Raw genomic sequence first — 56,719 nt, forward strand, 5'->3', positions numbered from 1 at the left:
CGCGTTCGATTGGGGCGACGAAGCGGGCGGTGAACTCCCGCAGCGATCCTAAATATCCGGAATTGATAAAGTCAAAAATCGACCATAGCTCGGTCAGCCGGTTCTCCATGGGAGTTCCCGTCATTGCGATTCGATGGCGGGCCTTCAGCCTTCGAACGGCAGAGGATTGCTTCGTGTAAGCATTTTTGATGTTCTGGGCTTCATCAAGGCAGATGGCATTCCATTCGACCATCCCCAGCTCGGCCTCATCCAAATGAGCCAACGCATAGGAGCAGATAACGACGTCGGCTTCCTGAGTTGCTTCCAGGAAGTCGTCGCCTTTGGCGCGCCCTGGTCCGTAATGCAAATGAACGGTCAATTCAGGAGCGAACCGCTCCAGCTCCTTCTGCCAATTGCCGATGACTGAGGTCGGACAGATAAGAAGCGCCGGTGATGACGGGTTCTCTCCTTCCTTGACGGAAAGCAAATACGTTATGAACTGAACGGTTTTCCCTAAGCCCATGTCATCGGCCAGGCAGCCCCCGAGACCGAAGCGGCGCAGGAACAGCAGCCATGAGGCGCCTTCGACCTGATAACGTCGCAGCTGCCCGCGGAAGCCCTCCGGCGGAGTAAGCAGCGGCAGGGAGGAGGCTTCACGGAGCTGATCGATAAGCTGAAGCAGATGCCGGTTCAGCTCAACCTCAATTCCCTCCAGACCGCTCCCGGCCGTCTCCTCGCCATCCCCGTCCAGAGGGGAGCCGAGCAGATGCAGCTCCAGCACATCCCGCAGTGACAGTCCGTCCTTGCGCTTGACGCGTCCGAGAATACGGCGCACCTGCTCCAGCTGCGATGCATCCAGCAAGACCCATTGCCCGCCTGCGCGGACAAGCGGATTCCCCCCGGCCAGAATGCGCGCCATGTCCTCCTCTGTCAAATCGGTATCCCCGATGGCCAGGCGCCAATCGAACTGCACGATTTGATCCAGGCCAAACAAGGCCTGCTGGGGCGAACCGACAGAGGATTTGATCTTGGCCTTCAGGCGGGTCCGGGCAGGGGTTAACTGCTCCCACCAGGCAGGCAGCAGGACGGGATAGCCGAACTGCACCAGCCGCAGGCTGGCTTCGGACAAGAAGAGCCATGCTTCACTGTCGGTCAATGCCGTGCGTATATGCCGCCGTGCTTCGCCTTCCTGAAGCCAAGGGACGAGCAGCGTCCATTTTCGAATCGCCTCGGCCGCTTCGTCTAAAGAGGGCAGCCACGCTTCCGGGGCGTCCTCAGCCCGGTACGGTCTGCCGAAGGGGCTGCACAGCACCAGCTGTTCGGGGTTTTCCTTGTCCTGGAGCACAACCTCCAGCAGCCATGGTCCGTCCAGCACAGGCTCGCTCAAGCGCAGTCCCGTACGGAAGGGGCTCTCCTCTTCGAGCCAGCCGATCGAGCGGAGCCAATCGTTCTCATCGCGCCACAGCTCTTCCGGGACAGCTCTGTCATCGAGTATGGCGGAAGCGGCCTTGAGCTGGGCTAATCCGCGGTACATGGCCTCGCCGCGCTGCATTTTCTCTTCCAGCAGCCGTTCCAGCCACTCCTCCAAGTAAGGAAGCGGGCTTTGGACGTCAAATGGCAGCTTCCAGCCGATTTGGCCGCTCTTCCATTTCTCGAAGTCCGGCAGCAGGGAGCCGCTTTCCAGGGCTTTCATCAGATTCGGCGCTATCCGCAGCAGATCCAGGCCCTCTTCGTCCCACTCTACGCTGAAAAAAGGGTTGATGGAGGCCTCGGGAGCCGACAGCAGCTCCAGTGCGAGCAGCGGAGGGAGCAGCAAGCCATCCTTATGGTCCAGCTCCATGCAGTCAACAAATGTTCCGTAGCTTGATCCTTCATGCCAGGCGAACAAATGATGCTTTAACACGGGGGCGGCCATGGTGTATCGGCGGGCTTTGAGTATTCCCCATAAGAAGAAATTGCCTGTTGGCAGCCAGCGCAGGTGAAGTTGTACGACAGCCGAGGAAATCATGTCAGCAGCTTTCCTTTCTTCAGTTCTTCTTGGAATGCCCGCAATCTGCCGTATTGGAGCGAGAACCGGGCGATAAACTCATGGAAGCGCCCGGTTTCTCCGGCTGCGGTATACAGTGTCTGCAATTTTTTCAGCATTTTCACAGCCATCCGGTAAGCTTCCCTGTTGCGCTGTACGACGAGCCGATCAATCGCCTGATGGTATAACGGCAGCAACATCCTCGGGTCAGCCCCTTCAAGCTGCTTCAGCTCCAGTGTGGACAAATCGTATGGGGATGCAGCGTTATATAAATGCAGGCTCATCCACTCCTTGTAACGCCCATGCTGCAGCAGGAAGGCGCTCAGCTTGGCATAGCTGCGGGGCAGCATGGCGACGAGCGCCGACTGCCATTCTTCGGGCGATCCTTCGTGCTTCAGGGCTTCGTTCCAGTAGTCCGCAACGAGCTGGAACACAGCGGGCTCGGCCTTTTTCATCAGCGGCAGAAGCCAGCGCAGCCAGAACAGCAGTCTGCTCCAGGCTTTGGTCTGGTAAAACGAGTTCAAATACGGCAGCATGTCCTCGGCATGGGATTCTCCCAGCAGGCTTAATCTGGCCGCTGCCTCCTCATCCCTGCCTCCCAGCACTGCAAAATGGGCCTCCGCCAGCCGGGTCAAGTCTCTCTGCCGGCCATTCAGGCCCGGCTCTCCGCGCAGCTTGGACAGGCGCGCTTCCTCGTCGCGGCGATCGAGCCGCAGCAGCTTTAACCACAGCAGCCGATACACGTGCAGCCAATCCACGATTCCAGCGGGCTTGCGGAACAGCTGTTCATGTAACGCGAGATTCAAGGCCAAGGCTGCGGATTGCTCCGATGAGGCGCTTGGGTTCTTTACCGGCGTGGCCGCAGAGTGGCCATTTCCCGAAGTATCTCCGTCTGAATGCTCCGAATGGAGGGAGGAGGCGCTGTCGCGATGGTCGTCCTTGCCATTCCCGGTCGCGTCTTTGACCGCTTGGTTCAATTTCTCGTGCAGCAGCTTGGCAGCCTTGGCATACAGGCCGGGAGAGTCGTAAGGGCTGCTTCTCGGCATCCGGGCCATGTCATCGAGCCGCTGCATTAAATAGACAATGCTTGAAGCGATATAAAGCCTGCGCAGCCCGGTGTTCCACCACGAAATTGGCTGGGTCAGCATCTGCAGCGCCGCTGCAAAATAGTCGTCCAGATGGTTGCGCTGCTGGGCATGTGAGTGTGCGAACCTTCCATACATCTCTTCAAAAAAGCCGGACCATCGCTCCGCAGAATCGGTTTCTCTCGGCACAGCGCCCGGCTTGGGCTCAAGACCCGTCAGCATCGTCGTCAGACGGTGCAGGGAGGAGTCGATGCGGACCGAGGCTGTTCTGGATTTCAGGGCATCCGGACCCGGTGCGGCCATGGAACGGACGAACTCATCGGGCCGTCCGCACACCGCTGCATAAGCGTACAAAAAAGCGCCCGCCATATGCTCGCAGTAGCCTTCTTCCTCACAGGTACAGGAGCTGGAGACCAAGAAGGTCAAATCCAGCTCGGCGTCAAATACCCGTGAGCCCTGCACCTTTGCCGAATATTTAGTCTCGTCCTGAATTTGCGCATTGTAGACGAGGCCCTTTTGCTGGTATTCCAGTCCGCGCCGCATCACCTCGGCATCGAAATAGGTGCGAATGTCCGCAGCCAGCGCTTCCATCTGTTCCTTGCTGATTTGTGTTCGTAGCATGAACCAGCTTCCCGCCTTTTTCCTTACAGATATCCTTTCATTATATTACATTTACACCGGAAAAGAGAAAAACCGCCGCAAACTTTTCTTTGGATGCCTCATTTTTTACTACAAGCCGGACCAAATCTCGAACAAGCCGATGAAATAAAATGTCTCCCGTTATCATTTGACAAGGCGGCCGATTTCCTGGTTAGTTCTTGCCTGGAGGCAAAAAAACGAAAAAACGCACCTTTCGATGCGTTTTTTCGTTTGGGGTTGAGAGTGAGAGTGGGTGGGAACTGCTATTGCCTTTGGACGGGCTTTGCCTTTATGTTATTGTGCAGTTGCTGCCGCGGTTTCAGCTGCAGCATTGGCAGCGGCTTCCTTGGCTTTCTCTACACGCTCTGCAAGCTTGATGTTCTCTGCTTTAACTTGCTCAAGCAGCTTCGGAAGCACTGCCTGGATTTGGGCAGCGTCGCCGCTTTCGATAGCAGCGGTGAATTCGTCTTGAAGTGCCTTGCGGGCTTCAGCTTCCGTATTGTCCTTGGCAGCCGCTTGAGTTCCGTCCGCATTGGCTTGTGCATCCGAACGGCCTTTGCCTTGTCCTTCTCCGCCGCGCTCATGGCCCTTTCCTTTGCCGCCGAAGCCAAGCTCCTTCAGCTGTGCCTCGTATTCATCCTGCGTGATAGCCCCGCTGTCCAGTTGAGCCTTCAGCTCATCCATTTTTTGCTTTTGCTCTTCGATTTTTTGCTTCATTTCCGCTTTTTGCTCGTCGGTCAGCTGCTGCTTGGCTTCTTTTCCGGTTTCTTTCCCGGCTTCCTTGCCGGCTTCTTTGTCTGGACGCGCCGGCTGCAGTGCTTTGAGTTGTGCATTCAAGCTGTCGCGCTCGGCGAGTGCGCTGGCCCATTCGGACTCTGAATCCGCCGCGTACTTCTCAGCCAGCAGGCTCAAATATTTAGTTTGATGGACGTTGCTTTGGCCAAAGCCCCATCCGCCGCGGTTCATGCCAGGGCCGCCTTTGCCGCCGCCGGGATGCTGGCCTTGTGCTTGGGTTTGCGCGGTGCTTGCAGTAGTAGTAAGAGTGCTGCTGTCAGCAGCATATGCGGCAGCCGGAATGGCAACAGCGAGTGCGAGAGCGGCAGGGATAAACGATTTTTTCCAGGATTTCATAAGAAATTCCTCCTCAGTGAATAGTGTATTTGGGTGAAGCAGCGTGTGATTTAAGCTTCAGTTGTGTCTTACAGGTATAACTATAACGGCGGAATGTGGCATAAATATCATAAAAATATGGGCAATTGTGGGATAGGCCTATGACGCCACCCGTAAAAAAAGCCCGTCCGCTGCTCACAAGAATAGCGGATGGGCTTCTATAAAAGAAGGTGGAGTGATGAGAAACGGGCTTACTCGGTTACAGTCGCGTCAGCCCCGCTTGCGTCAGAAGCGTTTTTTAAGGCCTCTATTTTTTGAGCCAGCTGGGTGTTCTCTTTCTTGATCTCATCCAAAAGCTGCGGCAGAACGGCTGCGATTTGCGTGGCATCGCCGCTTTCGATGGCTGCATTGAATTGCTCCTGCAGCGCTTTTTGGGCGTCAATATCGGCAGTATCGCCGTTCACGGCTTGGGTCCCGTCGGCCGCTTGGCCCGGCTGGCCCTGGCTGTCGCCGCCGAAGCCGCCGCGGTCATGTCCGGGCTTGCCGCCGACAAGACCAAGCTCCTTCAGCTGCGCGTCATACTCCTCCTGTGTAATGGCGCCGCTCTCCAGCTGCGTTTTCAGGTCATCGGCTTGCTGGCGTTTTTGTTCCATTTGCTGCTTCATTTCTGTTTTCTGCTCGTCGGTCAGTGCTTGTCCGCCTTCACGGTCGTCTTTTCTATTTTCCCGGGACGGCAGCACCGCCTTCAGCTGCTCCTGCAGGCTGCTGCGCTCAGCCAGGGCGCTTTCCCACTCATCCTGCGAAGCCGGTTCGTATTTCTGAGCAAGCAGGCTCAGGTACATCGATTGATGAACGCTGTTTTGGCCGAAGCTCATGCCGCCGCGGTGCTCCATGCCGCTGAAGCCTGGCGAGCCTCCCCGTCCGCCCTGATTGAACGGCTGCTGAAGCTGGGTCTGCGCGGCCGGGTCGGTGGTCGTAGTGGTGGTATCAGCGGCAAAGGCGGCGGCCGGAACAGCGATGGCAAGTGCAAGCGCGGCAGGGATAAGGGATTTTTTCCAGGATTTCATAGCATATTCCTCCTCGGGATATCGGTTATTGGGTACAGACGAAGCGGCGGGCTGACTCGTAATAAGAACACCTATTGCTCTGCGTCTTGTGATGATGCAGGGTTCTTGTTCCTGCCCGCGTGGAAGGGCTCCGTGCGGGTATGGCGCTGGAGGCCGTTCGCTTGGCATTTCGTCTTACAGGTACAACTATACGGGGGGAATATGGCACAAATATCGGAGGAATATGGGACAATATGTTGAATGATGGAGACAATCATATAAAAAGCCGGCCTCCCGCCAAGCAGCGGTTCAAGGCCGGTGATATGAAAAATGAATCAACACGTGTTTCGCCGCGCGCCTGCTCACCGAATTGATTCATGGGAACCAATCAGCCGGTACGGAATCGCGTTCAACGAGGGTGAAGCTTATTCCTCCTCTGTAGAATCGGTTGACGCTGCCAGAGCGGCAAGCTCGTCGATTGTATCCTGAAGAGAGGTGTTGCCGTTTTTATATTCTTCCAGCAAAAGAGGCAGCAGCGTCTCGATCAGCTCGCTATCTTCGTTTTGAATCGCCTCGTACAGCTGCTCTTGGACGGAGAGTGAAGGAAGCTCCGTGTCCGTCTCGGTTGTCTCGTCCGTGGTGACGGACTCAGAGGTGTTCGCCTCGGTGCTGTTTGTGCTTGCCTGAGTCGCGTTAGGGTGCTGTCCGCCGCGCGGCCCCTGCAGTCCGTTTCCGCCTTTGCCTGCAAGTGCGTCCTGCCCCTGTGCTTGTTCGCGGCTGCCTGGGTGTCCTCCTGGACCACGCGGCCCGCCAACAGCTTGTTTTGGCCCGCCGCGGCTGCCGCTGTCCTTTTGCCCCTGGGCGCGATCTTCCCATCCGGTGGTTTCATTGCTTCTTTCGGATCCGCCGAATACGTTACGATCCAGACCGAGCGCCTTCAGCTGGGCGAGGTACTCGTCCTTGGTGATGGCTCCGGCGTCCAGCTGCGCTTTCAGCTCGGCGAGCTGGGCTTTTTGGGCATCGCGCTCGGCCTTTTGCTCGTCGGTCAGCTCGGCAGCCGCGCGGCTGGAATTCGCGCCGTCATGATCTGGCAGCAGCGCCTTCAGCTGGGCGAGGTACTCGTCCTTGGTGATGGTCCCGGCGTCCAGCTGCGCTTTCAGTTCGGCGAGCTGGGCTTTTTGGGCATCGCGCTCGGCCTTTTGCTCGTCGGTCAGCTCGGCAGCCGCGCGGCTGGAATTCGCGCCGTCATGATCTGGCAGCAGCGCCTTCAGCTGGGCGAGGTACTCGTCCTTGGTGATGGTCCCGGCGTCCAGCTGCGCTTTCAGTTCGGCGAGCTGGGCTTTTTGGGCATCCCGCTCGGCCTTTTGCTCGTCGGTCAGCTCGGCCTGCGCCCCGGTACCGGCAAAAGGATTATTGTTATGAAGGCCGCTCGTAACCGTTTTGATTTCGGTTTTCAGGCTTTCGCGCTTTTCCAGCACCGTGGTCCAATCAGCAAGGGAATCCGGAGCATATGTATTGACCAGCTGCTCGATGTAGTCCGTGCTCAGAGCTGAGCTGCCGAAGGCTTTGCCTTTTGGCTGGAACGAGGCAGGGGCTGGCCGCTCTGTGCTTGCTGCCGTGCTTGCGGAATTGGTTGTATCCGCGGCCATCGCCGCTTGCGGAATAACGAGAGCTAGAGCCAGAGTGGCGGGTAGCAGTGTTTTTCGAAGTCGTTTCATCATGGATTCCTCCTAATTAAGATGTCATCGTTTCATTCCCTGTTACATGCGGTTCTCCAAGCGGCAGCCCGCACTTTAGTTATACTGGAACAATGTGGTGAAACTATCGGAGGATTATGGGCAATTATGTAAAAGGGTGGTGGCGGCTTGTACATCTCCCGGCGCGAAGACGGCGCCACAAAAACCACAGGCGAACGGCCGGCAGGCAACTCCTGATTGGCGTGCGGCGGGACTCCGATTATTTCGTGGACCCGGGCGTACAGAGTTTCTTTTTGCGCACGGTTCGGATAAGATGGTAAGTAAACTGCGCGGTGGCGCCGGCTTCGATGGGCGTATAGCTGCGGCTTGGCGGATCTTTAACTGAGGAGTGGATACAATGGGCGTGAAGTTTGGGAGAGAGTATGAGGATATATTGAAGGATTTGACGGCGGTGCTGCTAAAGCTGGAGGATTGCCGCGATTTCCTGGACATGACCGAAGAGGAATGGGCCGGATTGGATGAGGAGGAGCGTGCCGGCTGTGTGGAGACGATGGCGGACGATCTGTTCTACGCCTTGGGCACGGATAAGGAAATCGAGATCGGGCAGGCGACGATTACGCATGACGCTGCGAATCATGTCATTAAAGTCATGGATGGCGGAGTTGTGCATGTAGTCCGTCTGGTGTGACGGGGACTGGTCATGGGGGATACGATGGCGAGAATGCAGGATGCAGTACAAGTATTGCGAAAATATTACGGCTACCCGGCGTTCCGCCAGGGGCAGGAGCAGATTATCGGGGCGGTTCTGGAGGGACGGGATACGCTGGGAATTATGCCGACCGGCGGGGGCAAATCCATTGGCTTTCAGGTGCCGGCGATGCTGCTTCCGGGGACGACTCTGGTCATTTCGCCGCTGATCTCGCTGATGAAGGATCAGGTGGATCATTTAAATGAGCTCGGCATCCCGGCGGCATTCATTAACAGCTCCCTTGGGGCTGCGGAGACCAGAGACCGGCTGCGCGAAGCGGCAAATGGAGGCTACAAGCTGCTCTATATTGCGCCGGAGCGGCTGGAGACGGACAGCTTTGACGCTCTGCTGCAGACGCTTCAGGTGCCGCTCGTGGCGGTAGACGAAGCGCACTGCGTCTCCCAGTGGGGACATGATTTCCGGCCCAGCTATGTGCAGGTGGCCCGCATGCTGCAGCGTATGCCGAGGCGGCCGATTATTGCCGCGTTCACGGCGACGGCGACCGAGGAAGTAAAGCATGACATCGTGCGGCTGCTTACGATGCAGGAGCCCGAAATCGTCGTGACCGGCTTCGGACGCGATAATCTGGCCTTGTCCGTCATCCGCGGGGAATCGAAGAAGCAGTTTCTGCTTGATTATATCGCTGCGCGCCGGGAGCAATCGGGGATTGTCTATGCGGCCACGCGCCGCGAGGTGGAGGATTTGGAGGAGCTGCTCTGCAGCAAGGGGTTCGCGGCGGGCAAATATCACGGCGGGCTGACGGACGAGGTCCGGGCGGAGAGCCAGGAAGCGTTCTTGTACGACGATGTGCGGGTGATGGTGGCGACCAATGCATTCGGAATGGGGATTGATAAGTCCAACGTGAGGTATGTGCTCCACTACAGCATGCCGCGCAATATGGAGGCGTACTACCAGGAGGCGGGCCGTGCCGGGCGGGACGGGGAGCAGAGCGAATGCGCGCTCCTGTACGCGCCGCAGGACGTGATGACCCAGAAGTTTCTTATCGAGCAGTCTGTGTCTTCTCCGGATCGCAAAGCCATGGAATACCGCAAGCTGCAGGATATGATTGATTACTGTCATACGCAGCAGTGTCTGGGCCATGCGATTTTGACCTATTTCGGGGAGGACCCGACCGGACGTCCGACCTGCGGCAAGTGCAGCAGCTGTACGGATGAAAGCGATGAAACAGATATTACAATTGAAGCGCAAAAAATATTTTCCTGCATATACCGCATGCAGGAGCGATTCGGAACCACCCTTGTGGCACAGGTGCTGCGCGGCTCCAAAAACAAGCGCATTCTAGAGCTGCGGCTGGACCGGCTGTCGACCTACGGCGTGATGAGCGAATATGGGGAAAAAGAAATCGCCCTGCTGCTGCAGGGGCTGGTGGCTGACGGTTATTTGGCCTTGTCCGAAGGGCAATACCCGGTCGTGCGGCTCCAGCAGAAGGCGCTGCGGGTGCTCAAGGGCGAGGAGCAGGTGCTTCGCCGCGTGCCGAAACGCAAAGCCGCGCCCAGCAGCGCGCTCGGCGCAGCGGGAGCGGCCGTGTTCGAGCTGCTGCGCGGGCTGCGGAAGGAGCTGGCGGAGCAGGAGCGTGTCCCGCCTTATGTCATTTTTGCAGACAGCACGCTCCGCGAGATGAGCGAGGCGCTCCCCCAGACGGCGGCGGAGCTGCTGACTGTCAAGGGCGTCGGGGAAGCCAAATTCCGCAAATACGGCGCCCGATTCCTGGCGCTGCTGCAGCAGGCCGCGGCGGAGCAGGGCTATCCGCGCCCGGGTATGGAGGAAAGCGGCGGACTCCCTGTGTATGAGGCGCCGCTGCCGGACGGAGAGCATCCCGTGTTAGCCGGAACGCGGAATTCGGCTCTGCTGGCGGAAGCGGCAATTTCGCAGCGGGAGCAGGGGGCTTCCGGCGGCGTCTTCGCTGCGCCTGCAGCAAGCCGGTCCGGCGAGGAATCGAGCCATCTGCAGACATACCGGCTTTATGCGGAAGGCGCGGACCTCGAAGCTGTCGCTGCCGCCAGGGGCTTGACGCTGGTTACGGTGCAGGAGCATGTCCTGCGCGCCGCTTCGGAGGGCAAGCCGCTGGAGTGGTCCCGCATCATTCCGCACGGCCAGGAGGAACTGGTGCTGGAGGCGGTTCGGCAGGCGGGACGGGACAAGCTGAGGCCTATCAAGGAAGCGCTGGCTCCCGGGGCCGATGTGGACTATTTCGTCATCAAGGCGGTTCTAATGAAAAACCCGGTCTAACCCTTTTTCTTCATTAGCGTCAATCTGGATTGCCCAATCAGCTTCGATATCATCATATCCCTTGCACCCGCCGCACGGCCTTGCCAACCAGCATGGAGGCCCGCGGCGGAGTGCGGAGGGATTTTTTTTATATGAAAATACCAACGGAGCTGCTGAATCGTAAAGTGGTCAGGCATGATGGATGCATAACTCCCCTATTGGTGGAAACCATAAACAAAAATGGGGGGGAATCCGATGTCCGGTGTGAATTTGTGGTGGAATATCGTATCCTGTGGACTTGTTTCGGCGCTGCTATGGAGATTTGTCCCGCGTCAGCGGATACGGGAGGCGTGGGTAAGCTTTTTATTCACGCAAGTGATCGCCTGGAGTGCGGGCGGGCTGATTTATAATGCCCATTTGATCAGTGCGCCTGTGCGCCTGTTTCCCGCCGCAACGCACCAAAATGTGATGACGGCCTACTTCATTTTTCCGGCGCTGTCTGCGCTGTATTACATTCACTTCCCGATGGGACGCTTCAAGCGCTTTCTCTGTACCTGTGCGTATTCGGGAGTCGTGGCCCTGCTTACGTTCTGCATGGATGCCTTTACAGATTTGCTTCGATTTGATCACTGGAATGCGGCGCATTATTTTGTGTTTTCCCTCGTGACGCTGCCCGTATGCCGGTGGTTTACGCTGTGGTTTTTTCGCAAGCCCTACCCGGTCCCTGGCGGTGATGTCTGGTGAATGTGAATACCGTCATCGAAGGCTCCGTTTGGGTGCTGTGTGTGGTGCTGCTAGGGCTTGTTGTCCTGCGGAACAAGGCGAGGGAGGCGTTGCTCTCGTTTCTGTTCATGCAGATGCCCTCCTGGCTGCTAGGGCTGGTTGCTGTGCAGCTTGGGCTTCTCCGGTACCCGGCCCGTTTCTTGGCGGAGGCGTTCAGCACGAGCTTCACCTACGAGTTCATGGCTCTGCCGACGGTTAGTGCGCTCTATAACCTTCACTATCCGGCCCGAAAGCCCGTGTGGCTCCGCGTAAGCTACTTAGCAGCTTATACAAGCGCGCTGACGATCGGGGAGCTCCTCATTAAAAGGTATACGCAGCTTATCGTGTATGTTCACTGGTCCTGGGCGGCCACGGCAGTCAGCGTGGCATTTACGCTGCAGCTTTCGTTATGGTTTTTTGACTGGTTCGTCACAGGCAGGGTGAGGAGGCTGGTTTAGTATGGATCAGGCGAAGCAAGCAAACGCGCCGCGCAGATCGCGGTTTCTTATGAGCAGCGACGGCATGACCTATCTTCGCTGGCAAAATCCGTTTATGGTCGCCTGGTGGTCAGCCGCCTTTCCCGGCTTCGGTCATTTCCTGCTGCATCACTACATTCGCGGCTTTTTGTTGTGCTTCTGGGAGGTCGTCATTAATACGATGGCCCATATCAACGAGGCGATGGTGTATTCCTTCTGCGGTCAATTCGAGCTGGCCAAGCAGGTGCTGGACCCCCGGTGGCTGTTCGGTTATGTCATTATATACCTGTTTGCCATATGCGACAGCTACAGGTATGCGGTGGAGTCCAACCAGCAGTACCATTTGGCGGAGATGGAGGCTGCCCGCATGGTGCCGTTTGTCATCCGCCCGTTTAATATCGTGTATTTGAGCAAAAAACGGCCATGGATCGGCAGCTTCTGCTCCCTGATGTTTCCAGGGGTCGGGCAGCTTTATTTGAATCGCCTTTCCCTGGGCTTCTACGGGTTGTTCTGGTGGCTCGTGTATATGAGCTTGTCTCGTTCCCATGAATCCTTTCTTTTACTTATTCAGGGGCGTCTGGGCGAGTCTGCTGCTGTGCTGAATCCGCATTGGCTGCTTTTTATGCCCTCGGTAATCGGAGGCTCCGTGTGCGATGCGTACACCGCCTCACGCGACTATAACCGGATGTTCCGGGAGGAGCAGACGCAATATTTTCAGGAGCGGTATCCGGCATTTCCGCTTCATTTTCCGAAGGAGGACGAAGGGCGATGGTAGTGATAGGCACCTTTGAATACAGTGTCGAGGTGGAGCAGGCGCTAGCGCTTCTGGAGCAGATGGGCATTGAGCGGCGCTCCATCATGACAGTTTCCATGGCCAATCACGAAGAACACTTCGACAAAACGGCGATTCGTCAGCCCAATAAGGAGACGTTGGCCTTTGAGGTTGGCATGGCTCTGGCTACGGCCAGCTCTGTCATTGGGATCAGCTACGGATTTGTTCTGCATTGGGGACCTATAATTTGGGGGATTATTACGGCCTTGGGCGGCTTTATGGTGGGGTATGTCCTGATTCGGGTCATACAATCCCGGTACTTCGGCCAGCTGATTCGAAAAAAAGAACGGCTGCCGGAGCTGCTTGTGATCATTCGCTGTCATGACAGCCGGTTCGATGACATACGCAAAGTGCTGTGGAAGTATCAGGCATTGTCGGTAGGAAAAGCGGATCTGTAGCCGGGCTGCGGAGGATTCCGGGAATAGTGGCTGACGACCGTCATGCGGCCCCGCGCCGCGCGCTTCGCGCGGTAGCGGAAAGGGCGGCGGCCCGTATGGGCAGCAGTCCGGCTTGCCCGCATCGCTGCATCTTGCAGACGTTCGGGCAAGCCGCCGCCAAAGGCTGTTCAAGCAGCGCCGGCCGTTCATGAAAAAGGCATCCTCTGCCGGGAGCAGAGGATGCTGTCAAAGCCTGAATAGACGGGGAGGCTGCGGGGGATACTGGAATACTGCTTATTGTGCAGCCGGAGCTACTACCTTCACATCCTGTGTGCCGTACGTTGCGAACCAGTCTTTGACGGTTGCTTTGTCGCTGGTGAAGGCCAAGGATAGCAGAAGCATGATGCGGGCGTGCTGCGGGTTCAGGCTGTCGCCGGCGATAATGCTTTCGTTGCTGCCGGGATACATGGTGCCTGATCCGGTTCGTGTCGTGGTCACGAAGATAACGCCCTGTTTAATGGCTTCTTCACGTGCTGCGCTCATCTGCGAGGAGATGCCGCCTGCGCCGGTTCCCGCGGTAACAATGCCTTTCGCGCCGTCGGCTACAAATCCGCGGATTGCGCCGCCGCCGGCTGCTTGATAGTTATACGCGATTTCGACCATAGGCAGGTCTTCCTTCGAAATAGTTTTCAAATCAAACGGTGTTGCCCATTCTGCTGTGCCAGCCTTCAGAGCGCGGGCATTGCTGCGGTAAATGCGGATATTGTTCTCGTCAATGTAGCCAAGCGCACCCATCATCGGGGTTTCGAAGGTGTCCATCCGGTGGGAATTGGATTTGGTGACGTCTCTTGCAGCGTGAATTACGTCGTTCAGCATCAGAACGGTACCGAAGTATTCCGTTTTTTTGCTGCCGGCCAGCTTGATGGCGTTGTACAGGTTGGCCGGGGCATCCGTACCGATTACATCCCAAGGACGCATAGCGCCTGTGATGACGACCGGCTTGCTGCTGCGGACCGTCAGGTCAAGGAAATAAGCAATCTCTTCCATTGTATCGGTTCCGGTTGTAACTACGACGCTGTCATACACCTCAAGCGCCTGATCCACGGACAGCGATAAATCGTACAGGTCGGCAATCGTATAACCGCCGGACCCTTTATTGCCGAATTGATACGTGGTGACATCGGCGATTTTTTGCTTATTCGGCAATTGGCGGATCAAATCGTCCATTAAGTAGGTCCCGGCTTTATAATTTTGAAAGCTGGTTTCATCGGCAGCTTTGCCTGCCAATGTTCCGCCTGTGGCGATAACGATGACGTTAGGAAGCGGGGATTCCTTGAATTCCTCGGATAAGGCCGGGATTGGGAAAATCGTTTTTTCTGTGCTGGCGGTTTCGGTGTCGGCGAAGGCCATGGCTGCGTTCATCCAAAGTAATGCGATGGTCAGGAAGGGAATCAGCAAAGCCTTAGAGAGCCTTTCTTGGTTGAGAATTGTCATGAATAGTGACCTCCTGTGATGTGATTATGTAGTTCGTGACAAGAAAATCGTAAATTATGTTAGATAATATTACAAATAAAAATGTCGCTCTAAAAAACGTTTACATAAGAGGATTTCTTCATATATCTCTACATTACTATTGAAATCTAATTTTATTGAAACGCGATTTTAGTGTGAGGAGATGATATAGAACGTTTTTTTGTAACATATCGATGTCATTTGTGTTATATTACTTAACATTTGAAAATGCTGGTTCATAAATCCCTTCGAAATTTGACAAAAATAGACTTTATCTCTTCTTTTTGAACAAAAAATGAGCGGATCTTGACATTTGCTCACAAAATGTACACAACTGTAAAAAAGTTTATTTTCACGTTTTCGTAAAAGGGTGTAAAATAGACCGTACAGGGTTAGGCTCGACCTGCCAACATGACCAGGCAATGAAGAAGCAGCGTCAACTAATGTGAAAAATATTACAACCTGCTTGTTGTTGATAATGGCTTTCAAATGGACAGGATTCGACGAAGTAACCGACTTTTATTTTCAGGTAAAGGAGGACGTTCTCTTATGCTACAAACATCTGAAGTGAATACAGGTGCTGAGTTGGAAGAACGCCAATCATTGGATGTGCTTGATCAACTGATGCAGCCGGAGGTTCAACAATCTTTGACCGTTCTGGTGGAGAATCTGCCGAAGCTGGCCGAGATGGTAACCGTCTTGACGAAGGCTTACGATTTCGCACAAAGCGTGGCGACTGACCATGTTCTGATTGATGATTTCAAGCACGGCATCGAGGAATTCGTCAAACCGGTTTCGGAAAAAGCCAAAGGCATTGCTGCAGCGGCTATCGAAGCGGGCGATCGCGCTCAAGCGGAAACAGCAACTGTCGGTCTGTTCGGCATTCTCAAAATGCTGAAGGATCCGCAAGTCCAAAAAACGCTCCGTTTTGCGCAAGCATTCCTGAGTGTGATGGCCGAGAAGCAACAACGGTAATTCCCATTAAGCGGTATTAGAACGGAGGATGGATATGTCGAAACATATTTTAATATTGGGCGGCGGCTACGGCGGCTTGCTGACAGCGCTGACTGCACGCCAATACCTGTCGGCTGCCGATGCGACCATTACGGTTGTCAACCGCTTCCCGACACACCAAATTATTACCGAGCTGCACCGTCTTGCAGCAGGCAGCATCGCCGAGAAGGCAGTTTCGCTTCCGCTTGAGAAGCTTCTTCGCGGCAAAGATGTCAACCTGGTTATCGACAGCGTTACAGAAATTAAACCGGATGATAAAAAGGTTGTTCTGGCCGGCGGCACGACATTCACATATGATGCGCTGGTTGTAGCGCTTGGCAGTGAAACGGCATATTTCGGCATTCCGGGACTTGAAGAAAACAGCTTCATCCTGAAATCCGTCAATGACGCTAACCGCATTCGTGAGCACGTGGAAGCGCGTCTGGATGCTTACAAGCAATCTGGCAACAAAGCGGACGCAACCATCGTTGTCGGCGGCGGCGGCTTGACCGGAATCGAGCTCGTGGGCGAATTCGCCGACAAGCTTCCTGAGCTGTGCCGCAGCAAAGGCATCGATTATAACGATATCTCCTTGTACTGTGTTGAAGCAGGTCCTTCGATCTTGGCCGGCTTTCCGCAAAACCTGGTTGACCGCGCATACGCAAGCCTGGAGAAACGCGGCGTACAATTTATCGTTGGCGTAGCGATCACCGAAATGAGCAAAACAGCGGTATCCCTGAAGGATGGCCGGACAATCGATACCAACACCCTCGTTTGGACGGGCGGGGTTGGCGGCAATGCGGTTGTAGCGAACTGCGGTATCGAGGTTAACCGTGGCCGCGCAAGCGTAACGGATGTGCTGCAATCCACTTCTCATAAGGATGTTTTCCTTGCCGGCGACAGCGCGGTTGTTATTCCGGGCGAGGGCGCTCGTCCGTACCCGCCGACAGCACAGCTGGCATGGCAAATGGGCGAAACAGTCGGCTACAACCTGTTCGCTTACTTCAACGGCTCCAAAATGAATACCTTCAATCCCGTGTTCTCCGGTACGCTTGGCAGCTTGGGACGCAAAGACGCGATCGGCATGATCGGCGGCAAGCAAACCCAGCTTCAAGGCACGCCGGCAACATTGATGAAAGAGGCAAGCAACATTCGTTACTTGTCCCACATTAAAGGGCTTTTTGCTTTGGCATACTAGATTAATCAAGGAAGAGGGCTATCCGCGGCAGGCTTTGCCGGCGGGTAGCTCTTTTTTTCCAGGCTCGCAGGGGGGTGAGCTACAGGACGTAAGGGGAAAAGCATACAAATTGACAAACCGACGGTCGGTCTTTAGAATAGAGCTATAGTATCCAGGTGACATAGCACGCCGGGAAGAATAGTTCGGTCAACATCCGGGGAGGAACATCATGATGTCTACACGCATGTATGTGGCGGTTACACTGCTTATCAACGGGCTTGTGCCATGGGGGATTTACGAGCTGCTATCGGGCGTGATGAGCAGTATGGCGGCATTGTGTGCGGCCACATTGGTTCCATTGGCAGAAAACTTAATCCACCTCTGCAAGCACAGGAAGCTGGATGCCTTCGGCTCGATCATGCTTTTCACATTTATCTTCGCTCTTGTGCTGGCCGGCATGGGCGGCAGTGAAAGGCTGCTGCTTGTGCGGGAATCGTTCATTACCGGCTCGGTGGGCATTATTTTTCTAGCTTCCTTATTGTTTAAACGGCCGGTCATCTATTATTTGGCTAACCGGTTTTTGCGTAAGGAGGGCTTTGCGGATAATTGGAGCTACCCGTATTTCCGGTTTGTGATGCGTTTGATGACACTTGTATGGGGGCTGGATTTGCTGCTGGAGGCCATCGTCCGGACGATGCTGGTATACCGGCTGTCGACCTCGCAATTTTTGGCTCTGTCCAACGTGGTTCTGTACGGCTTTATCGGTGCCGCTCTGCTGTGGACAGCGCTGTACCGGAAGCGAAGCTCCCGGATATTGGCCGAGCTCAAGATGAAGAACGCCTAGCCGCATCTGTATGGATGTGTTCTCCACTAATGAAGCGGCCTTGGCCCTGGATGAGCGGTCCGGTTACGAGCAGCGAAGCGATTTCCGTTCCTGTCTCGCAGATGCCTTATTACTGTTTGGAGAAGTGGAGCATTGTAGGATGGAAGTGAAGAAGCCTGTCCGGCGTCGAACTTGAAGCGGCCCGGGACGGGCTTTTTTTACGCAAGCCAACCCGATCCGTAATATTTGGCAAGGATGTAACTTCTCACGAGACGAAACGTGGATGGTACGAGGGGGAGGGGAATGAAAGCAAGCAGCCTGGATGCCATTTATGAACGGTACATGAAGGATATATACCGGTACCTGCGTTCCCTGTGCCGTGATCATCATGCGGCGGAGGATTTGATGCAGGAAACCTTTTACCGGGGACCGGATGCAAATGTACCAGGATGTCGTGGGCTCCGCCCTTGCTGTCACGAGGCCGAACATGGAGATGCATTTGAGCGGACAGGGCAAGGCCTTTTTCACAGCGGCTTTATCGGGGCCATTAAAGAAGAAAATCGGGGATCGGCATGAAACGGTCGGCCAATATTCGCTTGGCCTTCTCCTGTCCAGACCAGGCCTGGAGCGAATCTCGTGGACCACGGACATTCAGGTGCCGTACTTCCATCGGCCGGGATCAGCCCGATTGGATAGCAGTCAAGCCTGGGCGCAGCTGGAGAAGCTGCCGGAGGGGACGGTGGCGGAAGCGTACGTATCCTTGAACCGGCTGTTCGGCACCGGGGAACTGCTGAAGCAGCTGGAAAATAAGCCGATGTCGCCGGTCTGGTTCGCGGTGGATACCGGGCTGCAGGACGAAAAAGACGTGGAGATTGTATATCACCCGGTTGGCTTCCCGGCTTATCCAATCTGGCATCATCAAGATATGCAGGTCCGCCGTTTCGCCGAAAGTTGAGGCATATGGCGATGAGGAGCTGCGGAGCCGGAATTTCAAGGACACCCTCGCTATCATGCAACAATATCCAGCCCTGACGCGGGAGGTCGCGCCTTGGCTGAGGCTGGACGAGGTGATCCCTTATGTGGAAGCGAACGGTGTTCGGCTGCTTGGCGTGGTGGTGACCGGCCCGACCAAAGAAATTTTGAAGCTGCGGGAGGAGCCGTGGGTCGCTGGCATCGGGGTGGGTGAGGTCCGGCTGTGGAACTGGCTGAATTGAGACTTATCACGGCGATAAAAACGTTCGAATGGTCATTCCCCCTGCCGGGAGTTACAGTAGAAGAGTAGCAAGAATTATTCTTTTGGATTGGGGGATGTACAGTGAGCCAGGAACAGCAATTTGAAGTGGCCGCCCATTTCATCCAGGAAAGCATTCAGGCGTTTCGGAGCATGAAAAAGCTGGCGGACAAGGCGATGGCACAGCTGGCGGAGGAGCAATTCCGGCTTGCGCTGGACGAAGCGTCCAACTCGCTTGAAGTGCTGATTCAGCATATGCATGGAAATATGCTATCCCGTTGGACCGACTTTTTGACGACGGACGGAGAAAAAGCAGATCGTGACCGCGACGGTGAATTCGAAGCCGGCCATCTGGGCCGGGAGGAGCTGCTGCGCCGCTGGGAGCAAGGATGGAATACGTTATTCTGTACGCTGGAGGGCTTGCAGCCAAGCGACGTTTTGCGTACTGTGACCATTCGCGGGGAAGCCCACACCGTGATTCAGGCCGTTCAGCGGCAGGTGTCCCACTACGGCTACCACGTGGGGCAAATAGTATTCTTGTGCAAGCACTTGTCTGGCGCAAGCTGGCAAACACTCAGCATCGCCCGGGGACAATCCAAGGCATTCAAGCCCCCCGCCCGGTAAAATCCTCGCGGCATCTTCAGCCAATATTCAGAATGGTATGGTATCATTTGCCTATCTGTAGCTTTAAGCTGAGGAGGATTAGCCGCGTCCATGAGCGACCTGTTAGGGAGTGGGCATTTCATAGTGGTTTATATTCCGGCGGCGCTGCTGTTATTCAGCCTGCTGTTTGATTTTACGGGAGCGGTCCGCAGTCAGCGCATGTGGCACCGGGCGGGCTTGCTGTGTCTGATTGCCGGTACGCTGGGTGCGGCGGCGGCCGTGCTGGCCGGACCGGAGCTTGACCGCAGCCCGGATGGGCCGACATATATGCTGTTTAGCCGGGCGACATTAGCCTTATTCCTTGTGTTATGCCTGGCCCGGGTGTATTACCGCTTCCGCAGGTTCAGGGAGGTGGGCAATACCCCGGTCTATTTGATCGCTTCTTTGGTGGGGGTGCTGCTGGTTTCCTATACAGGCCATCTCGGGGGACAAATCGGGCAGCCGAACGCTGCCGGGGATAAGACCCCGCTGTCTAAGAAGGAGTCTCCTCCAAGCGGTCAGACCCCGGACCTGCAGCAGAACGGGCAGAGCCCGGAAGCCGGAGCGCAGATGCGGGAGCCCGGGGAGGGCGGACCGGGCCGGGGCAATCCCGGTCCAAGAAGGGAAACGACCGGGGAGGGCCAGAGCCCGTCCGGAACGGGGCGATCCGCACCGGATACAGAGCAACAAGCTCCTGCCTCCGGGCAGGAGGAGGCTGTACCGGGCAGCTGAGGAAGCCGACGAAAACTTAAACACGCCAATCCGCGGGGAATCTCCGTGCGAATTGGCGTTTTTTTATATCCATTGCATTCTAAAATCTCAAGAGGAACCGCCGTATTCCATGCAGTAGAAGCGGGCCGGGCCGTTCGGGGTGTTCCGTGAATAACAATCGGAGATGCGGAAGCCGGCGCGCTCGTAGCATTTGCGGGCCCGTTCATTCCAGAGCAGCACCTCCAAGTCAATCTGCTTGTCCGGCGCCCGGCGCTGTGCCTCTGCCGTCGTGGCGGTTACAAAGGCGGTGCCCCAGCCAAGCCCGCAGCAATCGGGGCGCAGGCCCAGCCCGAGCCGCGTCCACCCTTCCATCGGGAAAAACTGGACGAACCCGATGAGATCGTTCTCCTCATCGAGCACAGCCGCGTATTGCTCCCGGCGAAGGGCGGGATCGGCGAATTCACGCTGCTGCAGCTTCATCTCTCCCCATGGGGGCCAATTGTAGAGATGGTAGGGCTCTGGGTAGGACCAGCCGCAAATGGCTTCCCCGTGGGCTTCTGTCATGGGGGCGAAGCGGAATATGGGGGCAAGGGTCATGCTGAAATTACCTCCCGTCTGTTCGCCGCAGCCATCCTTAAAGTCTCTGCGTGTCACCGTCATTTTCAGGGTGATACCGACCGGACATATCGGAACCGGCTGTGGAAAGGATGTTGAGTCGACGTTGAAACCCGGCACGGAAATGATTCCTTCGGCCGATAGATATGACTACTACTGTAGCATATTTATCCCCTGCATTTCGACAGGACTTGCTTGGGATCATATAGGGCTGACGGGCTAATGTGTCTGAATTGGAAACTCTTTGGCGGATTGGATCGTATAACAAGCATACAACCGCTAGAGGGGGCCGACGGATGGCGCGATTGGAATATCGCCAGTACGGGGAGTGGGAGACGCAGTTCCCGCTGCTTTATTATTATGACGGGATTGATCAGGATGAGGTGTCGCTGCGTTTTGCCTGCGATTACTTCGTCAAGGACGGCGTCGTGTACGAGAAAACCTCCTGCAGCATCGAACCGCATGCATATGTTATTTATGTGCGGCGTTCTGCCGATGAATATGTAGTTGACAGTACCCGGCAGACGCCTCCGGCGTTCCGCTGGGGGGGCATTCGCATTGAGCTGAGGGAATTTATGGAATACTCGGACCAGCATCCGGTGCGCCATACGTTCCGGTATTCGGACGATGATGACGCCTTATTGTGCCTGCAGTCGGACTATCTCGTATGGGATGGCAGCGAATGGGCGAAGACGTCCGCCGAGATTGATGAGGACCGCCGTGTCTATGTGTATTATGCGACCCGGACGGCGGCGGGGCGCATCTAACTTCATATGGGGAGAAGAACATGGAACAACAAACGGGTTCAACCAGTAAAACAACGAGGCTTTTCAGTCTGTTTATGGCGACTGCGCTCGCCGTTGGGACGGCCGGCTGCTCCTCGTCCGGTTCACGGGATTGTGTAGACAGGAACCAGGACGGTTATTGCGATGACGGCGGCGGCAGCAGCAGTCACAGCACCGGCTACTATCGGAGCGGGGGAGGCGGCACAGGAGGAACTACGGGCGGCACAGTCACCGATTCGAGCGGCAAAAGCAGCAGCTCGTCCAGCGGCATCTCCAGCGGTACATCGGGGTCCAAGGGCGGCATAGGCAGCTCCAGCTCGAGCAGCAGCAGCTAGAAGGAGCTTAGAGATGATGATGGAGCATAAATCATACGCCGGCCCTGCGCAGGAGCGTGCAGATTCAGCTTGGACCGAGCCTGTACCGGCGCGGCGGGCCCCTTGTCGGCTGGATTACCCGGCTGAACGTGAGAGGCTGTACGGGCCGATACGGGAAGAAGGCACCTTCACCTGGGACGTGATGTATGAGGAGGAGTATGCGCTTGCCGGGGTGTATTACATAGATCCGGCTTTACGTCAGGAGCTTGCTCACGCGACAGAGCGGCTGAGCCGCGTGATGAACCGGACTGTGCAGGTCATTTTGCAGGGCGGGGATGATTTGCTGCGGGAGCTGGGAATTCCTGAGGCGGCGCTTGCTGCGGTGCGGGTCAGCTTATCTGATGCGCATCCGACGATCATTGGGCGGTTCGATTTCGCTCAAACCACCGCCGGGTTAAAAATGCTGGAATTCAACAGTGATACCCCTACCGGCATTGTCGAGGCGTATTACGTCAATGGCCGGGTCTGCGAGGCTTATGGATGTCCGGACCCGAACGCCGGAATGGCGGAGCATTTCCGCACGGCGTTTGAGGAGGCGATATCGCTGTACCGGAGCCGGGGACTGGCGGTGGATTCGATCGTGTTCAGCGCGCTGGATTGGCACGAGGAGGATGCGGGTACCACGCGTTACCTGCTGCAGGCCTCCGGTCTCCACGGTATTTTTGCGGGACTCGGCGATTTGCGCGTATACGGGGATCGCTTGTGTCTGCCGGACCGTGATGGAGCGCATCATCCCATTGATGTGCTGTACCGGCTGCATGCGCTGGAGAAGCTGAGCGAGGAGCGGGACGAGATCGACGGCTACCCGACGGGAGCCCACGTGCTGGACCTGATGGCGAGGGGGCGCCTGGCCGCGATCAATCCGCCCTCTGCGCTCGTCTCCCAGACGAAGGCGCTGCAGGCGCTTATATGGAGCCTGCATGAGCAGGGGCAATTTTACACGGAGGAAGAGCATCGGGATATACAGGCGTATATGCTGCCGACCTACATGGATAACCGCTTTCAAGGGCGGATGCCTTATGTCAGCAAGCCGATTTTTGGACGCGAAGGCGGGGCGGTGACGCTGCATGACGCGGACGGGACGGTGGAGGAACAGGACGGGGAACAACTGTATTGGGAGCAGCCGATGATCTTCCAGAAGCGGGTCGATTTGCCGCAGATTGAGGTAGAGACGCTGCAAGGCCCGCTGCAAGGGCATCTGCTGTGGGGCTCGTTCTGCATCGCAGGAAGGGCATCGGCGGTGGTCGCCAGGGTAGGGGGACGCATTACGGGGAATATGGCTTACTATTTGCCGGTTGGACTCGGCGCGATGGTGATGGAGAAGGGAGAATAACGTTTTATGATGCTCGGCCAGTGGGACAATATTATGAATTTCTTGATGTATGCGGGGGTCACGCTTCCGATGCTGGCGCTCGGTATCGTTATATTTATGGTGACGACGCCGTATAACGAATACCGTTTAATCCGCGAAGGGGCGAATACCGACGACCCGGTCAAATTTGCCGCAGCCAAAGCGGCCTCGCACGATCTCGGGGGCAAAATTCTCGGCCTGTCGCTTGTGCTGGCGTCCGCTATTTATCATTCTGTCAGCCTGTGGGACTTGGTAGTGTGGGGGATTCTCGGCATTGTATTTCAAATTATCGTGTTTTATTTGTTTGAGCTGATAACGCCGTTTCGGGTTGTGTCGGAAATTCCGAAGGGCAACGTGGCGGTCGGCATATTTGCTTCGCGGCTTAGTGTAGCCACGGGCCTGCTGATGGCCGCGTTAATCAGTTATTAAGTAAATTCGGCAGCCTCTCTGAAAGAGGCGGAGCCGAAGCCGATCATATGTGCGTGCAGCTTGTCGCGGTAAATGAACTTTACCGTGCATTAATGCCAAAGAACCTTCCTCTCCACGCTTCAGTGGAACGGAAGGTTCTTTGATTTTAACCGGGGCGGCCCTCGAGGATCGTGTGTCCGTTTAGTGTGAGGCTGCAACAGGCTCTTCCGCCGCGGCCGGATCCAGTCTGTCCCGGCCCATCATTAACGCCGCCGCCAAGGCCAGAACGGCAGGCACAAGACTCCAAGCGAAGGTCATGGCGATAGAGGAGGATAAGCTTTCCGTAATGCGGCTTAACGTCGCTTCGTCAATCGATTGACGGAAGACGGGGTTCAGCAGCTTGTCCGGGCTGCCGATATCGACAGTGGGCGGCACATTTGCCGCATGGCTTCCCCAAATTTGCGCCAGCTTGCTGACGAGCGCATGGTTCTGAATGATGCCGAAGACCGTGATGCCCAGCATCATGCCAAGAGATCGGTTGAAATTGAGCGTCGAGCTGGCGGCCCCGCGTTGGGCGGCCGGGAAGGATTGCAGTGCGGAGCTGCTCAGCACGGAGAAGGACGCTCCGATGCCCAAACCGACCAGTACCATATACACCGTAATGAGAGGGCGTGACGAATTTCCGATAAAAAGCGCCAGCAGGGCTAGCCCGGCAACCAGAATCAGGAGCGTCGCCAGCATAATGGTCCGGTACGGCAGCCTTGTCATAAGAAATCCGCCTGCGGTTGCTGTCACAACGGAGCTGAGCATCATCGGGAGCAGCACAAGTCCTGCATTGGATGCCGAGCCGCCAAGCACGCCCTGAATAAAAATCGGGATAAACAGGGAGGCGGTCATGAATGCCGCCCCGCTCAGCATGGCAATCAGATTACTGGATGTATACAGGCGGCTGCGGAACATGCGGAAGGAAATGATCGGCTCCGCCGCTTTGCGCTCCACGTGGACGAGCAGCGCAGTCAGTGCAGCAAAGCCGGCCAAAAGCCCCAGCATTTGCGGTGAGCCCCAGGCAAACGCTTTGCCGCCAAGCTCCAGAGCCAGGATTAGACATGTGATGGCTCCGAGCAGCAGAACGGCGCCAAGCCAATCAATTTTTTGCCGAGTGTGGGCGGCCGATTCTTTGTAGAACAATGTAACGAACAGAAAGGCAATCAGGCCGAGCGGCAGGTTAATATAGAAAATCCAGGCCCAATGAATTTGATCGGTAATGTAGCCGCCGAGCAGGGGGGCGGCCACACTGGACAAGCCGAATACGGCGCCGAATGCCCCGGTCATTTTCCCTCTGTCCTTGGGTGCGATGACATCGAACATGATGGTAAATGCAATTGAAACCATCGCTCCGGCACCGATGCCCTGTACCGCCCGGTACAAGCTCAGCTGGACAATGGATTCCGCTGTGCCGCTTAACGCCGAGCCCAGCATAAAAACGAGGATGCCGAAGACGAAAAACCGTTTGCGCCCGTACATATCCGACAGCTTCCCGAAAATCGGCATCCCGGCCATCTCCGCTGCCATATAGGCCGAGGTGACCCATACGAATTTGTCGAGGCCTCCCATTTCTCCGACAATGGTCCCCATGGCGGTAGCGACAATGGTATTGTCCATCGACGCCATCAGAATCGAGAGCAGCAGTCCTGCCATAATGAAACCGATATTTTGTTTCGTTTTGACCATTTTGTTCCTACCCCTTTTACTCCATATCCGATCCGCAGCGGCGTCCCGCCATCTTGTTTCCGTCGGTGGTAGACCAAGTGTAAACCACCAATACTGACAGCTGTGTGTCAGGGATGGTGTGGCGGTCGGATGAATTTTGAAGAGTCGGTTCAGGCAAATGAAACGCGCCTATCCAGGGCGCTGTTATGAAGGCGGCTGGGATAGAGCGCCGTTCGTTGGAATAGGCAATCGCCGTGCTTTCCCGCCATGCATTGTGTGGTTGTTCACGGTATAATGGAAACAGCTGGACAATTCAGACGAGAGCGGGGAGAAGAAATGAAAGCAATCGTAAGCAAGCAGTGGCTGCTGGCCCGGCTGTATGAGCAGGATCTGGTCATTGCGGACTGCCGCTTTGTGCTGGGCCAGCCCGATGCGGGGCGTACGGCGTACGAGCAGGGGCATATCCCGGGCGCGCGGTATTTCGATTTGGAGCGGGAGCTGTCTGCGCCGGTTACGGCTCATGGGGGGCGGCATCCGCTGCCGGATATGGACGAGCTGGCCGGCCTTCTGGGCCGTCACGGCATTGACCGCCAGACGCGTATCGTTGCGTACGACGATCAGGGCGGGGCGATGGCGTCCCGGTTGTGGTGGCTGCTGCGTTATCTGGGACACGAGCAGGTGTATGTCATGGACGGCGGCTTCAGCCAGTGGCGGCAGGAGGGCTATCCGGTGACGGCTGCGCCGCCTGCGATCGCCGTACCGAAGCAGTACATCCCCGAGCTGCAGCCGGATATGCTGCTCAGCGCGGAGGAGGTCCGGTCGCGCCTCGGGGCAAGCGGCACCGTACTGCTGGACTCCCGCGAGGAGCGCCGATATCTGGGGCTGGAGGAGCCGATTGATAAGGCGGCGGGCCATATTCCGGGCGCGGTCAATCTGTTCTGGAAGGGCGTGCTGGACGAGAATGGCCGCTGGAAGCGGCTGGAGGGACAGCAGCAGCGATTGGCGGGTTTGGACAAGGACAAGGAAATTGTCGTGTACTGCGGCTCCGGCGTCACCGCCTGCCCGAACGTGCTGGCCCTGCAGGAAGCGGGCTTTCCCCATGTGAAGCTGTATGCGGGTAGCTGGAGCGATTGGATCAGCTATCCCGACAATCCGGTTGCGACGGGGGAAAAGTAAGAGCTGAGAGGCCGCGTCGGACGCGGGTTTGGGGGTTGTGACAGGTTATGAGCATGTAACCTGTCGCAGCCCTCTTTGGGCTTTTCTGTCAACAGCTTGCAAACATGAACCCGAGGAAAGCAGTTGCAGGAACTCCGGAACCAGCCGCAGTCAGGCAGTCGGATCAGGTTGTTGTTGAATGCTCGGATGCTTTGCTTGCGGTCATTCACAAACAGGCATGGCGAATCCTTTGTTTGTGAGCAGGGGAAAGACTAATTTCGGGAGCAATTCTCTTGCGTTTTGTTGCTGTTATCGGTGGACCTTAGTTTGTAAAAATTCAATAGCAGGAACATGCAAATTCGGGAGTGTGGAGCAAAATACAAACAATATCATCTCTGATGACCTGTACAAGTACCAAAAATCTATTCAGAAAAAAGCGAGAAAAAGTCGTTCTCAAGAATATTGGAGAGACATCATTTGGTAGGAGGAGTGTTATGACTAATAAAGTGAATATGAAAGAATTGTTTCTTGAAATGCAGCAGGACATGCTTATGAAATTATCTCTCATACGCAAGCATGTTACACATGCCCCGACCAAAGGGAATGCTGTTGAATTCAGTTGGATCGAGTTTCTTGGTACTTATTTGCCGAACAGATACTGTGTAGATACTGCCTTTATTGTGGATCATACTGGGACACGTAGTGACCAAATTGATCTGGTCATTTACGATCAACAGTACTCCCCATTCGTTTTTTGTCATGCTGGTGTCAAATATATTCCGGCTGAGAGTGTCTATGCAATTTTTGAAGTAAAACAAACATTAAACAAACAGCATATTGAATATGCTGCTAAGAAGGCAAAGTCGGTTCGTGCGCTCAAACGGACATCTGTACCTATTGTTCATGCTGGTGGTACTTATCCACCACGGCCAGTTTTCGACATTGTAGCTGGTATAATTACTACTTCTTCAGACTGGAAACCACCATTTGGAAAGTCATTTCAGGAGGTAACCGGAGCGTTGGAACCTTTGCAACGGCTCAACATTGGCTGTACATTGGACAGCGGTTCATTTCTTCTACAACCGGATGGGACATTTGATACAAGTTCAAAAGAGGAGACTTGGATTTTCTTTTTTATTAAATTATTCACTCAACTACAAAACCTTGGGACCGTTCCTGCAATGGATATAGATTTGTACAGTCAGGCGCTTGACTCTATTTAAAGAATTCGACATCATCGATTTGCAAATAACCGCCAACAAGCTGCAAACAGCAGGGTTGTAGCTATCCACCTTTTGGGTTTGGTTCAGACCCGGATCTTCATTCAGAATGATTCAGAATATCTTCGATACAATCCTTCCTCCTGAGGGGGAGCGATCGTGCTGACGTTAAGGCCGGAGCCAGCTCGAAATCAGCACGAGCTCCATTCGTGGGTTCATCCTTGCTTGCTCAAGAGCGGGCAACAATTCGCACTCAGGGCTTGCCCGCTCTGAACGTGATTGTTGTGCCTTGGCACGGAGCACTGCTGATGCTGAGGCCTCTGCCGTAGATTTGGCGAAGGCGGCGGTCTGTGTTGCGAAGCCCTATGCCGGGGCTTTCCCCGGACATATCCTCCAGCACCTGCTTCAAAATATGATCCTCCATGCCGATGCCGTCGTCCGATACCCGGATTTCGATATGGTGGCTGCGTTCTTCAGCTGCAATATGCACGGTTCCTCCCTCAATCCGTCTCAGTACACCGTGATGGACTGCGTTCTCAACCAGGGTCTGGATTGACAGAGGGGGGAGCGGAGCAGACAGCAGCCGATCGGGCACCTCCCACTGCACATGGAGCCGATTGCCGAAGCGTTCCTGCTCGATAAACAGATAGGCTTTGACCAGTGACAGCTCCTGCATCAACGGCACTACCCGCTCGGAATTGCGGAAATCGAAGCTGGCCCGCAAATATTTGCCGAATACATCCAGCAGGGATCTCATGCGTCCGATGTCGATTTGGCTCAGGGCCGCGATGGAGTTAAGCGTGTTGAACAGGAAATGCGGCTGAACCTGGGCTTGCAGCCAAGCCGCTTCCATCCGCAGCCGTTCACCGGCCGACAGCTTCAGCTCCGTGAGTGCCCGTACGCGATGCTGCAGCTCCAGGCTGTCGGCGGGCTTGGTCACATAATCATTGGCCCCGGCCAGAAAACCGGCGGCTATATCCTCGGGCTGGCTGCGGGCTGTCAGGAGCAGCACGGGCAGCTCTGACATCGAGAAGCGCAGCCGTATCGTTTGTGTCAGCTCGTAGCCGGACATGCGGGGCATCATGACATCCGACACAACCAAATCCCATTCCTCCTCGTCTATGAGCTTCATGGCATCATGCCCGGAATACACAGCAGTAACCTCATAGCGCTGCTTGGGCAGCATTCCTTCCAGAATCCGCAGATTCACAGGATCGTCATCCACGACGAGCACTCGGGGTCTAATTGTTCTGGCTTCCAATACTGCATCGGAAGACTCTGAATCGGAGGCTGCTTCTGCAGCGGTTTGCTTCGCCGCGCCCTTCCAGTCGTTTTCTCCCGGCGCAGGCAGGGGCGCAGGCGGTGCTGCTTCCGAAGCCAAGGGCAGGGTAAGCCTGAAAATAGAGCCTTGTCCCGGCCCCGACTGTACCTCCAGCGTGCCGCCGTGCAGCTCGGCCAGCTGCCGGCTGATGCTTAGGCCGAGGCCGATTCCGCCGCCAAGGGCGGTTATGCTGGAATCTGCTTGTTCATAGGGCTCAAAAAGCCGCTGCTGCGCCTCCGGCTCGATCCCGATTCCGGTGTCCTCCACCTCAAGGACCGCCAGCTTCTCCTGAACGGCCGCCCGAATCGTGATATGGCCTTGTGCTGTAAACTTAACCGCATTATGAATCAGGTTGAATAAAATTTGGACCAGTCTGTTCTCATCGGCCAGAACCGGAGGGAACGATTCGGGAATCTCATTGCGCAGCTCAAGGGGCTTGCCCTCCAGCATAAAATCCATCATATCGATAACGCCCGCCGTTGCCGCCTGTGCTTGTATGGCTTTCGGTTGGAGGCGCAGTCCCTTGGCCTGCAGCCGGTCCAAGTCCATAAGGTCATTCAGCAGCAAGGACATGCGCTTCCCGACGCGAACAAGCAGTTCAAGCCTTTCCCGGCCCGCAGGGCGGACAGCTTGTTCCTCTAACACGCTGCGCGCAATATTAATCATCCCATGCAAAGGGTTACGAAGCTCATGGGAGGTGTTGGCGAGGAAATCATTTTTTTGCTTATCCGCTTTCTGCAGCTCTGAAGCCAGCTGCGCCGTTTGCTGCAAATTCCGGAAGTACAATCTGAACCAGTAGGAGGCAAAAGCCAGAAACATAACGATAAAGTCTACCGGGTAAAAATGAATGGACCGTAAGCCGTAGTTGAAATTATACATAAGGCCCCAGCTCAAATTGATAGCCGAGCTGACAAACACGAGCCATAAAAAAATCGCGTCTCCGTCAAACCGCAGTGTAGCGCGCAGGGTCAAGACCGGTACATAGAGGAACCCTGCGAGCATGATAGGAATGGTGTACAGGTCCACAATGGAGGCATAGGTTGACGGCAGCAGTATAACCACAATGGTCACGCCCAGAACGATCGCCCCGTAGTACATGTGCCAGGGCCGCTTCTGCAGCTTGGGATAGAGCTGGTGCACGCAGAGGATCAGCAGGGCCGCTACCCAGATATAGCTGAGGATGTTCAGCTTTAAGCTGACGGAATAAGGCAATTTCAGCCAGGCAAGCAGCAGCTTATCGTCTGTTACGAGGACAGACAGAGCGGCGCTAATCATCATTAGAGCAAGAGAAAGCAGCGCCCGGTACCGCGCCCCCATGATGTACAGAATGAGCGCATACACCACATGAATGAGCAGGAACACGCAAACCAGCAATTGCATGGACATGGAAAACTGCTTGTGGCCCATGACAACGTTCTCGGTTCCGAACTGAATCGAATTGAGCAGTCCGCCCTGGACCAAATTGCCGAAATTGGCGGCATGGATAACAATCTCTATTTCAGATTTATCAGTCCAAAACACGACATTATACGGGCCTTCGAAAGCGTCCGTTTCGTCGGCTGTTGTGCCCGGCACGCCGGCCGCCCCCAGCTTGACGCCATCCACGTACAGCTCGGAGGACGTTGCCGTACTGGGCATCGCAATCGCCAGTCTTTTTTCGCCGGGAGCTTCGAACTGGATGAACAATTGGTAGCTTCCATAGCCGGTCGTCTGCTCCGGATCGGCAAGCTGTCCCTTCCACGAGCCGGGCAGAGTAAGGGAGACCCCTCCTGTCCGAGGGGAATCGGGATTTTCGCGCAGCAGAAACCGCCCGGGATAGAACGTCCATTCGCCCTCCAGCAGAATCGGTCGATTCAGCGAGGTATCTCGAAGATCGAGTACACCGTCCACGGCAAGCGGTCGTTCGGACGGCCAGTCCGAATAAATCCAGGCCAGCCGAAAGCTGGTGATGATCAATATAAAGAGAAAGGTTATGGTGAATATCCGCGTTTTTGTCATACTCATTTTTATTCGACGATCTTCGCCATAATCCTCCAAATGGGGCAGCTATTCAGATTAGGATTGACAGGAAAGGACTTCCATTGCTAAAATTAAAACTATTCCTATATAAATAGTATGAATATAACCGATAAAGGAGAGTATACCATGGCATCCGTTCAGACCTTCAAAGCAACAGCGCATTTGCAGGATGGTGTTAAAGTGAAAACACGTGCGAGACACTTCGAGCTGACAATCGATGAGCCGAAGAGCTTGGGCGGAACAGATACAGGAATGAATCCGGTCGAGGCGTTGTTGGCCTCACTCGGGGCATGCCAATCTATTGTTGCCCGGGTCTATGCGCCCAAGTTCGGGGTGAAGCTTGACGACTTCCAAGTTGATGTTGAGGGCGATCTTGATTTGGACGGTTTTTTTAATCGTTCCGAGGTTCGTCCGGGCTACGCTGAGATCCGTTATTCGTTCCGCATCAAAACCGATTCTCCCAGGGAGAATATCGAGCAATTTATACAATTTTTGGAGAGTAAGTGCCCGGTCGGGGATACGATCGCCAACCCGGTTGCTCTCAAGTTAGAACAGATCATCATCGAAGGCTAACGCTTGGCGGTTCCCGGATAAGGAAAGCGAAGGAAACGGGACAGTCAGAACGGGCCGCGGCGGGAGAAGCAGCACAAGTCCCCTTTATGCAGAAACCTACCGGATTGAACGGGATGTCTCTGATAAAGGGGTTTTTCATGGGCTTAGACGCGTTTCATCGGGCGCCAGGGTCGCCGTCATTCGTCTGCCGTTCTCGCAAGGACGGTTTTCAGACGGCTGATCTTCAGATAGGACCGGAGCCAGCTGGGTGATCGCCCGCCTGCCTTCTCCGGCCGAAACCGAGACGCAGACGCTGAACGTGTCCTGGACGGCGAAGGATAAAAACGATACGTCTCCGCAGGTCTACATAAACGGCAAAGAGTATTCCAGCTGGCAGACGAGCGCGGCGCTTACGCTGGAGCAGGGGGAGAACCATCTGGAGTTCAAAACGGTCAATTCCAGCGGCAAGCAAACCGTTATTGCGAAGACCGTCTACTTCAACCCGCCCGCGTCGAAGCTGACTCCGGGCTACGTGCCGACAACAACATCGGCCTCGACTATAACGCTGACATGGACGGTAAGTGATAAGAACGATACATCGCCTAGCGTGTATATCAACGACGAGCTGCAAAGCTCGTGGCAGTCGTCCAAATCGATCAGCTTGACGAAGGGCGCAAACCAAATCACATTTCTGGCGACGAACAAATACGGGAAACAAACCACAGTCACGGATGTCGTGTGCAAAAACTAAACCGGGGCTTTGCGTAGCCGCACCGCTTCGTGCGCTGCAACGGACCTCGATTCATAGGCAGTTTTGTTGAAAAGCAAGGCAAAGGCCGGACTCCCTTCGGGGGACCGGCCTTTGCCTTGGCATTCGCTTCGTATCATTTGCGCCCGGAAGCAGGGTGCGCGTGGGGTCGGACCGACCGCCACGCCGTGCTGCAACGCGAGGCGTGGGATTCGCGCGCGTTGGAAGCGGCCGCGTGACAAACGACATATCCGGTGCGGCCGAATCATAGCTTGTAGGTAGGCAACGAGGCTAATCCGGTGACGAATCCTCTCGTACCTGGGCAAGCGTGTGCCCTTATGGCTGGACGAAGAGAGTATCCAGGTGGTAGGAGACCGTCTGCATCAGATCATCTGTACGGAACAGATCGGGGTAGGTCGTGCAGTGGACCACAAGGCCATCGATAAGAGCGTGAAGCCGCCGGGTTTCCTGCTCCGGGTCAATACCGGGCTTCAGCAGGCCTTGGAGAATCAGCGAATCGATGGTTTGCCGCAAGCCGTGGTAGATTTGCTCGTGGACCTCCTGGCTTAACGCCCGTATCGTGTCATCGGACACGGCCTTTCCGGCGAACGCCAGCCACACTTCGCATTCCGCGATTCGCTCTTCATCCAGCGGCGCGATTTGGGCGATGGCTTGCTCCAAATCTTGACGGGGGTGCCCGGTGAACGGCAGGCTTCTAATCCGCGCATGGACCCGGCTGGAGATAAGCCGCATGGCAAAGGCCAGCAGCTCCTCCTGTGAATCGAAATAATGCCGCAGCGCCCCGAGGGATATTCCCATCTCTTCTGCAATGCGGCGCACGGATACACCGTCAAGCCCTTCCCGGCGAATGACCTGCCAGGTGGCCTCCGCAATTTGTTCTTTTCGCTTCGCATGATCGACAATTTTTGGCATGTTTTTATTATAACACAGTTGTATTTTAAAAAGAATCCGTTATAATAAAGCTAGCTTTTTTAATACAATTGTTCTAAAAAAGGAGTGGGGAGCATGATTCCCATAATTATCGCCTGCGAAATCGGGTTCTGGGTATTCGTATTGGCGGGACTGGTGTGCCGATATATTTTCCGGCTTCCGAAGACGGGGATGGCGCTGTTCTTCTGCACGCCGGTCATCGATGTGGTTCTGCTGATCGTGACGGTCCTGCATTTGCGCAGCGGGGCGGAGGCAACCTATGCTCATGGCCTGGCCGCCGTTTATATCGGGGTTTCGCTGGTATTCGGGCATGCGATGATTAAAGGCGCCGATGTCCGCTTTGCGCACCGGTTCGCCGGAGGACCGCCGCCGCAAAAAACCGCCGTCTACGGCAAAGAGCACGCCAGCCGGGAACGAAGAAGCTGGTTCCGTCATTTCGCGGCGTGGGCCGTCGGGTGTACCTTGCTGTACGGCATGATTCTGATGGTGAATGCAGCGGATCGCACCGAGGAGGTGAAACAGGTTATTCAGCTGTGGTCGATTATCGTAGCTGTCGATTTTGCAATAAGCTTCAGTTACACGTTATGGCCCCGTAAGTATAAGCGCCCACAGGATGCACTGTAAGCCGGAAGCTTGAGGGCGTCCCGTTATTGCGATAAGGCCTCTTCCGTAATTTGCTTGATGTTAATCGGGGACATCGATTCCTCATTGACCATGTCCGGCAGGATGTGCGTCAGGAAATAATCTACGCAGTGCAGCCGAATCTGCTTGATTTTGATTAAGGCGTTGCGGTACATCACGACAAATTCCTTCTCCGTGTTCCCGCGCTGCAGCTCGGCAAACGCTTCGTATACCTGGTCCATTTTATCGGCGACCTCCAGAATGAGCCCTTCGACGGAGTTGTCCTTGCCTTCGCGGAGCTGCCTGCGGAAGATGCTTTTGAACTCCTCCGGGATGTGCTCGTTGATGAAATGATCCACCATGCCTTCTTCCACCTGCTGGATCAGAAGCCTTAGCTCCGGAGAAGAGTGCTTCACTGGTGTTTTGATGTCCCCGATGAAGATTTCCCCGTAATCGTGGCTGCTTGTAATCTCATAGAGCTTCTTCCAATTAACCGGTACCCCGTGCATTTCTTCGATATCGGCCAAGGTTTTGGCATACTGCACCACTTTCCAGGAATGGGCCGACACGCTGTGCTCTTCAAATTTGAATTTGCCAGGGCAGCGTATGATGCGTTCCAGCTCGTTCAGCGACCGAAAATACGTATGAATTCCCATAAGCGTCATCCTTTGGTTAAGGTAGTGTGGCGAACAAGCCAAGTATATCATGCCACTGTTAAGGGGGGATTAACGCTGCATCAAGGGAATATCAGCGCCGCGTGCCGCAAATTGCAGACCGCGGAGGTTAGGCTCAAGCGAATAAGAAGGCTGGGCGGGTGGAGCTTACTCTACTCGTTCTGCGTGAAGGTCTTCATAGCGCCATGCGGCAAAATCACGCCGATTTGCTTCCGACATCGGCTTGCGGCGGCAAGTGGATGTCGTAGCGGTAGGCCTGCTCCAGTCCTCCTGCCCTCCATTTCAATTTACGGTGCTGCAGTACGCAATTGGCAGAATCTCGCAGCAGGGCACGGGTTATCCCCGGTAGTTATCCTGCCAGCGCAGCAGCCTGCGCTCCAGCAGGCGCACCACTGAATCGGCCAGCTTGCCGACCGCCGCGAAGACGAAGATGCCGACAAATACGGCTCCGGTCCGAACATAGGAGCGCGCGTCTTGAATCAGGAAGCCGACGCCGCTGTCCGCTCCCATCAGCTCCGCCACTACCAGGCACAGCCAGGAGATGCTGAGCGACAGCCGGAGGCCCAGCAGCACATTCGGCAGGGCTGCAGGGAGCATCAGCTTGGTCGCCTGCTTGAACCAGCTGAACTCCAGCACGCGCGCCACATCGTACAGCTTTTTGTCCACATTGCGTACCCCGAGAAACGTATTGACGTATAACGGGAAGAAGGCCCCCATCGCAATCAGCAGCACCTTGGACAGCTCGCCGAAGCCGAACCACAGGATGAACAAGGGCGTAATAGAAAGCAAGGGCACGGTCCGCAGCATTTGCACAGACGGATCAACCAGTTCCTCGGCATGTACAGACATGCCGACCAGCAGGCCGACCAGCAGCCCCAGTGTGCCGCCAAGCAGAAAACCGAGGGCGGCGCGTACGATGCTGATGCGGATGTGAAAGTACAATTCCCCCGATACGATCATGCCGTACAAGTCCCCGAAGATCGAGCTGGGCGCCGGAAACAGCTTAGGATCGGCAGCTCCCGAGAGGGAGGCCCACTGCCAGACGAGCAGCACGAGGATGGGGATGATGGATCCTTTCCACCATTTTCGCGATATTTTCATAAGATCTCCTTTATCATGCACGTCATCGGTGTCATGCTTTAAATCGTCCAGCCTTCATCCGTATCTCCAGGCTGCTCCAGCACCCGCTGCACCTGCGCCCGCAGCTGCTGGAAGCCTGCTCCATACCGTGTGCGCGGGTAGGGCAGATCATTGGAGAGGACCTGCTTCACCCGTCCCGGACGGGCGTCCATGACGACGATTTTCTCTGCTAAGAAGACGGCCTCGTCCAAATCGTGGGTAACCAGCAGCATGGTGGTCCGGTTTGTGCGCCAAATATCGAGCAGCGCTTCCTGCATATGCGCCCGCGTGAACGCGTCGAGCGCGCCGAATGGCTCGTCCAGCAGAAGCACCTGCGGGCTCTGCATCAGCGCCCGGGCGATGGCGACCCGCTGGGACATGCCTCCGGACAGCTCCTTGGGATACGCCCGTTCAAACCCGTTCAAGCGAACCAGCCCGATCATTTCGTCCACCCTCTGGCGGATCTCCGCGCTGCGCAGCGATTGGTCCGCTGCGATGTTCTCCTCGACCGTCAGCCACGGGAACAGCCGATGCTCTTGAAAAATAAACCCTTTCTTACGGCTCGGCCCGCCGGCATCCGTCCCGTCCAGCAGCACTGTGCCTTCATAATCCGAGTCCAGCCCGGCAATGATTTTGAGCAGGGTGCTTTTGCCGCAGCCGCTAGGGCCGATGATGGTCACAAGCTGGCCGGGGCTGATGCCCAGGTGAATATCGGCCAGCACATGGTTGATGTCGGCAGCGCGGAAGCTTTTGCTCACCCCGATAAGCTCCAGCCGGCCTGTGGCTGTAACGGCGCTCATGCTTCACCTTCGCCTGCCGCCTGAGCATAACGGCTGGCCGGCCGGGGGAGGCCCAGATTTTCCCGCAATGTGCGGCCCTCATATTCGGTGCGGAACAACCCGCGCTGCCGCAGCAGCGGAATGACCTTGTCCACGAATTCGTCCAATCCGCCCGGCATAAAGGGCGGCATAATGTTGAAGCCGTCCGCGGCTTCCTCGTTCAGCCACTGCTCCATGCGATCCGCAATCTGCTCCGGCGTGCCGATGACGGTCAGATGCCCGCGTGCTGAGGCGAAGCGCAGGTACACCTCGCGGACGGTCAGACCTTCTCGTCTGGCCGTGTCCATAACGAGCTGGAAGCGGCTGCGGGTGCCGTGAGCATCCTGCAGCTCCGGGAACGGCTCGTCATCCGCATAGCCGGACAGGTCGATGTTGTCGAACACGCCGCCGAGCAGTGCGGTTCCGATTCCGCGGTCCACCAGTCCTTGAAGCTGCTGGAAGCGGGCTTCCGCCTCCTCGGGTGTGTGCCCAATGATTGGGAACAGGCCGGGCAAAATTTTGATATCGTCGGCCGAACGGCCGTGTGTCTGGGCCAGTTGCTTTACTTGCTTGTAGAATTGCTTGGCCTGCGCAAGATCGTTCTGCACCGTGAACACAATCTCGGCATGCTTGGCGGCAAATTGCTGCCCTGTGCCGGAGGAGCCGGCCTGAATGATCACCGGACGCCCTTGAATCGGCCGGGCGACATTCAGCGGACCTCGAACCGAGAAGAACGTTCCTTGGTGGTTCAAGACGTGCACCTTCTCCGCATCGAAGTAGCGCCCGCTTTCCTTGTCCGCCAGAACCGCATCCTCCTCCCAGCTGTCCCACAAGCCCGCAGCTACCTGTACGAATTCGTCGGCGCGGTCATAGCGCAGATCATGCTCCGGAATTTCCTGCTGCCCAAAGTTACGGGCTTCGTCATGCAGGGCCGAGGTGACGACGTTCCAAGCCGCCCGCCCGCCGCTAATGTGATCCAGGGAGGCGAACTTGCGCGCTGCATGATACGGCTCGTTAAAGGTAGTGGACAAGGTAGCGGCCAGGCCGATATGCTCGGTGACGGCGGCGAGGTTCGCCAGCAGCGTCAGCGGCTCCAGCTTGCCGTAACGATCCGTCAGCGCGGACTTGAAGGGCAGAGGGACAGCCAGATCATCCGCCAGGAAAATCAGATCGAACGTTCCCCGTTCGGCCGTCCGGGCCAGCTGCTGGTAATAACGGACGTTGTGGCTTTGTCCTGTTGCTGCTTCGGGGTGTCTCCATGCGGCCGCATGGTGGCCTGCGCTTTGAATGAACAGCCCCAGCTTCAATTGTTTCCCTGCCGTGCTCATTGTGCGGCCTCCTCTTGTGCTGCGCCAGATTCGGCACCCGAGCCTGCGTGCGCCGCAAATTGGCTGACGGGCCGAGCCAGACCCAGGTGATCCCGCAGCGTATTCCCCGTATATTCGGTACGGAACAGGCCTCTGCGCTGCAGCTCGGGAACGACGTAATCCACGAACTCGCCCATGCCGCCCGGAAGCAGCGGGGGCATGATGTTGAAGCCGTCGCACGCCGCGCTGCGGAACCAGTCCTCCATCAGGTCGGCGATTTGCGCCGGGGTGCCGGTGACCTTCATATGGCCGCGGGCGACGGCAAAATGAAGGCCCAGCTCCCGGATGGTCTGCTTCGTCCGGCGCGCCGTGTCCACAATGATTCTGGCCCGGCTGGTGTTGCCCTCCAGATTAATGTCCGGCAGCTCTTCGTCAAGCGAATAGCCGGTCAGGTCCGCATTCAGCATCCGCGACAAATAGGTGACGCCGGCTGACGGCAGGATCAGGTCATAAAATTCCGCTTCCTTGGCCTTGGCCTCTGCCTCGGTTGCGCCGACGAAGAACATCAGGCCGGGCATAATTTTCACTTCGTCCGGGGTTCGCCCGAATTCGGGAAGCAGGCCCTTCACGTGAGAATAGAAGCGGATCGCCTCATCCTTATCCTCGCAGGCTGTAAAGATAATATCTGCACCGCGCGCCGCAAACCTGGAGCCTGCTGGGGAGGTCCCGGCCTGAATAATGACCGGGCGTCCTTGCGGGGAGCGGGGAATGTTGAGCGGCCCCAGCACAGAGAAGGAAGCGCCCTGATGCTCCAGCAGATGCACCTTCGTCTTGTCAGCGAACACGCCGCCCCGCTTGTCCCACAACAGAGCCTCGTCCTCCCAGCTGTCCCAGAGCGCGTTGGCGACGTCGAGGAACTCCTGCGCCCGCTCATAGCGGGAGCCGTGCTCCGGCAGCTTATCCATGCTGTAGTTGAGCGCGTCGCCCTCCTTCGTCGAGGTGACGACATTCCAGGCTGCGCGGCCCCGGCTGAGATGATCCAGTGTCGAGAACCGTCTGGCGACATTATAGGGGTCGTTGAAGGTTGTAGAAACCGTCGCGGCCAGACCGATTTTGTCGGTCATGGCTGCCAATGCGCCGAGAACGGCCGTCGCCTCCGGGTACACGAAGCGGGCGCTGGACTCCGCATCGCTCACCGGAATGGAGCCGGAGTCGGCCAGGAACAGCATATCCAGCTTGCCGCGTTCGGCACTCGCCGCAATTTCCCGATAGTAGTCGATGCTTATAATTTCACTTATATCTGTCCGGGGATGGCGCCATGCGGCAAAATGATGCCCGAAGGTAAACAAGAAGGCGCCCAAATTCATTTGCTGGTTTAGCTGGTTCATGAACAAGACACTTCCATCCGTTTATTTTTTAGACACGTCGGCCTTGAATTCTTTCAACGCCTTCTCGATGAAGGAATTGTCGATGACTTGGGAGACATCCACCTTTTTCTTGATTTCGCCCAGGTCAAACATGAAATCCGCTGTCTGCTGCTGGAATTTCGTCGCTTCCGCCGAAACCGGAGCGTTCGTCGGCGCCGAGCTGGGGTTGGCCAGGGAGACGCGAATCGTGTCCTTGCTCGCATTTTTCACCTTGGCATTCAACTCAATGGCCTCCTCCAGATTGGCTTTTTGCCAGTCAATGGAGCGCTGGTACGCCTTGAGGAACGCTACAGTAAGCTCCGGGTACTTATCTGCAAATTCAGTGCGGGCCATCACGTAACCCGGGGTAAAAATGCCCAGCGTGCTTGATTCGGCGACAATGCGTGAGCCGCTGGTCGTTTCCTGGCTGCGATATGGCTCAAAAATCACCCAGGCGTCCACTTGACCGCCCTTATAGGCGGCTTGCGCGTCGTTTGGCTGCAAATTCACAAGCTGCACGTCGTTCGGGGAAATGCCTTCCTTCTTCAGCGCGTGCTGCAGAAGCCCCCACGAGCTGCTTCCTTTGGCGACAGCGACCTTCTTGCCCTTCAAGTCCTTCACCGATTGAATCGGGCTGGAGGCCGGAACGAGAATCGCGTCCGGCGCGCCGCTGCTGCCCTCGGCAAGCACCTTGAACCCGATGCCGGCCGCTTGGGCGGTAATGGTGCCGATATAGCCGGTGCGGACAATGTCCAGCCGTCCCGCTGCGAGCGCTTCGTTGTATTGCGACGCGCTGGCGAGCGTCTGGAATTCGACCGTTGCCCCGTATTTGCCCAGCTCCTCGGCAAACCAGCCCTTCTCTTTGCCGATGATCATCGGGCCAACCTGACTGCCCTCCAGACGGACGACGACACCTTTGTATTTGTCTGCATCCGGCTTCGGAGCCGTAGAGGCGGGGGAAGCCGGTGCGCCTGCTGCGCTGCCTGTGCTGCCTGTGCCGGGTGAAGTGCCGCCGCCGCAAGCTGCCAGCAGCAGGCCAAAGACCGCCAAAAGCAACACATAAACTGCTGTGGATCGATACTGTTTCATCATGTCATCCTCCTGTGAATGGGAAATGTAAGCGGTATGCCGCCTGTTGAATGGATAGGGTGCTGCTCCGGCTCTTCGGCCGATGAAGCCGGATGCTGTTCCGCTCTTCACGCGGGGCCGTCCGGAGCCTGGTGTTATGCCCCCCGACTGCGGTCCGTATCGGCCAGATATGCCTCATACGCCTCGGCCAGCCGGCTGACCCCCAGCTCCAGAGCCTCCTCCTCGCAGTAGCTGAAGGACAGCCGGGCGTAGCGCGCCCCATCGTTCGGCGACAAATAAAATTGTCTGCCATCGATGAAGCTGACGCCGTGCTCAGCCGCATAGCGGACGAGCTCGCCGGTGTCGACTGCTTCCTTGAATCGCAGCCAGACGAAGAAGCCGCCCTGAGGAACTGTGTATTCAATCGCCTCGCCAAAGTGCTTGTCCAGGGCGTGGAGCAGGCTGTCCCGCTGCCGACGGTAACGGTTGATAAGCCCGCCGATGTGCTCCTCCAGGGAATAGCTCTGCAATAAATTACCGACAATTTGCTGGGTGAATACGCTGGCACGGCTGCCGTGGAAGAAGGTTCCCAGCTTGCCGATAGCCTCCTGCGAAGCAATGGCCCAGCCGACTCTGATGCCAGGCGCGATCGTCTTGGAGAAGGTGCCCAGATAGATCGTTCGCCGCGGGGCTGATGCGTATATAGCGGGCAAATAGCTGTCTTCGAAATTGAGCTCCGAGTAGGCGTCATCCTCCAGAATGAAGAAATTGTAGGCTTCGGCCAGCGCCGCAAGCCGCTTGCGGCGTTCGGCCGACAAGCTGACGCCACCCGGGTTATGGTAATTCGGGATGCAGTATAGCAGCTTCGGCAGCGGTTGCCCCGTGCGGACCGCCTGTTCCAGCGCTGCTTCCACCAGATCGACCCGCAAGCCGTCTTCGTCGATAGGAAAGGATGTCAATTTCGCTTCGCTGGCTCGGAATGTATTTAATGCCCCGAAGAACGTCGGCGACTCCACCCATACGTGGTCCCCCGGCTCCAGAATTGCGCGGCAGGCGAAATCAATCGCTTGGCCGGAGCCATAGGTGACGAGTACATTCTCAGGCGCGGCCTGGATGCCCCGCAGCGCAGAGCGGGCTGCAATCCATGTGCGCACCAGCTCCGGCCCATTAGCTCCGGAATACTGTAGTGCGGCAGGGCCTTGAACCAGAATCGCCTGCGCCGCCGACTGCTGGAGCGCTTCATAGGGAAAGGCGTCGGACACAGGAGAGCCGTAGGAGAGCGGAACGACATCGGTCCGATTAGCGGCTTGCGCGGCTCCCATCGGAGCGGTTTGCGGAACACGTCTAGCAAATAAAAATGGAGCCATTGGTTCGCTCATCGTGATGATCACAACCCTTCAATAATGAATAAAATAAATGAAACAGGCTAAAGCGGCCGCCGGCAGCCTGCCGGAAATTTTTTAAAATATTAATTTCCGATAGAAATACAATGAATTAGTAATTGAATTGTTACATATTCCGAATTACAATGTAAAATATAAAAACACAATGGTTCCATAACCAGGACTTATGACCGGAGAGGGGTTTGAACGTGCGCATAGAACAGCTTAGATACTTGGTCGAGGTCGCGCATAACGGTTCCATCACATTGGCCGCGGAGAAGCTTCATCTGTCGCAGCCGAACATCAGCAATTCCATTTCAGCCCTGGAGGATGAAATTGGATTAGCCATCTTCACCCGAACTCGCTCAGGGACCCGTCCAACGGCCGTAGGCCACAATCTGATCCAGTTGGCGGAGGAGATTTTGGTCAAATGGGATCAATTCGGGGAAGCGGCCAGACTGAACAGCTCGCTTATCAATGAGCGGCTCGTTATCGGAGCCACCTTCGGGGCGTGCACCAGCTTTTTGCCTAAACTGCTGACAAGCTATTCGGAGAAATACCCTTTTGTAGAGCTGCAAATTATCGAAAGTCACCCGGCGGAGATTGAAGAGCGGCTTGTATCCGGGGACTGGGATTTGGGTTTCATTGGAACACCGGAGGAAATGGCTTTCAAAGACCTGGTAACCGAGAAATTTATGAAATGCCGTATTATGGCCTGCGTCGGAGGGAAATCCCCTTTGGCCGCCAAGGAGAGCCTATCTATGGAGGAAATTATCGGTCATGCCATTATCGGCACTTCCGAGCATATCAGGGAGGAGCTCCAGCGATTTGGACCCATCCGGGAAATGTTCCACTCCAAGCATTCGGAGGTATCCAAGCGTGTCATTAGCGAAGGGCTTGGAATCGGCTTTTATCTGGACATCTCCTTGAAAAATGATCCTTACGTCATGACCGGAAATATCGTGCCCATTCCGCTGCAGACCGAGCATCCGGTGGAGTTTTACTGGCTTCATGCCAAAAAGAGGCTGTCACTTGCTTGCGAGACGTTTCTTAAAGAGCTCCATACGCTTGTCCCTCAGTTGTTGCGGATCAACGCTTGAGGACCGGCACGCATACGTTTGCTTGGTGAAACACGCCCAGCTTCCTGCCGGGGCCGCGAGATTCGGGGGACATCCGGATTTGCCTGATGCTATCGACTGGCCTGCCGGGAAAGAGGGGCCGCTTTGCTTTTTTGCTCAATTCCGGCTCACTGATTTGGCTCCATTGGCCGCAGGGCGGGATCTGCCTTCAAACGGCCTGCTGTACTTTTTCTACGATAACGACTCGTATGCTAGTGTGGTGCTTTCCGATGATACGTCCGGGTGGCAGGTGCTGTACATTGACGAAACGGCGGGGCCTCTCCGGCGGAGAGAATGGCCGGAGGGTCTATCTTCCGACTGCAGGCTTCCCGCAAGCCGTGCGGTGTTCAGCGAGGCCGACACATTGCCGGAGTGGGATTCCCAAGCCATTGGCGGGTTAGGCATGGCTGCTTGTATTTTATGATGAGGAATCAAGATTTGCAGGAACGCCGCTTTGACCGGGTGCTCGCTATAGTGGAGTGTTAGCCTGCGGTAAGCCGGGGCGGGATACTTTCGGAGGCGCAGCAGGGCTTCCGCACCGCGCGCTGGAAACATGGCTTATCCCGCAGAACATGATTTGCCGGGAGGCTCGACTCGAAGGATGAACGGCTTGCCAAACGATAATGCCGAAATGAAGAAGAGCCCTGCCAGGAATGTGGCAGGGCTCTTCTTTGATTGAATCCGGATTTGCAGCACATGGCTGATGGCATCCGAATTCGTATTCAGCTCCTATAGGCTGTTCACCTGTGGAATAGAATCGCTGGGCTTACACGACGCCTTGAGCGATCATCGCATCGGCGACTTTAATAAAGCCGGAGATGTTTGCGCCAACAACCAGATTTCCTGGATGACCGTATTCCTCGGCAGCGCTGACGCTGCTTTGGTAAATGTTTTTCATGATGCTGTGCAGCTTCGCGTCAACCTCTTCGAAGGTCCAGGACAGACGCATGCTGTTTTGTGCCATTTCCAGTGCGGATACAGCAACGCCGCCTGCGTTAGCTGCTTTTGCAGGTCCGAACAAGACTTGGTTGTTCAGGAACACTTCAATTGCTTCCAGGGTGGAAGGCATGTTCGCGCCTTCGCCGATGGCAACGACGCCGTTTTCAACCAGCAGCTTTGCAGCTTGCTCGTCAATTTCGTTTTGCGTTGCGCAAGGAAGAGCGATATCGCAAGGGATCGACCAGATGCCTTTGCAGCCTTCGGTGTAAACGGCATGCGGATGCTCCTTCACATACTCGCTGATCCGTTTGCGCTCTACTTCCTTCAAGCGTTTAACGGTTTGCAGGTTAATGCCCTGCGGGTCGTGGATATAGCCGTTCGAATCGCTGCATGCGATGACTTTCGCGCCAAGCTGCTGCGCTTTTTCGATAGCGTAAATCGATACGTTCCCGGAGCCGGAAATCACGACGGTTTTATCTTGGAAGCTTTGTCCTTTGCTAGCGAGCATTTCGCTCACGAAATAGACACAGCCATAACCGGTTGCTTCGGTACGTGTCAGGCTGCCCCCGTAAAGAAGCCCTTTGCCTGTCAGAACGCCGGCTTCGTTGCCGCCGCGAATACGTTTGTATTGGCCGAACATGAATCCGATTTCCTTCGCGCCTACGCCGATGTCGCCTGCCGGCACGTCGATGTCCGGGCCCAGATACTTGTACAGCTCGGTCATGAAGCTTTGGGTGAAGCGCATAATTTCAAGGTCCGATTTGCCTTTCGGATCGAAGTCCGAGCCGCCTTTGCCGCCGCCAATCGGTTGGCCGGTCAAGCTGTTTTTGAAAATTTGCTCAAAGCCAAGGAACTTGATGATGCTGGCATTAACCGAAGGATGGAAGCGAAGACCGCCCTTGTAAGGTCCGATAGCGCTGTTGAACTGCACGCGGAAGCCGCGGTTCACTTGCACTTTCCCGTTGTCATCAACCCATGGCACGCGGAAGCTGACTACGCGCTCAGGCTCAACGATACGCTCCAAAATGCCGTGCTGCATGTACTTGGGATGTTTAGCGAATACAGGTGTGAGGGAGTCGAGGATTTCCTTAACCGCCTGATGAAACTCACTTTCATGAGGGTTACGCTGGATGACTAATTCATAGACCGATTGGACATATTGCTGAGCTTCGGTCTGACGCTCTTCCGTAATCACCGTTGTCACGTTCAAAAGCACTCCTTATCGCCATTCGTATTTGCACTTTTTGTACAAAATATTGCACTTTGAAGTTTTTCCTTTGCATTATTCGTAGCAATATTTGCACTTTGTAACATAAAGTTTAAAACAAAACAGAAGCGATTAGCCAATCAAAAAAATTTTGATACCCGATTAATACACTCTATATCAAAATATGGATAATATAGGTAGTTATTAGAAATATGACAGAAAAAATGAGGTAAGTTGTCCTTCTGTGTTGGATTAGGTTATTCGGAGGGATGTAATATTACTTAATATGATAAGTTAATAAAAATTAGTGTAATAAACTAGAAAAATAAAAGCCCCGTTACTAGAAAAAGTAACAGGGCTGTGTTAGAAATGGTGTATTTCCATAAATTTGCCTAAATCAGCGGTTTCATAACCATATATTTCAAAAAGTTACAGTAATTCCTCTCGGAGTTCCTCTGCCGATTTAGGGGAGAGATAGCCGAGAGGGATGTCAAACACTGTCTTGGCGCCGTTTTGGCCCTCGCTGCTCAAGCGGTATGCGGCTCTGGTGTAAGCTACCAGCACGCTGGCAGTGAATTCCGGATTACTTTCCAGTTTCAGACCGAATTCGATGATTTGTTTGGTGCCTTCTCCGGTTTTTCCGCTGCGAATAACGAAGCCGCCGTGCGGCATGCCTTGATGATTTGCCTTCAGTTCTTCTTCGGTGATGAAGTTAACTGTCGTATCATAGTCGGAGAAATAGTTCGGCATGTTAACAATGGTTTCCCGAATGGCCTCTTGATCGGCGCCTTCCTCTGCGACCACAAAGCATTCGCGCAGGTGCTTCTCGCGGGTCGTCAAATCCGGCGTTTCGCCGGAACGGATGCGGGTCAGCACCTCTTCAACCGGAACCGTGTACTGAACGCCGGCTTTCACGCCAGGAACGCGGCGAATCGCATCGGAGTGGCCTTGGCTTACGCCTTTGCCCCAGAAGGTGTAGTCCGTGCCTTCCGGCAAAATAGCCTGGGCAAGCAGGCGGTTCAATGAGAACAAGCCTGGGTCCCAGCCTGTCGAGATGACGCTCAGGGTACCGCCTTGTTTGGCTGCGGCATTGACTTCATTGAAAAACTCAGGGATTTTGGCATGCGTATCGAAGCTGTCTACGGTATTAAACATTTTGGCGATGAACGGAGTCTGCTCCGGAAGATCGGTAGCCGATCCGCCGCACAGAATCATGACATCGATAATGCCTTTGTACTGTTCAATCGTTGAAATATGTTCGAAACGGATGCCATCAGTGTTAGCTTTTAGCTGATCCGGCTGTCTCCGGGTAAACACTGCCACCAGTTCCATGTCAGGATTTTGGCGAATTGCTTTTTGTACGCCTTTTCCTAAGTTGCCATAACCTACAATGCCGACTTTAATGAGCTTTTGCAGAAAAAGTCCTCCTCGTTGTAAATTTAAAAAGGTTTGTCCCCTCTACATAGTATAAAGATGTTACGTGAAATGTAAACTCTGAGCCTGAAATCTATCTGCAATTCCGAAACCATTTTAGAAATTATTGTGAAAAATCATCCGCCGAACCGATAGTGAAATGCGCAGTTACGGAGGCCGGACTGCTCGTTCGGCAGCACCGAAGGCCGTTTTGAGGTGTTAGGCTGCAGGGATAGGACTTGCACTAATTATACAAAATTTAGATTTTTTCTTTGAAGACCTGCTGCGGATGTGTTTCAAAAATCGCGCGCCGGAGCTTTACCGATTCTTGCGAAGAACACTCGGCTAAGGTTCGCTGCTCCGCTAGTGGCGCTGCTTGCGGAATTGCTCCGGGGTCAGCAGGACGGAGCTCCAGTGCTTGACGAGCAGGCCAAGCTCCTCCGGGACGAGCTGCAGCTCGGTGCCGAAGTCGATCTCCTCCTCCGCGTACAGCTCCTGAAGTGCAGGCTGGCGGACCTGGATTATCGTCACGCCGGAGCCCTGTTGCAGCTGGAAGTGGTGTGATTCGCCGGGATATTGGATTCGGGACTGTCCGGGCCCGAGCAGCATCGGTGTATGCTGGGCCGTGAAGTGGCAGCTTCCCCGCATCGGGCCGGGCAAGGTGGGAACCATAGCAGGCCTGTTTTTCGGCTTGTCGTTCGGTTTGGCCGGCATCGGGTCGGTCCTGCTTGGCTGGCTTATTGACTTGACCAGCGTCGCTGCGGTGGTGCGTGTGTGCGCCTTCTTGCCGCTGCTCGGCGCGGTGGCGTTTCTGCTGCCGAAGCATGTCCGGAAGCAATAAGCCGGGAGTACGGGGGGGGGGAGCCACGGATTTGAGCTTGTTAGGGGCAGGGTCCTGTTAGGTGTACAACGGGTCGGTCCTGCTTGGCTGCGCGGGCAAGCGGTTGATGCTGGTCTCAGACTGCCTGAGCTGTGGCCGGATGACCGCCGTCCTGCAGCCAAACGCCGCGCGCTTGGAACTGCGCGCGGCTCGGGAACTGGCACATCACGTAACAGTCCCGCGGGCGTGGTTGCGCCCGTAATCCCTGCAGCCGTCCCGGACCAAATCGCAGACAACACAACAAAGAGGAAGGCCGCGGCTGAATGCGCGGCGCTTCCTCTTTGTTTATATTCTGGTGTAAGCCGGAGCAGACAAGAGCGTCCCGGCAATTCGGGCTTAGCGGAGCCGGCCCAGACGGAAATCCAGCCGGGCGGCAACGCCCGCAGGATTGGAAGGCGAACGGGCGCCGCCGAAGTTGAAGGCAATAATGACAATGTCATTGCGTCCTCTGCGAACGAAGCCGCGAATGTTAAAGGAGCGTCCGGGATTGAAGAAGGAGGGCGTGTTTTGCGGACCGTCAAATAACAGCGGCACGCCGTTAATAATGACAACGGCATAGTTGTCAACGGATAAAAATAACGATGCGCTCAGAATCGATCTTCCCGGGGACAAGGTAAACCGCCGGGAAATAATGGCGTTCTCGCTGCTCAAGTTGCCGGAGTACCATACGTAGCTGGCGCCAGGCACATCCACCCATGCGGGATCGCGCGCGATAACCTGCGCATTGAACCAGGAGTTGTTCGTGCCGATGGATACGTTACGCTGGTTAATCAGCACTGGAGTGAGATTTCGCTTCACCTGGGCTCTGTAGATAGCCATCGCTTTGGCGGTGGATATGCCTGCACTTCGGGGCAAACGAATCACTTTGGCGGGAATGGCTTTGCTTCGGCGTTTGACGCTGCTCATTCAATCATCTCCCTATGTTTATGAAATCTTGCATATTATCATATTCATAGCTTAGAGATTGGATAGGAATAGTCGTCCAAGGGGCTGCCGTTATAGTTAAAAAAGGCACCCGGCTTCCGGCCGGACACCCGCCAGAGGTACCTCATCCATTCAAAATGATAACGCCGAATCGCTTCATGCCGATTCAACGTCCTTTAATCCTGAGTGGAGGGCTGATACAATGCCGCAGAGAGATTACCGCAGGTGTTTATATACCTCGATCGCCCGGGCGCGCGAGGCCTTCAAGTCGACGATGGCCTGAGGGCGCGGCAGATGAATTTCTTTGTCGCTTAACATGCGGAGCTGCGGCAGCCAGCGCCGGATATAGGCTCCTGTCGGGTCGTGCGTCTGGGACTGGGTGACCGGATTCATAATGCGAAAGTATGGCGCGGCGTCAAAGCCCAGAGAAGCGGACCACAGCCAGCCGCCCCGGTTCAGCACACGGTCGTAGTCAGCCAGCTTCAGGCGGAAATATTGCTCGCCCAACGTGAAGGGACACAGCAAATTTTTGGTCAGAAACATTGCGGTTATCATGCGCAGGCGATTCGGCATCCGCCCGGTCGTATGGAGCTCCGTCATGGCGGCGTCAATGATCGGGATGCCGGTTTCGCCGCATTGCCAAGCCTCAAGGAACCGGTCGCTAAGCAGCGACAAATCCAACTGCTCCTCGTAGCGAAAGAAGCTTTCGTCATGCCGGGCCTGATACAGGTAAAAATCACGCCAGGCCAGCTGCCGCCGCCAGACTTCCCCGACAGGAGAGGCGGTAACCGAAGCATAGGCTTGACGGATGGAGAGCGCGCCGCAGTTCAGGTGGCGGCTAATGCCGCTCGTGCCTTCCAGCGCATAACGGTCACGGGTATCGGCATAAGCAGCCAGACCGCCGTTAAGGAAATGCTGCAGCGCCTCGGCAGGATGCTCCTCTTCACCGGCAGCACGCCAGTCGAACGGAGGGGCCAGGCGCTGCAGCAGCTCATCGTCTAGCTCATCGGACTTGACGATGCTCAGCTGTGAGACGCTGGCCGGATAAGGAGCGGGGGCGTACAAGGCCAGGAAGCTGCTCCATTTTTGATAATACGGTGTGAATACCTTATAAGGGGTTGTCTTGCCGCCCCGGGCGGCGTAGGCCTGGAATTCGTCCACGTCGGCCAGAGGACCCTCGTCGAATGTGACGACCGGCAGGCCAAGCTGATCGGCGGCAAGCCTGATCCGTTCATCGCGCTGGAGAGCATACGGCGTTACGTCACGGTGCAGGACAAGCTCCTCTATGGCAAGCCGGCGGCATAATTGCTCGGTCACCTCGGCGGGATCGCCATACAATACCGCCAAGTATCCGCCGAGCCGGCGGTACTCGGCTTCCAGCCGTGCGGCATGCCGAAGGAAGCTTCGGCCGCTGTGCTCCTCGGCCCGGCCTCCCGCCAGCAGCTGCGGATCCAGAATAAGCACGTGCAGGCTGGGCCGTCCGCGCCGGAGTATATATTCATAAGCGGGAAGATCCTCCGTCCGCAAGTCCTTGCGATGCAGAAACAGAATCATCAGGGGAGTCTCCTTTCTTATAAGAAAAGCCCGTTTCAGCGGCATTAATGCCACCGAAACAGGCTTGCTGTGGAAACGGTCGCTTCCACTTGTTGGGCGTTGCCAAGCCATAACAAAGAAGGCTTATTTGGCAGCGGCCGTCGTCTGCGGTTCCGTCGTTAGCTGTGTATACAGGTCATCCCAAAGGATGCGGCGCGCGCCAACATAGCGCTTGGCATAATACGCGTCACTCAAATTTGTCTTAATGATGCCCTTGTTGGTTGCGGAATGAGCGAATTCATTGTTGCCAACGTAAACGCCGACATGAGAAATGCTCTTTCCTGTGTTGGTGCTGGTGTCAAAGAAAACAAGATCTCCTTCACGGAGCTCATCCTTTTTGATCCAGTAGCCCTTGGTGTACTGGGAAGCAGATTGATGGGGCAGGTCGATGCCGAATTTAGCGAAAATAAACATCGTAAATCCGGAGCAGTCAAATCCGTCCTCATTCGTACCAGCCCATTTGTACGGGGTGCCCATCATTTCATTGACGGCTTCGTTCAATGGGGTTTCTGCATACGCGCTTCCAGCTTGTACAAGCATCAAAAAAACAAACCCGAGCAACAGAAGTGAAGCCTTCTTCAAAACTGTTACCCCTTCCTGTGCCTACGAGGTTAGCTAAGGGTTCGGTCGAAGGTTCCCTATGATCCCTCTGAGATTCGGAGATCAATTCACCCAAAACGGTTCCCCCGTTTTCCTTTCGGAAATTCGGCAATTTATTCTTTTTTTCAACTTGCCAGAGACTAGTATTCGACGTTCAATTTACAATTCCTTCTCATGTCACAATTTCGTAAAAAAAAACACCCTTCCACAGGATGATTCCTGCAGAAAAGTGCTTTGGTATAGTATTAAATACCTATTTTTTCCATCCAAACCCGATATTGGGAGGATGATTCCCAGAGAAATCCGAAGGCGTGTACGAGATGGAGAAGCTGGGCCAGAACGAATGCAGTCATGCCGGCCCACATTAGGGAAGCTCCTGTCAGTGTAATGAAAAGAAGAAGATATGCTGTCAGCACGATGAGGGAAGAAAGCACGAGAACATGACACGATTTAAGCAAAGTCTGCAGCATGCCCGGTATTCCCCCGCCGGTCAAGCGGTTCAGCCGCATCGCCTGGAACAAGGTACGCACCGCGTAGCCGTAAGCCCAATAGCCGATGACCCAGGGCAGCGGAGTGGTCCACTCCCAGCGGTAGATGGAGCCCGTATGCAGGGCCTCCTGGACGGAGGGCACAATCCAGATGAGCGGCAGCAGCGCCAACATGGTTTGCAGCGCGTAGTAGCCGTAATAGGCTTTGCCGAGCTGCCTCGCTCCCTGTACAAAACGATAGCCTGCATTGAGATCGGAATGATGCAGGGAGTAGAATGTGCCAGCCTCCAGCAGCGGAGTCAGTATCATCCGCAGTACGAGGATGCCGAGCAGCAGCCATAAATACGGGTGGGCGATGTCGGTCTTCAGCAGGGCGAACTGTCCTTCCGCCCAGAACAGGTCGCTGCTCTGCCGGGGCAAATCGGACCCGGGGTACCTGTGCAGCAGGGGGAGGATGACCGATTTCGCCATTTGCAGCAGGGAGAATCCCCACAGCCAGTGGTAAATGAACAGCACCAGAAGCAGGAAGGGCTGCCGCCAGGCAACCCGCCAGCCCTCCGTTACATAACGAAGCATATGCTTGCCTCCTACAGCGCAATCAGGCGCATCATAATTTCCAGTATCGAAGCGGTGCCCAGCTTCAGCCGTGAAGCCGATTCAGGCTGAATAGCTGCACGCATGAAATTGTTGATGTGTTTATTCTCCAGCACCTGCGTATACTGCGGATCGATGGCGGCCCATACCAGCGGGGCGGGATGCGTCAGGGAGATTTTGACCTCCATATCCTTGCCGTCCCATTCTTCCCGCCGTTCCGTTCCATCGGCAAAATGAAGCACGAAGGGAACGGGGCCATGATAGCCGCCCAGCCGCTTCAGCCATACGGCGTGCTCGTATACGTCTGTCCCGTCTTGATTGACGCTGCGGCTCTGGATGCGGTCGACCGCATAATCCACCATCTCATTGCCGTAAACAAATTGGCGGAAAAATTCGTCCCACGGCTGCTTCGTGACATCCTCCAGCGTTTTTTTGAAATCCTCGCTTCCGGGATGGCGGAACTTCCAGCGTTGGAAATAGGTCTTTAATACCTTTTGCATCTGAGGACGGCCGATTTGCCGTTCGATGGCCGTCAGGATGAGCTTGGCCCGCGTGTAGACGTTCTCCGCATAAATGTCATGGGACCGGAAATGCCAGGACGGCTGGTTCAGCGGAGCAGGCGAAGTCATATAGCCCGCCTCGAGCGGCAGATTGGGCCTCAGCCCGTATTCGCTTTCCATCACACGGTCCTCGACATAGGAGGTGAAGCCTTCATCGAGCCAGGCCTCTTCAAATTCATTGGAAGCGACGATGCCGTACCAGTATTGATGTCCGATTTCGTGGACGACAACGCGTTCCAGCTCGAAATCCGGTGCCTCATCTCCGGCTCCCCAGGCGGTGACCAGGGTCGGATACTCCATGCCGCCGGCTCCGTTTCCTTCGGGAGGCGGGACTACGATAGACAGCGTCGAGTACGGATACGTGCCGTACCACTGGCTATAGCTGGAGATAGCTTTTTTGGCTGCAAGCATGTAGCGATCCTTCAGATGGGCGTGCCGAGGGTCCAGATACAGCTTGATGCGAATGCCCGGAAGACTTGGCGTGGAGAAGGGCTCTTCCGCATAAACGAAGTGCGGCGAGGCGGACCATGCGAAATCGTGCACGTCATCGGCGTAGAAATGCCAGGTTTTCATGCCGTTCTCCTCAACCGGCGTTTTGACCGGGAGGCCGGTGGCGGCAACGGTGTAGTCGGCCGGCACTTTTATTTTTACATTATAAATTCCGAAGTCCGCGTAAAATTCCGAATTGCCGTGATACTGATGCACATTCCAGCCTTCATCGGTCCGCCCCCGCGTTCCTTTGGGCTCGTAAACCGCCAGCTTCGGAAACCACTGTCCCGCCATGATGAAATCCCCGGCATAGCCCATCCGGGCGTATACCTCCGGAAGCTTGACCGTAAATTGCAGCTTCAGCGAGGTTTTGCCGCCAGGCTCGACCTGACGGGGCAAACGTATTTTCATGACGGTTCGGTCGGCGGAGTTGCCGTCATCCGGCTGGACATACTGAATGGTGTGGGTCAAATCGACGCCGTCCTCGCTTTTGATGGACAGCACCTCCATGCCGCCGTAGCTGTTCTCCTTCATTTCGTCCTGGCGCAGCTTGCCGCCGGATTCCTTCAGGAAGGTGGATTTCTTGGTGAATGCATTCGGGTACAGGTGCAGATACAGCTCGCTTACCGGCTGCTGTCCCGGATTTTTCCAGGTAATGGACTCGGCTCCGGTCAGACGCTTCTCCCCGGCATCCAGCTCGACGGACATGTGGTACTCCACGATGCGGTTGCTGAGGGGCTTGACGGACTCCTTCACCGCAGGCGCGGGAGGCTCCAGCGGCGCGGCGGAATGAGGCTCGTTTGAGCCGGCCGGCACAAGCCGAGACGGCGTTTCATGGTTCCAGTACCACAAGGCCCAGCAAACTCCGATACACAGCAGAAGGGACCGCAGTAAAGCGGAGCGGGCCAATTTTCCTCGTATCATACTTCCTCATCACCCCGTTGACAAGCATCTAAAGCATGTATATGTTTGCAATACAAGCTTTAGTCGCGATAAAATATTTATAGTGAAAAGCGGGATGGATTTACTAAAGAAGGATGGTGTACTTGATGTCGGAGAACGAATTCAAGCCAAAGAAATCCCTGGGCGCGCTGAATGTGGTCAGCAAGCAGGAGCATAAAGGCTTCGGTTCAGGGATGCTGGATTTAAGCAACCTGTCGAGCATGATTGTAGATGGGGATGAAGCTTATATTGATCTTGGGGCCATACATGCCAAGAGTAAGGTGGAGCGGGGCTGCAAATTCACGACCAACAAGGCGGAGGTGCCGGATGGACGCCGCTGCTGGATTGTGTGGGTGGAGATTGGGCGCGATGACGAAGGCCAGGCGTATTATGCAGGCTTGACCACCTGCGAGATGCTTGTGGATTCAGAAAAACGGCTTATTTGGAAAATACTGCCTGAACACGTTCAGAAAATGGAATGGGCGCTGAAGCACCGTTATGTTGTGGAGGATTTGAACGAGAAGGAGAAAGAGGCTCTGCGGACCCGTCTGGCGGAGTACAAGCCGGAATGGTGGGAGCGCACACCGGAGGAGCTGAAGGCGAAGCTGGCGTAAAACACGCAGTTTCGGTGAAATGTGTCAAATTTGTGTCAGCCATTGTGAGAAAGCCGCCTCTCGATTAAACTAAGTGAAGTGTATACGAACACATATGCACTAGGACAGCAAAAGGGCAAACCTGAAGGGGTTTGCCCTTTTGTGTTTTTTTGTTTTTTGAGAGTCCGGAAGGCGGCTGCGAATTCTGGTCGTAAACATGGCTCCGGCCGGCTCCGCACGAGCGCGATCGGTTACTTCCAGACCGGGCCGGGCACAGCTAATCGTTCCACCACCGCTTCAAATCCTCCCACCACGAGCGGTTTTGCTTCTTCTCTTTGGACTCGGGCGAGGCTGGCGCGCTGCCGTGCTCCGAACAGTATTCCGTCGGCTCCGTGCCGGCGGCGAAGGCCTCCAGACGGGCGCCCGGGCATGCGTCGGTAGCCAGCTTTCCGGTTGCGGGATCGATGTAGACGCTGACGACGCCCTCTGGCATCGGGAACAGCTTCGGCGGCACCGCCTCGAGCGCCCGTTCTGTGAACGAGGCGAAAATGGGGGCGGCTTTGCGCGATTCCGCCGCCGAGATGGCCAGGTCCCGGTCGTGCCCGACCCAGACGGCCGTCGCCAGCTCCGGCGTGAAGCCGACCATCCAGGCATCGGTGTTCGTCGTGCCGGTTTTGCCTGCAACCGGACGCTTTACCTCCTGCGCAACCCGGCTGGCGGTGCCCCCGGTTTCGAACACACTTTCCATCAGGCTGGTCAGGATGTACGTATACTGTGCGGGGATGACATTCGTTGCGGCTGGCCGCGACTCGAACAATATTTTTCCCTGAGCGTCTTCAATACGCAGGATCGACGTCGGCTCCACACGAACGCCCTGATTGGCGATAACCCCGAACGCGGAGGCCATCTCGAACGGGCTGACCGGGAATGTGCCGAGCGCCAGTGACGGCAGCGGCTGCAGCGGGCTGCTGATTCCCATACGCCCCGCCAGGTCGATGACCTTCTCGGCCCCCACCTCCTGAATGGTGTGAACCGCATAAATATTGTCCGAACGGGCAATGGCCTCCCGCAAATCGATCATGCCGAAATAATTGCCTGCAAAATTGCTCGGCGCATACGTTTGCCGTCCGTTATCGTAGGTGAACAGGGTCGGCTCGCTGCTGACCTTGGTTACCGGGGTGACGGTGCCGGTCTGCAGCGCCGCCAAATAGACGAACGGTTTAAAGGCCGAACCGGGCTGACGGCTGGCCGCGAATACCCGGTTGTACTGGTTGTCGGCATAGCTGCGTCCGCCGATCATCGCCTTCACATAGCCGTTGCGCGGATCAATGGCAATGAGCGCAACCTGCAGCGGATCAGGCTTATCGGCAGCGCCCGTTTTTCCCGCTGAACCGGTGCCGGCGGCTGTATTCCCGGTTTCCCCCTCCATCTGCTCGGCAACGGCTGCCTCTGCGGCATGCTGCATATTCAAATCCAGCGTCGTATATACCTTGATGCCGCCTTCCTCCAGCAGCTCCTCGTCCATGCCGATCCGCTCGGTCACCTGCTGCCGGATGTAATCCCGGAAGTACGGGGCCTCCGACGGTTTGGCCTGCTCCGGCTTGCGGAAGGATAGCGTGGCATTGTACGCTGTCTCAGCCTCCTGCTCGGTAATCATCTGCTGCTGAGCCATTGCCTGCAGGATGACCTTTTGGCGATCCTTGGCATTTTGCATATTGAACAGCGGGGAATAATAGCGGGGTCCCTTTGGCACCCCGGCGACAAGGCTGCTCTCGGCCAGCGTCAGGTCATGGGCGTCTTTTCCAAAAAACAGCTGTGCCGCCCCCTGTATTCCATACGTGGAATGGCCATAATAAATGGTATTCAGGTACTGCTCCAAAATTTTGTCCTTGCTCCAGTGCATCTCGATTTGCGCAGTATACACCATTTCCTTCAGCTTGCGGGACCAGGTCCGTTCCTGGGACAAATACAAATTGCGGGCAAGCTGCTGGGAGATCGTGCTGGCGCCCTGCACCTTGTCCATGCTCTGCACATTCACGATGACGGCCCGGGTAATTCCCCGCAAATCAAAGCCGTGGTGATCATAGAAGCGCTTGTCCTCAATAGCCAGTGTCGCCTGCTTAATATAAGGAGACATTTGGTCCAGCGCCACATACGGGCGGCTCGGTCCGGACTGCAGCTGATCGATGACCTCCCCGTGGATATCGTAAATTTGTGAGCTGATGGGCATGATTGCCGCCGGAAGCGCTTGAGAACGCAAATACAGCAGGCTCAGTACAGCTAACGCCGCGGTGATGCCGACAAAAGAAATAAAGGTAGCAGTCCATGATCTGACCGAACTTCGCTTTTGGGCGGGAGAGGATGGCTTGCTCATGAAGACGACCTCCTTTCTGAGTGGAGTGAAGAATGAATGCCTATATGCTAGTATTTACTAAAATTTTAGCTTCAAAACGTTGCATTTTTGGCGCGATTTACTATAATACAACTAGTGCGTTTGCGCGGACGGAGAAAGGCAGCATCCGCAGTGCGCCGGGTAAACCATGGAATTTGCTTATAGCCGGATTTTCTCTTGTTTTGGCACAAACAGCAAGCTTTGGTTATCCGGAAAGCAAGTACGATTTCGAACGTTAATGAAAGAAGGGATCCTATCATGGAATTATGGTATACAGAGAAACAAACG

55 protein-coding genes, 1 pseudogene and 1 riboswitch (2 of these 57 only partly in view) are annotated in these 56,719 nt (G+C 55.7%); of the genes and pseudogenes, 30 read left to right on the forward strand and 26 right to left on the reverse strand.

All coding sequences use genetic code 11. The annotated features are described in order from the left end of the window. The 5 genes from WBG83_RS11730 to WBG83_RS11750 form a co-directional block, all read right to left on the reverse strand. Positions 1-1,987 carry the 5' portion of a DEAD/DEAH box helicase gene (locus WBG83_RS11730; protein WP_336745214.1) on the reverse strand. The gene continues 866 nt to the left of window position 1, outside the view, so only the first 1,987 of its 2,853 coding nucleotides appear in the window; it begins with the start codon at positions 1,985-1,987; the stop codon falls past the left edge of the window. Beyond that, complete coding sequence (locus tag WBG83_RS11735) at positions 1,984-3,711, reverse strand: SWIM zinc finger family protein (protein ID WP_336745215.1); 1,728 nt, start codon at positions 3,709-3,711, stop codon at positions 1,984-1,986. The genes WBG83_RS11730 and WBG83_RS11735 overlap by 4 nt, the downstream gene beginning before the upstream one ends. A 312-nt stretch (positions 3,712-4,023) precedes the next feature. After that, on the reverse strand, positions 4,024-4,860 hold the full coding sequence (locus tag WBG83_RS11740; protein WP_336745216.1) for an SHOCT domain-containing protein: 837 nt from the start codon (positions 4,858-4,860) through the stop codon (positions 4,024-4,026). Positions 4,861-5,090: 230 nt separating this feature from the next. Then, entirely contained in the window at positions 5,091-5,906 is an 816-nt protein-coding gene (locus WBG83_RS11745; RefSeq protein ID WP_336745217.1) for a hypothetical protein, read from the reverse strand. 404 nt (positions 5,907-6,310) lie between these two features. Further along, a complete protein-coding gene (locus tag WBG83_RS11750) occupies positions 6,311-7,606 on the reverse strand; it encodes an SHOCT domain-containing protein (RefSeq protein WP_336745218.1) in 1,296 nt (431 codons plus the stop codon). A 373-nt stretch (positions 7,607-7,979) separates the two neighbouring features. Here WBG83_RS11750 and WBG83_RS11755 point away from each other — a divergent pair, with 373 nt between their 5' ends. The 7 genes from WBG83_RS11755 (at position 7,980) to WBG83_RS11785 (ending at position 13,218) form a co-directional block, all read left to right on the forward strand. After that, positions 7,980-8,270 (forward strand): hypothetical protein, encoded by a 291-nt coding sequence (locus WBG83_RS11755; protein ID WP_336745219.1) that lies wholly within the window; start codon positions 7,980-7,982, stop codon positions 8,268-8,270. A 24-nt stretch (positions 8,271-8,294) separates the two neighbouring features. Next, positions 8,295-10,580: a DNA helicase RecQ gene (recQ, locus tag WBG83_RS11760; protein WP_336745220.1), complete on the forward strand. Its 2,286-nt coding sequence runs from the start codon at positions 8,295-8,297 to the stop codon at positions 10,578-10,580. A gap of 234 nt (positions 10,581-10,814) precedes the next feature. Then, positions 10,815-11,303, forward strand: a complete 489-nt coding sequence (locus tag WBG83_RS11765; RefSeq protein ID WP_336745221.1) for a CBO0543 family protein — start codon at positions 10,815-10,817, stop codon at positions 11,301-11,303. Then, positions 11,300-11,779 carry a CBO0543 family protein gene (locus tag WBG83_RS11770; protein ID WP_336745222.1) on the forward strand — a complete coding sequence of 160 codons (480 nt, stop codon included), beginning with the start codon at positions 11,300-11,302 and terminating at the stop codon, positions 11,777-11,779. The genes WBG83_RS11765 and WBG83_RS11770 overlap by 4 nt, the downstream gene beginning before the upstream one ends. 1 nt (position 11,780) lies before the next feature. Beyond that, the gene (locus WBG83_RS11775) at positions 11,781-12,572 is read left to right on the forward strand and encodes a hypothetical protein (RefSeq protein ID WP_336745224.1); all 792 of its coding nucleotides are present in this window, start codon (positions 11,781-11,783) and stop codon (positions 12,570-12,572) included. After that, positions 12,566-13,027 carry a hypothetical protein gene (locus WBG83_RS11780; RefSeq protein ID WP_336745225.1) on the forward strand — a complete coding sequence of 154 codons (462 nt, stop codon included), beginning with the start codon at positions 12,566-12,568 and terminating at the stop codon, positions 13,025-13,027. The genes WBG83_RS11775 and WBG83_RS11780 overlap by 7 nt, the downstream gene beginning before the upstream one ends. Positions 13,028-13,053: 26 nt before the next feature. Beyond that, positions 13,054-13,218, forward strand: coding sequence for a hypothetical protein (locus WBG83_RS11785; RefSeq protein WP_336745226.1), 165 nt, complete (start codon positions 13,054-13,056; stop codon positions 13,216-13,218). A gap of 82 nt (positions 13,219-13,300) precedes the next feature. Here the strand turns inward: WBG83_RS11785 and WBG83_RS11790 are convergent, their stop codons facing one another. Then, positions 13,301-14,500, reverse strand: a complete 1,200-nt coding sequence (locus WBG83_RS11790; RefSeq protein ID WP_336745227.1) for an asparaginase — start codon at positions 14,498-14,500, stop codon at positions 13,301-13,303. A gap of 567 nt (positions 14,501-15,067) precedes the next feature. On the opposite strand from WBG83_RS11790, the gene WBG83_RS11795 reads away from it, so the two are divergent. From WBG83_RS11795 to WBG83_RS11830, 8 genes and pseudogenes are all read left to right on the forward strand, one after another. After that, positions 15,068-15,493 (forward strand): DUF1641 domain-containing protein, encoded by a 426-nt coding sequence (locus WBG83_RS11795; RefSeq protein ID WP_336745228.1) that lies wholly within the window; start codon positions 15,068-15,070, stop codon positions 15,491-15,493. A 34-nt stretch (positions 15,494-15,527) separates the two neighbouring features. Beyond that, entirely contained in the window at positions 15,528-16,709 is a 1,182-nt protein-coding gene (locus WBG83_RS11800; RefSeq protein ID WP_336745229.1) for an NAD(P)/FAD-dependent oxidoreductase, read from the forward strand. A gap of 208 nt (positions 16,710-16,917) precedes the next feature. After that, complete coding sequence (locus WBG83_RS11805) at positions 16,918-17,532, forward strand: VC0807 family protein (protein WP_336745231.1); 615 nt, start codon at positions 16,918-16,920, stop codon at positions 17,530-17,532. A gap of 282 nt (positions 17,533-17,814) precedes the next feature. Beyond that, positions 17,815-17,937, forward strand: a pseudogene (locus WBG83_RS11810) (sigma factor); the annotation flags it as partial. A 61-nt stretch (positions 17,938-17,998) separates the two neighbouring features. Then, a complete protein-coding gene (locus WBG83_RS11815; RefSeq protein WP_336745232.1) occupies positions 17,999-18,466 on the forward strand; it encodes an anti sigma factor C-terminal domain-containing protein in 468 nt (155 codons plus the stop codon). Then, positions 18,399-18,725 (forward strand): anti sigma factor C-terminal domain-containing protein, encoded by a 327-nt coding sequence (locus WBG83_RS11820; RefSeq protein WP_336745233.1) that lies wholly within the window; start codon positions 18,399-18,401, stop codon positions 18,723-18,725. Before WBG83_RS11815 ends, WBG83_RS11820 begins: the two co-directional genes overlap by 68 nt. A 101-nt stretch (positions 18,726-18,826) precedes the next feature. Continuing rightward, positions 18,827-19,366 carry a DUF1572 family protein gene (locus tag WBG83_RS11825; RefSeq protein ID WP_336745234.1) on the forward strand — a complete coding sequence of 180 codons (540 nt, stop codon included), beginning with the start codon at positions 18,827-18,829 and terminating at the stop codon, positions 19,364-19,366. A gap of 90 nt (positions 19,367-19,456) precedes the next feature. Next, positions 19,457-20,116 carry a DUF2231 domain-containing protein gene (locus WBG83_RS11830; RefSeq protein ID WP_336745236.1) on the forward strand — a complete coding sequence of 220 codons (660 nt, stop codon included), beginning with the start codon at positions 19,457-19,459 and terminating at the stop codon, positions 20,114-20,116. Between the two features lie 87 nt (positions 20,117-20,203). On the opposite strand, the gene WBG83_RS11835 is transcribed toward WBG83_RS11830, so the two are convergent. Next, the gene (locus WBG83_RS11835) at positions 20,204-20,692 is read right to left on the reverse strand and encodes a GNAT family N-acetyltransferase (protein ID WP_336745237.1); all 489 of its coding nucleotides are present in this window, start codon (positions 20,690-20,692) and stop codon (positions 20,204-20,206) included. A gap of 314 nt (positions 20,693-21,006) precedes the next feature. Here WBG83_RS11835 and WBG83_RS11840 point away from each other — a divergent pair, with 314 nt between their 5' ends. From WBG83_RS11840 to WBG83_RS11855, 4 genes are read left to right on the forward strand one after another with little or no spacing between them, the layout of a single operon-like run. Then, positions 21,007-21,477, forward strand: coding sequence for a hypothetical protein (locus WBG83_RS11840; RefSeq protein WP_336745238.1), 471 nt, complete (start codon positions 21,007-21,009; stop codon positions 21,475-21,477). A 20-nt stretch (positions 21,478-21,497) separates the two neighbouring features. Further along, complete coding sequence (locus tag WBG83_RS11845) at positions 21,498-21,830, forward strand: hypothetical protein (RefSeq protein ID WP_336745239.1); 333 nt, start codon at positions 21,498-21,500, stop codon at positions 21,828-21,830. A 13-nt stretch (positions 21,831-21,843) separates the two neighbouring features. Then, on the forward strand, positions 21,844-23,202 hold the full coding sequence (locus tag WBG83_RS11850) for a glutathionylspermidine synthase family protein (RefSeq protein ID WP_336745240.1): 1,359 nt from the start codon (positions 21,844-21,846) through the stop codon (positions 23,200-23,202). Between the two features lie 9 nt (positions 23,203-23,211). After that, the gene (locus WBG83_RS11855; protein WP_336745312.1) at positions 23,212-23,649 is read left to right on the forward strand and encodes a DUF350 domain-containing protein; all 438 of its coding nucleotides are present in this window, start codon (positions 23,212-23,214) and stop codon (positions 23,647-23,649) included. A 180-nt stretch (positions 23,650-23,829) separates the two neighbouring features. Here WBG83_RS11855 and WBG83_RS11860 read toward each other — a convergent pair whose 3' ends face one another. Next, positions 23,830-25,359: an MDR family MFS transporter gene (locus tag WBG83_RS11860; protein WP_336745241.1), complete on the reverse strand. Its 1,530-nt coding sequence runs from the start codon at positions 25,357-25,359 to the stop codon at positions 23,830-23,832. 315 nt (positions 25,360-25,674) lie between these two features. On the opposite strand from WBG83_RS11860, the gene WBG83_RS11865 reads away from it, so the two are divergent. Beyond that, positions 25,675-26,514 (forward strand): sulfurtransferase, encoded by an 840-nt coding sequence (locus tag WBG83_RS11865; RefSeq protein WP_336745242.1) that lies wholly within the window; start codon positions 25,675-25,677, stop codon positions 26,512-26,514. A gap of 473 nt (positions 26,515-26,987) precedes the next feature. Next, a complete protein-coding gene (locus WBG83_RS11870) occupies positions 26,988-27,716 on the forward strand; it encodes a DUF6602 domain-containing protein (protein WP_336745244.1) in 729 nt (242 codons plus the stop codon). Between the two features lie 250 nt (positions 27,717-27,966). On the opposite strand, the gene WBG83_RS11875 is transcribed toward WBG83_RS11870, so the two are convergent. Continuing rightward, the gene (locus WBG83_RS11875; protein ID WP_336745245.1) at positions 27,967-31,038 is read right to left on the reverse strand and encodes a hybrid sensor histidine kinase/response regulator; all 3,072 of its coding nucleotides are present in this window, start codon (positions 31,036-31,038) and stop codon (positions 27,967-27,969) included. Between the two features lie 141 nt (positions 31,039-31,179). Here WBG83_RS11875 and WBG83_RS11880 point away from each other — a divergent pair, with 141 nt between their 5' ends. Both WBG83_RS11880 and WBG83_RS11885 read left to right on the forward strand, forming a co-directional pair. After that, entirely contained in the window at positions 31,180-31,626 is a 447-nt protein-coding gene (locus WBG83_RS11880; RefSeq protein WP_336745246.1) for an OsmC family protein, read from the forward strand. A gap of 247 nt (positions 31,627-31,873) precedes the next feature. After that, on the forward strand, positions 31,874-32,356 hold the full coding sequence (locus WBG83_RS11885) for a hypothetical protein (RefSeq protein WP_336745247.1): 483 nt from the start codon (positions 31,874-31,876) through the stop codon (positions 32,354-32,356). Between the two features lie 333 nt (positions 32,357-32,689). On the opposite strand, the gene WBG83_RS11890 is transcribed toward WBG83_RS11885, so the two are convergent. Further along, positions 32,690-33,286 carry a TetR/AcrR family transcriptional regulator gene (locus WBG83_RS11890; RefSeq protein ID WP_336745248.1) on the reverse strand — a complete coding sequence of 199 codons (597 nt, stop codon included), beginning with the start codon at positions 33,284-33,286 and terminating at the stop codon, positions 32,690-32,692. Positions 33,287-33,379: 93 nt separating this feature from the next. Here WBG83_RS11890 and WBG83_RS11895 point away from each other — a divergent pair, with 93 nt between their 5' ends. Then, entirely contained in the window at positions 33,380-33,928 is a 549-nt protein-coding gene (locus WBG83_RS11895; RefSeq protein ID WP_336745249.1) for a hypothetical protein, read from the forward strand. Between the two features lie 23 nt (positions 33,929-33,951). On the opposite strand, the gene WBG83_RS11900 is transcribed toward WBG83_RS11895, so the two are convergent. The 7 genes from WBG83_RS11900 to WBG83_RS11930 all read right to left on the reverse strand — a co-directional run bounded on the left by WBG83_RS11900 (position 33,952) and on the right by WBG83_RS11930 (position 41,696). After that, complete coding sequence (locus WBG83_RS11900) at positions 33,952-34,581, reverse strand: YfbR-like 5'-deoxynucleotidase (RefSeq protein ID WP_336745250.1); 630 nt, start codon at positions 34,579-34,581, stop codon at positions 33,952-33,954. A gap of 354 nt (positions 34,582-34,935) precedes the next feature. After that, complete coding sequence (locus WBG83_RS11905; protein ID WP_336745251.1) at positions 34,936-35,700, reverse strand: ABC transporter permease; 765 nt, start codon at positions 35,698-35,700, stop codon at positions 34,936-34,938. A gap of 38 nt (positions 35,701-35,738) precedes the next feature. Further along, on the reverse strand, positions 35,739-36,518 hold the full coding sequence (locus WBG83_RS11910; RefSeq protein ID WP_336745252.1) for an ABC transporter ATP-binding protein: 780 nt from the start codon (positions 36,516-36,518) through the stop codon (positions 35,739-35,741). Continuing rightward, the gene (locus WBG83_RS11915; protein WP_336745254.1) at positions 36,515-37,864 is read right to left on the reverse strand and encodes an LLM class flavin-dependent oxidoreductase; all 1,350 of its coding nucleotides are present in this window, start codon (positions 37,862-37,864) and stop codon (positions 36,515-36,517) included. The genes WBG83_RS11910 and WBG83_RS11915 overlap by 4 nt, the downstream gene beginning before the upstream one ends. Beyond that, positions 37,861-39,231: an LLM class flavin-dependent oxidoreductase gene (locus WBG83_RS11920; protein WP_336745255.1), complete on the reverse strand. Its 1,371-nt coding sequence runs from the start codon at positions 39,229-39,231 to the stop codon at positions 37,861-37,863. Before WBG83_RS11920 ends, WBG83_RS11915 begins: the two co-directional genes overlap by 4 nt. A gap of 21 nt (positions 39,232-39,252) precedes the next feature. Further along, on the reverse strand, positions 39,253-40,341 hold the full coding sequence (locus tag WBG83_RS11925; RefSeq protein ID WP_336745256.1) for an aliphatic sulfonate ABC transporter substrate-binding protein: 1,089 nt from the start codon (positions 40,339-40,341) through the stop codon (positions 39,253-39,255). A gap of 131 nt (positions 40,342-40,472) precedes the next feature. Beyond that, positions 40,473-41,696, reverse strand: coding sequence for an aminotransferase-like domain-containing protein (locus tag WBG83_RS11930; RefSeq protein WP_336745258.1), 1,224 nt, complete (start codon positions 41,694-41,696; stop codon positions 40,473-40,475). Between the two features lie 212 nt (positions 41,697-41,908). On the opposite strand from WBG83_RS11930, the gene WBG83_RS11935 reads away from it, so the two are divergent. Next, positions 41,909-42,799: a LysR family transcriptional regulator gene (locus tag WBG83_RS11935; RefSeq protein WP_336745260.1), complete on the forward strand. Its 891-nt coding sequence runs from the start codon at positions 41,909-41,911 to the stop codon at positions 42,797-42,799. Next, positions 42,711-43,241, forward strand: a complete 531-nt coding sequence (locus tag WBG83_RS11940; protein WP_336745261.1) for a DUF1963 domain-containing protein — start codon at positions 42,711-42,713, stop codon at positions 43,239-43,241. Before WBG83_RS11935 ends, WBG83_RS11940 begins: the two co-directional genes overlap by 89 nt. A gap of 342 nt (positions 43,242-43,583) precedes the next feature. On the opposite strand, the gene gdhA is transcribed toward WBG83_RS11940, so the two are convergent. From gdhA to WBG83_RS11955, 3 genes are all read right to left on the reverse strand, one after another. Further along, complete coding sequence (gene gdhA, locus WBG83_RS11945) at positions 43,584-44,960, reverse strand: NADP-specific glutamate dehydrogenase (protein WP_336745262.1); 1,377 nt, start codon at positions 44,958-44,960, stop codon at positions 43,584-43,586. A gap of 432 nt (positions 44,961-45,392) precedes the next feature. Then, the gene (locus tag WBG83_RS11950) at positions 45,393-46,379 is read right to left on the reverse strand and encodes a diaminopimelate dehydrogenase (protein ID WP_336745314.1); all 987 of its coding nucleotides are present in this window, start codon (positions 46,377-46,379) and stop codon (positions 45,393-45,395) included. A 360-nt stretch (positions 46,380-46,739) separates the two neighbouring features. Continuing rightward, positions 46,740-46,907 carry a hypothetical protein gene (locus WBG83_RS11955; protein WP_336745264.1) on the reverse strand — a complete coding sequence of 56 codons (168 nt, stop codon included), beginning with the start codon at positions 46,905-46,907 and terminating at the stop codon, positions 46,740-46,742. Between the two features lie 94 nt (positions 46,908-47,001). Between WBG83_RS11955 and WBG83_RS11960 the strand changes: the two genes are divergently transcribed. Beyond that, the gene (locus WBG83_RS11960; RefSeq protein WP_336745265.1) at positions 47,002-47,217 is read left to right on the forward strand and encodes a hypothetical protein; all 216 of its coding nucleotides are present in this window, start codon (positions 47,002-47,004) and stop codon (positions 47,215-47,217) included. A gap of 375 nt (positions 47,218-47,592) precedes the next feature. Here the strand turns inward: WBG83_RS11960 and WBG83_RS11965 are convergent, their stop codons facing one another. The 5 genes from WBG83_RS11965 to WBG83_RS11985 all read right to left on the reverse strand — a co-directional run bounded on the left by WBG83_RS11965 (position 47,593) and on the right by WBG83_RS11985 (position 53,428). Next, the gene (locus WBG83_RS11965; RefSeq protein ID WP_336745266.1) at positions 47,593-48,162 is read right to left on the reverse strand and encodes a hypothetical protein; all 570 of its coding nucleotides are present in this window, start codon (positions 48,160-48,162) and stop codon (positions 47,593-47,595) included. A gap of 234 nt (positions 48,163-48,396) precedes the next feature. Next, positions 48,397-49,734 (reverse strand): cryptochrome/photolyase family protein, encoded by a 1,338-nt coding sequence (locus WBG83_RS11970; RefSeq protein ID WP_336745268.1) that lies wholly within the window; start codon positions 49,732-49,734, stop codon positions 48,397-48,399. Between the two features lie 123 nt (positions 49,735-49,857). After that, on the reverse strand, positions 49,858-50,355 hold the full coding sequence (locus WBG83_RS11975; RefSeq protein WP_336745269.1) for a C40 family peptidase: 498 nt from the start codon (positions 50,353-50,355) through the stop codon (positions 49,858-49,860). 3 nt (positions 50,356-50,358) lie between these two features. Continuing rightward, positions 50,359-50,494, reverse strand: a riboswitch (cyclic di-AMP (ydaO/yuaA leader). A gap of 124 nt (positions 50,495-50,618) precedes the next feature. Continuing rightward, positions 50,619-51,437 (reverse strand): hypothetical protein, encoded by an 819-nt coding sequence (locus WBG83_RS11980; RefSeq protein ID WP_336745271.1) that lies wholly within the window; start codon positions 51,435-51,437, stop codon positions 50,619-50,621. An 11-nt stretch (positions 51,438-51,448) separates the two neighbouring features. Further along, complete coding sequence (locus tag WBG83_RS11985; protein WP_336745272.1) at positions 51,449-53,428, reverse strand: M1 family metallopeptidase; 1,980 nt, start codon at positions 53,426-53,428, stop codon at positions 51,449-51,451. Positions 53,429-53,553: 125 nt separating this feature from the next. Here WBG83_RS11985 and WBG83_RS11990 point away from each other — a divergent pair, with 125 nt between their 5' ends. Continuing rightward, a complete protein-coding gene (locus WBG83_RS11990; RefSeq protein ID WP_336745273.1) occupies positions 53,554-54,060 on the forward strand; it encodes a YwhD family protein in 507 nt (168 codons plus the stop codon). Positions 54,061-54,316: 256 nt separating this feature from the next. Here WBG83_RS11990 and WBG83_RS11995 read toward each other — a convergent pair whose 3' ends face one another. Continuing rightward, positions 54,317-56,413, reverse strand: coding sequence for a transglycosylase domain-containing protein (locus WBG83_RS11995; RefSeq protein WP_336745275.1), 2,097 nt, complete (start codon positions 56,411-56,413; stop codon positions 54,317-54,319). Between the two features lie 32 nt (positions 56,414-56,445). Between WBG83_RS11995 and WBG83_RS12000 the strand changes: the two genes are divergently transcribed. Further along, positions 56,446-56,670, forward strand: coding sequence for a hypothetical protein (locus WBG83_RS12000; protein ID WP_336745276.1), 225 nt, complete (start codon positions 56,446-56,448; stop codon positions 56,668-56,670). A 19-nt stretch (positions 56,671-56,689) separates the two neighbouring features. Next, positions 56,690-56,719 carry the start of a polyamine aminopropyltransferase gene (speE, locus tag WBG83_RS12005; RefSeq protein WP_336745277.1) on the forward strand. It continues 798 nt past the right edge of the window, so only the first 30 of its 828 coding nucleotides appear in the window; its start codon is at positions 56,690-56,692; its stop codon lies beyond the right edge, outside the window.

It is taken from the genome of Paenibacillus sp. y28 (genome assembly GCF_037137075.1).
GTDB lineage: Bacteria > Bacillota > Bacilli > Paenibacillales > NBRC-103111 > JBBBNV01.

Coding starts and splice junctions, on each gene's coding strand:
- WBG83_RS11735 (WP_336745215.1), bottom strand. CDS start 3,711: ATGCTACGAACACAAATCAGCAAGGAACAGATGGAAGCGCTGGCTGCG.
- WBG83_RS11740 (WP_336745216.1), bottom strand. CDS start 4,860: ATGAAATCCTGGAAAAAATCGTTTATCCCTGCCGCTCTCGCACTCGCT.
- WBG83_RS11745 (WP_336745217.1), bottom strand. CDS start 5,906: ATGAAATCCTGGAAAAAATCCCTTATCCCTGCCGCGCTTGCACTTGCC.
- WBG83_RS11750 (WP_336745218.1), bottom strand. CDS start 7,606: ATGATGAAACGACTTCGAAAAACACTGCTACCCGCCACTCTGGCTCTA.
- WBG83_RS11755 (WP_336745219.1), top strand. CDS start 7,980: ATGGGCGTGAAGTTTGGGAGAGAGTATGAGGATATATTGAAGGATTTG.
- recQ (WP_336745220.1), top strand. CDS start 8,295: ATGGCGAGAATGCAGGATGCAGTACAAGTATTGCGAAAATATTACGGC.
- WBG83_RS11765 (WP_336745221.1), top strand. CDS start 10,815: ATGTCCGGTGTGAATTTGTGGTGGAATATCGTATCCTGTGGACTTGTT.
- WBG83_RS11775 (WP_336745224.1), top strand. CDS start 11,781: ATGGATCAGGCGAAGCAAGCAAACGCGCCGCGCAGATCGCGGTTTCTT.
- WBG83_RS11780 (WP_336745225.1), top strand. CDS start 12,566: ATGGTAGTGATAGGCACCTTTGAATACAGTGTCGAGGTGGAGCAGGCG.
- WBG83_RS11790 (WP_336745227.1), bottom strand. CDS start 14,500: ATGACAATTCTCAACCAAGAAAGGCTCTCTAAGGCTTTGCTGATTCCC.
- WBG83_RS11795 (WP_336745228.1), top strand. CDS start 15,068: ATGCTACAAACATCTGAAGTGAATACAGGTGCTGAGTTGGAAGAACGC.
- WBG83_RS11800 (WP_336745229.1), top strand. CDS start 15,528: ATGTCGAAACATATTTTAATATTGGGCGGCGGCTACGGCGGCTTGCTG.
- WBG83_RS11805 (WP_336745231.1), top strand. CDS start 16,918: ATGATGTCTACACGCATGTATGTGGCGGTTACACTGCTTATCAACGGG.
- WBG83_RS11815 (WP_336745232.1), top strand. CDS start 17,999: ATGGAGATGCATTTGAGCGGACAGGGCAAGGCCTTTTTCACAGCGGCT.
- WBG83_RS11830 (WP_336745236.1), top strand. CDS start 19,457: ATGAGCGACCTGTTAGGGAGTGGGCATTTCATAGTGGTTTATATTCCG.
- WBG83_RS11835 (WP_336745237.1), bottom strand. CDS start 20,692: ATGACCCTTGCCCCCATATTCCGCTTCGCCCCCATGACAGAAGCCCAC.
- WBG83_RS11840 (WP_336745238.1), top strand. CDS start 21,007: ATGGCGCGATTGGAATATCGCCAGTACGGGGAGTGGGAGACGCAGTTC.
- WBG83_RS11845 (WP_336745239.1), top strand. CDS start 21,498: ATGGAACAACAAACGGGTTCAACCAGTAAAACAACGAGGCTTTTCAGT.
- WBG83_RS11850 (WP_336745240.1), top strand. CDS start 21,844: ATGATGATGGAGCATAAATCATACGCCGGCCCTGCGCAGGAGCGTGCA.
- WBG83_RS11855 (WP_336745312.1), top strand. CDS start 23,212: ATGCTCGGCCAGTGGGACAATATTATGAATTTCTTGATGTATGCGGGG.
- WBG83_RS11860 (WP_336745241.1), bottom strand. CDS start 25,359: ATGGTCAAAACGAAACAAAATATCGGTTTCATTATGGCAGGACTGCTG.
- WBG83_RS11865 (WP_336745242.1), top strand. CDS start 25,675: ATGAAAGCAATCGTAAGCAAGCAGTGGCTGCTGGCCCGGCTGTATGAG.
- WBG83_RS11870 (WP_336745244.1), top strand. CDS start 26,988: ATGACTAATAAAGTGAATATGAAAGAATTGTTTCTTGAAATGCAGCAG.
- WBG83_RS11875 (WP_336745245.1), bottom strand. CDS start 31,038: ATGAGTATGACAAAAACGCGGATATTCACCATAACCTTTCTCTTTATA.
- WBG83_RS11880 (WP_336745246.1), top strand. CDS start 31,180: ATGGCATCCGTTCAGACCTTCAAAGCAACAGCGCATTTGCAGGATGGT.
- WBG83_RS11890 (WP_336745248.1), bottom strand. CDS start 33,286: ATGCCAAAAATTGTCGATCATGCGAAGCGAAAAGAACAAATTGCGGAG.
- WBG83_RS11895 (WP_336745249.1), top strand. CDS start 33,380: ATGATTCCCATAATTATCGCCTGCGAAATCGGGTTCTGGGTATTCGTA.
- WBG83_RS11900 (WP_336745250.1), bottom strand. CDS start 34,581: ATGGGAATTCATACGTATTTTCGGTCGCTGAACGAGCTGGAACGCATC.
- WBG83_RS11905 (WP_336745251.1), bottom strand. CDS start 35,700: ATGAAAATATCGCGAAAATGGTGGAAAGGATCCATCATCCCCATCCTC.
- WBG83_RS11910 (WP_336745252.1), bottom strand. CDS start 36,518: ATGAGCGCCGTTACAGCCACAGGCCGGCTGGAGCTTATCGGGGTGAGC.
- WBG83_RS11915 (WP_336745254.1), bottom strand. CDS start 37,864: ATGAGCACGGCAGGGAAACAATTGAAGCTGGGGCTGTTCATTCAAAGC.
- WBG83_RS11920 (WP_336745255.1), bottom strand. CDS start 39,231: ATGAACCAGCTAAACCAGCAAATGAATTTGGGCGCCTTCTTGTTTACC.
- WBG83_RS11925 (WP_336745256.1), bottom strand. CDS start 40,341: ATGATGAAACAGTATCGATCCACAGCAGTTTATGTGTTGCTTTTGGCG.
- WBG83_RS11930 (WP_336745258.1), bottom strand. CDS start 41,696: ATGAGCGAACCAATGGCTCCATTTTTATTTGCTAGACGTGTTCCGCAA.
- WBG83_RS11940 (WP_336745261.1), top strand. CDS start 42,711: ATGCCAAAAAGAGGCTGTCACTTGCTTGCGAGACGTTTCTTAAAGAGC.
- WBG83_RS11965 (WP_336745266.1), bottom strand. CDS start 48,162: ATGAGCAGCGTCAAACGCCGAAGCAAAGCCATTCCCGCCAAAGTGATT.
- WBG83_RS11970 (WP_336745268.1), bottom strand. CDS start 49,734: ATGATTCTGTTTCTGCATCGCAAGGACTTGCGGACGGAGGATCTTCCC.
- WBG83_RS11980 (WP_336745271.1), bottom strand. CDS start 51,437: ATGCTTCGTTATGTAACGGAGGGCTGGCGGGTTGCCTGGCGGCAGCCC.
- WBG83_RS11985 (WP_336745272.1), bottom strand. CDS start 53,428: ATGATACGAGGAAAATTGGCCCGCTCCGCTTTACTGCGGTCCCTTCTG.
- WBG83_RS11990 (WP_336745273.1), top strand. CDS start 53,554: ATGTCGGAGAACGAATTCAAGCCAAAGAAATCCCTGGGCGCGCTGAAT.
- WBG83_RS11995 (WP_336745275.1), bottom strand. CDS start 56,413: ATGAGCAAGCCATCCTCTCCCGCCCAAAAGCGAAGTTCGGTCAGATCA.
- WBG83_RS12000 (WP_336745276.1), top strand. CDS start 56,446: ATGAATGCCTATATGCTAGTATTTACTAAAATTTTAGCTTCAAAACGT.